The 41,090-nt window shown below is 66.2% G+C and carries 37 protein-coding genes; 12 read left to right on the top strand and 25 right to left on the bottom strand.

Annotation, left to right across the window (positions count from 1 at the left end; all coding sequences use genetic code 11):
- Positions 1 to 48: 48 nt before the first annotated feature.
- Positions 49 to 873, bottom strand: coding sequence for an HlyD family secretion protein (locus TBU01S_RS18490; RefSeq protein WP_068638845.1), 825 nt, complete (start codon positions 871 to 873; stop codon positions 49 to 51).
- A gap of 185 nt (positions 874 to 1,058) precedes the next feature.
- Here TBU01S_RS18490 and TBU01S_RS18485 point away from each other — a divergent pair, with 185 nt between their 5' ends.
- A complete protein-coding gene (locus TBU01S_RS18485; protein ID WP_169802981.1) occupies positions 1,059 to 2,423 on the top strand; it encodes an integron integrase in 1,365 nt (454 codons plus the stop codon).
- 27 nt (positions 2,424 to 2,450) lie between these two features.
- Here TBU01S_RS18485 and recG read toward each other — a convergent pair whose 3' ends face one another.
- The 5 genes from recG to TBU01S_RS18460 form a co-directional block, all read right to left on the bottom strand.
- Complete coding sequence (recG, locus tag TBU01S_RS18480) at positions 2,451 to 4,469, bottom strand: ATP-dependent DNA helicase RecG (RefSeq protein ID WP_068638843.1); 2,019 nt, start codon at positions 4,467 to 4,469, stop codon at positions 2,451 to 2,453.
- A gap of 121 nt (positions 4,470 to 4,590) precedes the next feature.
- Positions 4,591 to 4,971, bottom strand: a complete 381-nt coding sequence (locus TBU01S_RS18475) for a RidA family protein (RefSeq protein ID WP_068638841.1) — start codon at positions 4,969 to 4,971, stop codon at positions 4,591 to 4,593.
- A 74-nt stretch (positions 4,972 to 5,045) separates the two neighbouring features.
- Positions 5,046 to 5,489 carry a flagellar assembly protein FliW gene (gene fliW / locus TBU01S_RS18470; RefSeq protein ID WP_068638838.1) on the bottom strand — a complete coding sequence of 148 codons (444 nt, stop codon included), beginning with the start codon at positions 5,487 to 5,489 and terminating at the stop codon, positions 5,046 to 5,048.
- A 41-nt stretch (positions 5,490 to 5,530) separates the two neighbouring features.
- Positions 5,531 to 6,103 carry an SPOR domain-containing protein gene (locus TBU01S_RS18465; protein ID WP_068638836.1) on the bottom strand — a complete coding sequence of 191 codons (573 nt, stop codon included), beginning with the start codon at positions 6,101 to 6,103 and terminating at the stop codon, positions 5,531 to 5,533.
- On the bottom strand, positions 6,100 to 6,657 hold the full coding sequence (locus TBU01S_RS18460) for a DUF2802 domain-containing protein (protein WP_068638834.1): 558 nt from the start codon (positions 6,655 to 6,657) through the stop codon (positions 6,100 to 6,102). Before TBU01S_RS18460 ends, TBU01S_RS18465 begins: the two co-directional genes overlap by 4 nt.
- 196 nt (positions 6,658 to 6,853) lie before the next feature.
- Here TBU01S_RS18460 and TBU01S_RS18455 point away from each other — a divergent pair, with 196 nt between their 5' ends.
- Positions 6,854 to 7,630 carry a YdcF family protein gene (locus TBU01S_RS18455; RefSeq protein ID WP_068638832.1) on the top strand — a complete coding sequence of 259 codons (777 nt, stop codon included), beginning with the start codon at positions 6,854 to 6,856 and terminating at the stop codon, positions 7,628 to 7,630.
- 51 nt (positions 7,631 to 7,681) lie between these two features.
- Here the strand turns inward: TBU01S_RS18455 and TBU01S_RS18450 are convergent, their stop codons facing one another.
- From TBU01S_RS18450 to TBU01S_RS18415, 8 genes are all read right to left on the bottom strand, one after another.
- A complete protein-coding gene (locus TBU01S_RS18450) occupies positions 7,682 to 8,881 on the bottom strand; it encodes an acetyl-CoA C-acyltransferase (RefSeq protein ID WP_068638830.1) in 1,200 nt (399 codons plus the stop codon).
- Between the two features lie 15 nt (positions 8,882 to 8,896).
- Positions 8,897 to 11,278 (bottom strand): 3-hydroxyacyl-CoA dehydrogenase/enoyl-CoA hydratase family protein, encoded by a 2,382-nt coding sequence (locus TBU01S_RS18445; RefSeq protein WP_068638828.1) that lies wholly within the window; start codon positions 11,276 to 11,278, stop codon positions 8,897 to 8,899.
- 58 nt (positions 11,279 to 11,336) lie between these two features.
- On the bottom strand, positions 11,337 to 12,623 hold the full coding sequence (locus tag TBU01S_RS18440; RefSeq protein ID WP_068638826.1) for an OmpP1/FadL family transporter: 1,287 nt from the start codon (positions 12,621 to 12,623) through the stop codon (positions 11,337 to 11,339).
- A gap of 75 nt (positions 12,624 to 12,698) precedes the next feature.
- Positions 12,699 to 13,106, bottom strand: coding sequence for an acyl-CoA thioesterase (locus TBU01S_RS18435; RefSeq protein WP_068638824.1), 408 nt, complete (start codon positions 13,104 to 13,106; stop codon positions 12,699 to 12,701).
- A gap of 20 nt (positions 13,107 to 13,126) precedes the next feature.
- A complete protein-coding gene (locus tag TBU01S_RS18430; protein WP_068638822.1) occupies positions 13,127 to 15,139 on the bottom strand; it encodes a 3-hydroxyacyl-CoA dehydrogenase NAD-binding domain-containing protein in 2,013 nt (670 codons plus the stop codon).
- Complete coding sequence (locus TBU01S_RS18425; protein ID WP_068638820.1) at positions 15,136 to 16,422, bottom strand: acetyl-CoA C-acetyltransferase; 1,287 nt, start codon at positions 16,420 to 16,422, stop codon at positions 15,136 to 15,138. The genes TBU01S_RS18430 and TBU01S_RS18425 overlap by 4 nt, the downstream gene beginning before the upstream one ends.
- Positions 16,419 to 18,905 carry an acyl-CoA dehydrogenase gene (locus tag TBU01S_RS18420; protein WP_068638818.1) on the bottom strand — a complete coding sequence of 829 codons (2,487 nt, stop codon included), beginning with the start codon at positions 18,903 to 18,905 and terminating at the stop codon, positions 16,419 to 16,421. The genes TBU01S_RS18425 and TBU01S_RS18420 overlap by 4 nt, the downstream gene beginning before the upstream one ends.
- Positions 18,906 to 18,947: 42 nt before the next feature.
- Positions 18,948 to 19,625 carry a TetR/AcrR family transcriptional regulator gene (locus tag TBU01S_RS18415; protein WP_068638816.1) on the bottom strand — a complete coding sequence of 226 codons (678 nt, stop codon included), beginning with the start codon at positions 19,623 to 19,625 and terminating at the stop codon, positions 18,948 to 18,950.
- A 156-nt stretch (positions 19,626 to 19,781) separates the two neighbouring features.
- Between TBU01S_RS18415 and TBU01S_RS18410 the strand changes: the two genes are divergently transcribed.
- Complete coding sequence (locus tag TBU01S_RS18410; RefSeq protein ID WP_068638814.1) at positions 19,782 to 21,596, top strand: ABCB family ABC transporter ATP-binding protein/permease; 1,815 nt, start codon at positions 19,782 to 19,784, stop codon at positions 21,594 to 21,596.
- Between the two features lie 60 nt (positions 21,597 to 21,656).
- Here TBU01S_RS18410 and TBU01S_RS18405 read toward each other — a convergent pair whose 3' ends face one another.
- Both TBU01S_RS18405 and prsT read right to left on the bottom strand, forming a co-directional pair.
- Positions 21,657 to 22,430, bottom strand: coding sequence for a PEP-CTERM sorting domain-containing protein (locus TBU01S_RS18405; protein ID WP_068638812.1), 774 nt, complete (start codon positions 22,428 to 22,430; stop codon positions 21,657 to 21,659).
- Between the two features lie 133 nt (positions 22,431 to 22,563).
- Positions 22,564 to 25,371, bottom strand: coding sequence for an XrtA/PEP-CTERM system TPR-repeat protein PrsT (prsT, locus tag TBU01S_RS18400; protein WP_068638810.1), 2,808 nt, complete (start codon positions 25,369 to 25,371; stop codon positions 22,564 to 22,566).
- A 229-nt stretch (positions 25,372 to 25,600) separates the two neighbouring features.
- Between prsT and TBU01S_RS18395 the strand changes: the two genes are divergently transcribed.
- The gene (locus TBU01S_RS18395) at positions 25,601 to 26,596 is read left to right on the top strand and encodes an asparaginase (protein ID WP_068638808.1); all 996 of its coding nucleotides are present in this window, start codon (positions 25,601 to 25,603) and stop codon (positions 26,594 to 26,596) included.
- Between the two features lie 12 nt (positions 26,597 to 26,608).
- On the opposite strand, the gene TBU01S_RS18390 is transcribed toward TBU01S_RS18395, so the two are convergent.
- Positions 26,609 to 27,550, bottom strand: a complete 942-nt coding sequence (locus tag TBU01S_RS18390) for a CysB family HTH-type transcriptional regulator (RefSeq protein WP_068638806.1) — start codon at positions 27,548 to 27,550, stop codon at positions 26,609 to 26,611.
- 107 nt (positions 27,551 to 27,657) lie between these two features.
- Between TBU01S_RS18390 and TBU01S_RS18385 the strand changes: the two genes are divergently transcribed.
- The 7 genes from TBU01S_RS18385 to TBU01S_RS18355 all read left to right on the top strand — a co-directional run bounded on the left by TBU01S_RS18385 (position 27,658) and on the right by TBU01S_RS18355 (position 34,436).
- Complete coding sequence (locus TBU01S_RS18385) at positions 27,658 to 28,437, top strand: sulfite exporter TauE/SafE family protein (protein ID WP_068638804.1); 780 nt, start codon at positions 27,658 to 27,660, stop codon at positions 28,435 to 28,437.
- Between the two features lie 79 nt (positions 28,438 to 28,516).
- Positions 28,517 to 30,205 carry a nitrite/sulfite reductase gene (locus TBU01S_RS18380; protein ID WP_068638802.1) on the top strand — a complete coding sequence of 563 codons (1,689 nt, stop codon included), beginning with the start codon at positions 28,517 to 28,519 and terminating at the stop codon, positions 30,203 to 30,205.
- On the top strand, positions 30,198 to 30,749 hold the full coding sequence (locus TBU01S_RS18375) for a DUF934 domain-containing protein (protein ID WP_068638800.1): 552 nt from the start codon (positions 30,198 to 30,200) through the stop codon (positions 30,747 to 30,749). The genes TBU01S_RS18380 and TBU01S_RS18375 overlap by 8 nt, the downstream gene beginning before the upstream one ends.
- Positions 30,749 to 31,519: a phosphoadenylyl-sulfate reductase gene (locus tag TBU01S_RS18370; protein WP_068638798.1), complete on the top strand. Its 771-nt coding sequence runs from the start codon at positions 30,749 to 30,751 to the stop codon at positions 31,517 to 31,519. Before TBU01S_RS18375 ends, TBU01S_RS18370 begins: the two co-directional genes overlap by 1 nt.
- 59 nt (positions 31,520 to 31,578) lie before the next feature.
- The gene (cysD, locus tag TBU01S_RS18365) at positions 31,579 to 32,493 is read left to right on the top strand and encodes a sulfate adenylyltransferase subunit CysD (RefSeq protein ID WP_068638796.1); all 915 of its coding nucleotides are present in this window, start codon (positions 31,579 to 31,581) and stop codon (positions 32,491 to 32,493) included.
- A gap of 153 nt (positions 32,494 to 32,646) precedes the next feature.
- A complete protein-coding gene (cysN, locus tag TBU01S_RS18360; RefSeq protein WP_068638847.1) occupies positions 32,647 to 33,927 on the top strand; it encodes a sulfate adenylyltransferase subunit CysN in 1,281 nt (426 codons plus the stop codon).
- A 107-nt stretch (positions 33,928 to 34,034) separates the two neighbouring features.
- The gene (locus TBU01S_RS18355; RefSeq protein ID WP_068638794.1) at positions 34,035 to 34,436 is read left to right on the top strand and encodes an RNA-binding S4 domain-containing protein; all 402 of its coding nucleotides are present in this window, start codon (positions 34,035 to 34,037) and stop codon (positions 34,434 to 34,436) included.
- 53 nt (positions 34,437 to 34,489) lie between these two features.
- Here the strand turns inward: TBU01S_RS18355 and TBU01S_RS18350 are convergent, their stop codons facing one another.
- From TBU01S_RS18350 to TBU01S_RS18320, 8 genes are all read right to left on the bottom strand, one after another.
- Complete coding sequence (locus TBU01S_RS18350) at positions 34,490 to 35,023, bottom strand: GNAT family N-acetyltransferase (protein ID WP_068638792.1); 534 nt, start codon at positions 35,021 to 35,023, stop codon at positions 34,490 to 34,492.
- Positions 35,024 to 35,320: a type II toxin-antitoxin system TacA family antitoxin gene (locus tag TBU01S_RS18345; RefSeq protein WP_068638790.1), complete on the bottom strand. Its 297-nt coding sequence runs from the start codon at positions 35,318 to 35,320 to the stop codon at positions 35,024 to 35,026.
- An 84-nt stretch (positions 35,321 to 35,404) separates the two neighbouring features.
- Positions 35,405 to 36,568 (bottom strand): cytochrome P450, encoded by a 1,164-nt coding sequence (locus tag TBU01S_RS18340; protein ID WP_068638788.1) that lies wholly within the window; start codon positions 36,566 to 36,568, stop codon positions 35,405 to 35,407.
- 144 nt (positions 36,569 to 36,712) lie between these two features.
- On the bottom strand, positions 36,713 to 37,633 hold the full coding sequence (locus tag TBU01S_RS18335; protein WP_068638786.1) for a DUF4351 domain-containing protein: 921 nt from the start codon (positions 37,631 to 37,633) through the stop codon (positions 36,713 to 36,715).
- A 151-nt stretch (positions 37,634 to 37,784) separates the two neighbouring features.
- On the bottom strand, positions 37,785 to 38,693 hold the full coding sequence (locus TBU01S_RS18330) for a DUF4351 domain-containing protein (protein ID WP_068638784.1): 909 nt from the start codon (positions 38,691 to 38,693) through the stop codon (positions 37,785 to 37,787).
- 151 nt (positions 38,694 to 38,844) lie between these two features.
- Positions 38,845 to 39,795: a DUF4351 domain-containing protein gene (locus TBU01S_RS18325; RefSeq protein WP_245650977.1), complete on the bottom strand. Its 951-nt coding sequence runs from the start codon at positions 39,793 to 39,795 to the stop codon at positions 38,845 to 38,847.
- Between the two features lie 57 nt (positions 39,796 to 39,852).
- Positions 39,853 to 40,029, bottom strand: coding sequence for a hypothetical protein (locus tag TBU01S_RS24405; protein WP_174524551.1), 177 nt, complete (start codon positions 40,027 to 40,029; stop codon positions 39,853 to 39,855).
- A 19-nt stretch (positions 40,030 to 40,048) separates the two neighbouring features.
- Positions 40,049 to 40,792 carry a sulfatase-like hydrolase/transferase gene (locus TBU01S_RS18320; RefSeq protein ID WP_157659201.1) on the bottom strand — a complete coding sequence of 248 codons (744 nt, stop codon included), beginning with the start codon at positions 40,790 to 40,792 and terminating at the stop codon, positions 40,049 to 40,051.
- A 103-nt stretch (positions 40,793 to 40,895) separates the two neighbouring features.
- On the opposite strand from TBU01S_RS18320, the gene TBU01S_RS24575 reads away from it, so the two are divergent.
- On the top strand, positions 40,896 to 41,090 hold a 195-nt coding region (locus TBU01S_RS24575), incomplete at its 3' end, for a hypothetical protein (protein ID WP_217999659.1).

Raw genomic sequence — 41,090 nt, 5'->3', positions numbered from 1 at the left:
AATTGTTAGACCGTGACACACCGTGCAGCAGTGTGTGTGCACAGATTCTCATGGTTTCCCGCCCATGATCTTCCACGCCTGATAGACCTCTCGTAGCTGAGCCTGTTGCCCGTGGGGGAGAGTGAAGTCGTCGTAGTACTTGTCGCCGTTAAATCGGATTACTACGCGCTTGGCTGTCATCCAGTGATTGAGCATTGCATGGTCTTTGACCGGCATATCGATCCATTCCCACACGGAGCCGGATGAGTGGTCGCGCTCGAAGTCCAGTCTGCCGAGTTCGTAGACCTTGTCGTCAGCCTTTACAGTGACCGAACGAACAAAGAGCCAGTCATCACCGTAATACTGGAGCTTTAGTCTGAGTGGATAGTTTGCAGCGCTGTCTTTATTAGAGCCGAAGTAAAAAGAAGCGTACTTGGCTAAGACCGGGGTGCTACGATGGCTTACCCATGTAATGCCCTTTATCTCATCGGTACTTTTCTTCATATTGCCGATGGCTCGCTCAAGGGCCAAGCGCTCCTCCTGAGCTTTTTGTTCTTCTTCCCGCTTGCGCTGTATTTCGGCAGCAGCGATGCGAGAATCGACTTGGGCAAGCAGCGACGTGGCTTCGCCGCTCTCGGGCGAGGATGGATGCCGCTTCAAGAGGTCGGAAAGGAGCCTTTTTGCTTCTGTATCGTTCTTTATGTCATACGCTGACTTGGCCTGCGCGAGTAGTCGACTTGAGCCAAACTTGACGTCTTCCAACTCCGCGCGGAGAGCCGCAACTTGCGCTTCGAGTTCTGCTGCTTGCTTGCGAGCTTGGTCGTACTCTTGCTGCGACGGGCCGCAGCCAGCAAGAAGTGCAAGGGTAGTGACTGATAAGAAAAGTTTTTTCATAGAGAAATTCCTGGAGTTATCTGGTAGAAGCGCCGCGAGGTATTGCTTCACGGTCTAACAGTGTAGTAGACGGAACGGGCCGGTGGATGAGTAGACGGAATCCACATATTGCCCGCCCCAAATTATTCGTTTAGCATTTAAAATGCAGATCCAAACTGCATCGACGATGACGTTAGGCCAGACTCATGACCTTGTCAAACAATTCCGACACGGTAGCCCGCTTCTGGCGTAAGTACCGGTTTTCACTCGCCGAATCCGGTGTGAAACCGGCGGCGCTGCAGTGGTACGCCCGCCACGCCGCGGCCTATGTCAAGGCCGCTGACGGCCAGCGCCTCGCCACTCACTCGGCAGCCACAGTGGAGTCCTGGCTGGGTAAGCTGGGCAGGGTAGACGGAATGCCGGCGTGGCAGATTACGCAGGCGGTGGATGCGGTGCGCCACTTGTTGACAATGGCGGGGGCGCCTGCAGCGACCGAGGTGGATTGGGCGTTCTGGCGCGAAGGGGGCCGTACCCTGGGGGCAAGCCATCCAACGATTGCGCGCGCGATGGCCAATCCGCCCTCTCTGCCTGCGGGAAATGGCGATGGCGGTTCACGGCTTACGCCGGGTGACCGCCTGGTAGCGGTGATCCGACAGCGCAATTATTCGATTCGCACTGAGCAAGCCTATCTTGGATGGCTTGAGCGCTATCTGCGCTTTATCGGCGGTCGCGACCCAGCGCAGGCGGGGGCGGCGCAGGTGAAGGCTTTTCTGCAAGCACTCGCAGTGCAGGGGCAAGTGGCGGCCAATACGCAGAATCAGGCGCTCAATGCGCTGGTGTTCTTTTACGCTCAGGTGCTGGAACAGCCCTTGGGCGAGCTGGGCGCTTTTGCGCGCGCGAAGCGTCCGCAGCGCTTGCCGGTGGTGTTGACGGCGGACGAGGTGAGGCGACTGCTGGCGGCTTTGCAGGGCATGCCGGCGACGATGGCTGCGCTGCTGTACGGAACCGGAATGCGCCTGATGGAATGCTTGCGCGTGAGGATCAAGGATGTCGACTTTGCCTATGGCCAGATCGTGGTGCGCGACGGAAAGGGCCAGAAGGATCGCGTGGTTCCGCTGCCGCAGCGCCTGGTTGAGCCGCTGCGGCAGCACCTGGAAAAGGTCCGGACCCTGCATCGTGACGACCTCGCATTGGGGGCTGGAGCGGTGTATCTACCCGATGCGCTGGCGCGCAAGTATCCGGGTGCAGCACGCGAATGGGGTTGGCAGTATGTTTTCCCGGCCAGTCGGCTGGCGGCCGATCCACGCGGCGGCACGGTGAGGCGTCATCACCTGCATGAGAGCAGCTTGCAGAAGGCGGTTCATGCTGCGGCGAAGGCGGCGGGCATCGACAAGCCGGTGAGTTGCCATGCGCTGCGCCACAGTTTTGCCACCCACATGCTGGAGGGCGGCTACGACATCCGTACCGTGCAGGAACTGCTCGGCCATGCCGATGTGAAGACGACGATGATTTACACCCATGTGCTCAACCGCGGCGGGCTGGGGGTGGTGAGTCCGCTGGACAGGGTTTGAGGGGCAAATCCTGGCGCGCTTTTCCGACTACGCCCGCAGCAGCGCCTCGCGCCCGCCTAGCCAGCGCTGCATCAGGCGCTCGGCCGCCTCAGGCATGTCGCGCAGCATGCGTTCGGCGAGTTCGCGCGCAGGTTCGATCAGGTCGGTGTCGTTCTCCAGGCTTGCGTAGCGCAGCAGCGGCAGGCCGCTCTGGCGGGCGCCGACGAATTCGCCGGGACCGCGGATGCGCAGGTCGGCGCGCGCGATCTCGAAGCCGTCGGTATTCTCGTAGATCACTTTCAGGCGTTCGCGCCCGGTCTGCGACAGCGGCTGGGCGTAGATCAGGATGCAGGCCGATTCGGCGCGGCCGCGCCCGACGCGGCCACGCAGCTGGTGCAGTTGGGCGAGGCCAAAGCGCTCGGCGTGCTCGATCACCATCAGGCTGGCATTGGGCACGTCGACGCCGACCTCGATGACGGTGGTGGCGACCAGCACGTCGATTTCCCCGGCGGAGAAGGCGTTCATCGTCGCCGACTTTTCGTGGGCCTTGAGCCGGCCGTGCACCAGGCCGACACGCAGTTCGGGCAGCGCTTCGGCCAACGCGTCGAAAGTCTCGACCGCTGTCTGCAACTGAAGGGCCTCGGATTCCTCGATCAGCGGGCACACCCAGTAGGCCTGGCGGCCACCGAGGCAGGCCTGGCGCACGCGCTCGACCACTTCGTCGCGGCGGGCGTCGGATGCGAGCCGGGTGCGGATCGGCGTGCGTCCGGGCGGCAGTTCGTCCAGCACCGAAACGTCGAGGTCGGCATAGTGCGTCATCGCCAGCGTGCGCGGAATCGGCGTCGCCGACATCATCAGCATGTGCGGGCGGCGGCCTTCCTCGCCCTTCTCGCGCAGGGCCAGGCGCTGGCGCACGCCGAAGCGGTGCTGTTCGTCGACCACCGCCAGCGCCAGCCGCGGCAGCGTCACCGGGTCCTCGATCAGCGCATGGGTGCCGACGGCGAGCAGCAGTTCGCCGTTGTGCAGGCGTTCGAGCACGGCTTCGCGCTCGCGTTTCCTGCGGCTGCCCGACAGCCATGCGACTTCGATGCCGAGCGGCGCCAGCCAGTCGGACAGCTTGCGCCAGTGCTGCTCGGCGAGAATCTCGGTCGGTGCCATCATCGCCGCCTGCCAGCCGTTGTCCACCGCCTGCAGCATCGCCAGTGCAGCCACCAGGGTCTTGCCGCTGCCGACGTCGCCCTGCAGCAGGCGCTGCATCGGATGCGGCGCGGCGAGATCGGCGGCGATCTCGGCCGCGGCACGGCGCTGCGCGCCGGTGGGCCGGAAAGGCAGCGTTTCGAGCAGGGCTCGCGGCAGGCGGTCCTGCACCGGCAGCGGCACGGCGCGGCGCGCGCGGCGGGCATTGTAGGCGCGCCGCAGCGACATCTGCTGCACCAGCAGTTCCTCGAATTTGATGCGGCGCCAGGCGGGGTGTTCGCGCAGCTCGAGCGCCGCCGGGTCGGCATCGGGCGCCGGATGATGCAGCGCGCGCAAGGCTTCGGCGAAGCCCGGCAGACGCAGTTCGTGCAGCACGTCCGGCGGCAGCGGGTCGTCGAGCGGCTCGCTCGCCAGCGCGCGGTCGATCAGCTTGCGCAGCGTCGCCTGCCCCACCCCGGCGGTGGCCGGATAGACCGGCGTCAGGGCTTCGGGCAGCGGCTCGCCCTGTTCCACCGGGCGCACGCGGGGGTGCACCATCTCGACGCCGAAGAAGCCGACGCGCGGCTCGCCGAACAGGCGCACCCGGCGCCCCACGGCAAGCTGCTTCTGCTGCGAGGGGTAGAAATTGAGCCAGCGTGCCACCAGCACGCCCGAAGCATCGCGAATGCGGGCGACGAGCTGCCGCCGAGGGCGCAGTACCACTTCGCACGACGCCACCTCGCCTTCGACCTGGGCGAGGAAACCCGGCCGGGCGTCGGCAATCGGCGCCAGCCGGGTTTCGTCCTCGTAGCGCAGCGGCAGGTGCAGCAGCAGATCCCGCGGGCCGCGGATGTCGAGCTTGGCCAACAGTCCGGCGAGCTGTGCCCCCACGCCCGGCCACGGCTGCGGCGCGGGGGGCCGGGCGGGAGATGACGCCCCCCGGCCAGGCTTTGCATCGGCGGCATCGGTCCGGGCGGCGGCTTGCTTCGCGCGGGCCACTGCGGAGCCGGTATCAGTCGAGCACGATGGTCAGATCGGCCTCGACCAGGGCACCACGCGGCAGTTCGCGCACGCCGACGGTGGCGCGGGCCGGATAGGGCTCGGCGAAATAGCGCGTCATCACTTCATTGACGACACCGAAATTGGCCAGGTCGGTCAGATAGATGGTGATCTTGGCCACTTCGGCGAACGACGTACCGGCCGCCTCGGCCACCGCCTTCAGGTTCTCGAACACGCGCACGGCCTGGGCCTCGATGCCTTCGACCAGTTCCATGCTGGCGGGATCGAGACCGATCTGGCCGGACAGGAAGACCTGGTTGCCGACCTTGACGGCCTGGGAATACGGGCCGATGGCGGCGGGAGCGCTGGGCGTGGAGATGATGCTGCGAGCCATGGTTCAACCTCGTTGGATAAAGGCCCACATTCTAAACCGCGCGCCAGCCTCCCGCAGGCCGGCCGGCGTTTCGTTCAGTCCTGCTGGCGCAGCGTGATCTCGCAGCCGAGGCGGTTGATCACTTTCTGCATCCCCTTGCGGGCCCGGGTATTGAAGACGAGCGGCGCCATGAAGTTGGCGCTCAGCCCGGCGCTGGCCGGCCCGGCTTCTTCAGCGCTTTGAGAGCGCACGATGATCGCCACCGCGACGTCGTCGACGCCTTCGAGCGCCAGCAAGGCCACCTCCTCGTCGCTCAGGGCGAATTCGAGGTTCACGCCGAGCCGCATCGGCGCGGTGATCGAAAATGCCACCTCGGGCTCATCCACCGACTGCAGCAGGAAGACCTCTGCCTCGCGCCCTTCTTCATGCACCAGCGCGAAGCGGCGGCATTGCTCGAAACCGGGCAGGCCGGCGGGAAACTCGATGATGCGATCGTCGGCGACCTCGACGGTACCGAACTCCGGACTCCTGATTTGCATGGATGCTCCCCTGAATGGAATGGATCGAGCCAGATCGGGCTTCAGCGCCTTTTCTTCTCTGGTGCCAGTAGCATACCCGCCTCGGCCCCTGCCGCGCGCAGTGCAGCCTGGGCTTTTTGCGCAGCCTCGCGGTCGGCGAAGGGGCCGAGCACGACGCGGCTCTGGATGCCGGCCTGCAAACCCTGGGCTGCAAGCGCCCGTTGCAGCGCAAGCGCATTGGCGGGATCGCCGAACACACCGAGCTGGATGCGGTATCCATCCGCCGGCGCCGGCGGTGCGTCGGCAAAAATCGGCTCCGCGGCTTCGGCTGCCGGGCTGCTTGCGGGCGAGGGCACGGACATAGCCGTCTCCTCAGGCGTCTGCGCCGGCTCCGGAGCGGCCCCGCGGACGGCGGCTGAATCGCCTGCCGCGGCGATACCCGCCTCCATCGGTGCGAACAAGCCGCTGCCGAGCGAGGGCGCCGGCGCGACAGCATCCGGCATCGGGCGGGCGCCATCGCCAGGCAGACGCTGTTCGAGCGACAGCGCCGCAATCAGGGCGGCAACCGCCGCCAGCAGGGCAGCGCCAGCCATGCGCAGCGCGGCATTGCGCTGGCTTCGCCGCGCTGCCGTCACTGGCGGCCTCCGCTGCGTGCAAGGGACACCAGCAAGCCCGCTTCGGCAATGCTGATGCCGCAGCGCGCCGCAATCTCTTCGGCGTCCAGGCCCTGCTCGGCCAGGCGCGTGGCTTCGGCGTATTCGGGCGAAGCCATCGACTGTGGCGGCTGCGCATGCAGAGACTCTTCGAGCTGCTGCCTCAGCCCGGCGACTTCGGCCTGCAGCGTCTCGATCTCGGCCCGCTGCCGATCGACCAGCGCCTGCTGACCGTCGAGCAGGCGCCGCAAGCGCTGTGTTTCCAATGTCGAACGGAATGCTTCCGGCTCGTTCCCGGCAGCGGTATCGGCTGTGGCCGCATTCAGCCTTGGCGCATGGTCGAAGCCTTCGCCGTCGTCCTCCTCGCCTGCAGCAACAGCAGCCACCACCTGCTGCCCGGGAGCAGTGGCCGAAGCAGCCGTGGCCTCGGGCGGGGACATCGGATCACGGCTGAGCCACACCGCACGCAGGAACTGCCAGCCGGCCAGCAACAACAGCAGGAGGACGAGAATCCACAAGGCCTGCCGCAGACTCATCCGGCCCTCCTCCTGCCCAACAGCGGCATCGAATCGCCAACATCGGCGGAACCGAAGTCGGGCAGGCATGCGGTACATCCTGGCATCGGCAGGAAAGACATCATCGGCAGACACGGCCTGGAACGGGATTCATCCGATAATACTGCCCGCGTCTGCCGACCACAAACCCAGGCACGAACCAGGAACCCGAACCCCGATGGATCTTTCCCTGCTGCTCTTCTCGCTCAAGAAGCTGGCTGCCGCCTTCGCTCTGCCGCCGCTGCTGCCGCTGCTGCCGATTGCCCTCGGCCTGGCGCTACTCGGCCGCTTTCCTCGGCTGGGGCGGACCCTGGGCTGGAGCGGCCTGGCCCTCGGCCTCCTGCTGAGTGCTCCTGCAAGCGTGGGCTGGCTGGTGGCGCAAGTCGAAGATCCCGCGCCCCTGTCGGCCGACGCCATCAGGAACGCCGATGCCATCGTGATCCTCGGTGCCGGCCGGCGCGCCTATGCACCCGAATTCGGCGGCGAAACGGTGAGCCGCCTGGCGTTGGAACGCCTGCGCTATGGCGCACACCTTGCGCGCGCGACCGGGCTGCCCATCCTGGTCAGCGGCGGCGCCGGCCCCGGCAAGACAGCGGAAGCGGTACTGATGAAAGCCGCGCTGGAAGAAGACTTCGGCCTCACGGTGCGATGGGTGGAAGAGCGCGCGCGCGACACCCGGGAGAATGCCCGCTACGCCAGCGCGATTCTCGGCACGACCGGCATGCGGCGCATCCTGCTGGTGACCCACGCCGCCCACATGCCTCGTGCCCAGGCCGAATTCGAAGCGGCGGGGCTGATCGTGCAGCCGGCTCCGACCGGTTGGCTCGGCAACTACAACGAACCGGCAGCCGAAAACAGCTGGCTGGCGGAACTGCCCAACCCGCACAGCACCTACGCCGGCTGGTTCGCCCTGCATGAAGCGCTGGGGCGGCTCGCCTACCGCCTGTCGCGCTGAACAGGCGGCGTTTTCCCCGGGACGGCTCCCGCCGCCACCGGAGGAAAACCGTCAGACCCGCTCGAAGATGCCCGCCGCTCCCATGCCGGTGCCGATGCACATGCTGATCATGCCGTGGCGCAGCCCCGGGTCGCGCTGCATCGCGGCCATCAGCGTCGCGGTGCGGATCGCGCCGGTCGCCCCCAGCGGATGGCCGAGCGCGATCGCGCCGCCGAGCGGATTCACCTTCGCCGGATCCAGATCGAGCTGGCGCATCACCGCCAGCGCCTGGGCGGCAAAAGCCTCGTTGAGCTCGGTCCAGCCGATATCGTCGATGCCCAGCCCGGCCCGCCGCAGCGCACGCGGAATGGCCTCCACCGGGCCGATGCCCATCACCTCGGGCGGTACGCCGGCCACCGCGTAGGATGCGAAACGGGCGATCGGCGCCAGGTTGTAGCGCTTGATCGCGACCTCGCTCATCAGCAGCACGGCAGCAGCGCCATCGGACATCTGCGAACTGTTGCCCGCCGTCACCGAGCCGCGCGCGGCGAACACCGGCTTCAGCTTCGCCAGCGTTGCCGGCGTCGAGTCCGGCCGCGGCCCTTCGTCCTGCGACAGCACGCGCTCGGCGATGCGCACCGTGCCGCCTTCGCCCGGCAGCCAGGATTTCACCGCATAAGGCATGATTTCGGCATCGAACTGCCCGGCGGCGATCGCGGCGCAGGCGCGGCGATGGGATTCGGCCGCGAAGGCATCCTGGTCTTCGCGGCTCACCGACCACTGGCTGGCGACGCGCTCGGCGGTCAGGCCCATGCCGTAGGCGATGTCGACGTTCTCGGCGTGGGCGAAGATCTCCGGGTTGAGGCTGACCTTGTTGCCCATGATCTGCGGCATCGCGCTCATGCTCTCGGTGCCGGCGGCGATCATCACGTCGGCCTCGCCGAGCCGGATGCGGTTGGCGGCATCCGCCACCGCCTGCAGGCCCGAGGCGCAGAAGCGGTTGATCGTGATGCCGGGCACCGCATCCGGCAGCCCGGCCAGCAGCAGGCCGATGCGCGACACGTTCATGCCCTGCTCGGCCTCCGGCATCGCGCAGCCGGTGATGACGTCGCCGATCTCGTTGCCGTCGAGGTTGGGCACGCGGGCCACCAGCTCGCGCAGCACCGCAGCCAGCATGTCGTCGGGCCGCACATGGCGGAAGGCGCCGTTGCGCCTGGCCACCGGCGTACGCACCGCGGCGACGATGTAGGCGTCCTGAATCTGTTTGCTCATTCCGTCCGTTCTCCGTCAATTGCGCAGCGGCTTGCCCGTTTCGAGCATGTGCGCGATGCGCTGCTGGGTCTTCTCGGTCTTCAGCAGTTCGACGAACTGCGCACGCTCGACGTCGAGAATCCATTGCTCGCCCACCCGGCTGTTGCTGTTCACTTCGCCGCCGCACAGCGCCATCGCGGCAGCCTTGGCGACGCGGTAGTCGTGCGCCGAGATGAAGCCGCCTTCGGCCATGTTCACCAGCATCAGTTCGCAGGTGGCGATGCCGTCGCGCCCCGCCACCTTGACCGCGGAATCGATCAGCGCCGGCCGCCAGGCCGATTCGGCCAGCGCCCGGGCGCGGCGGATGGCCGCATGGAGCAGTTCGGCGGCGTTGAAGACGACGTCGTCCGAGGCGCGGGCGAAGCCGAGCTCGACGGCCTCGATCGCGCTCTTCGCCACCGTTGCCATGGCAATGGTCTGGAACGCGGTCTGGATGAACGGGAAGACGTCACCGCCCGCGGTACGCCTGGCCATCGTGTGCGCCTGCAGCGCGAACTCCTTGCTGCCGCCACCCGCCGGAATCAGGCCCACGCCGGCTTCGACCAGGCCGACGTAGCTTTCCAGCGCCAGCACCCGGTGCGCCGCATGCATCGCGAACTCGCAGCCGCCGCCCAGCGCCATGCCCTGTACCGCGGCCACGACCGGCACCTGCGCATGCTTGATCGCCATCGAGGTCTGCTGGAATTTCGCCACCATCTTCTCCAGCAGCTCGAACTGGCCGGCGCGGCAGGCTTCGCCCACCTGCTGCAGGTTGGCACCGACCGCGAACGGCGCCGGATGCCAGATCACCAGGCCGTCGAGATCGGCCTCGGCGCGGGCGATGGCCTCCAGCATGCCGTCCATGACTTCCTCGCCGATGGCGTGCATCCTGGACGTGATCGAGACGATGCCGATGCGCGCATCCTGGTCGGCGCGCCGCCACAGCCGCACGCCGGTGTTTTCCCACAGGGTTTCGCCGCGATCGTCCGGCGCTTCACCGAACACGCGGTCCGGGTAGAGCTGGCGCTGGTACACCGGCAGGCTCGCACGCGGCTTCAGCACGTTCTGCGCCGCGCTCCAGGAGCCTTCCGGCGCATGCACGCCGTCGCGCTCGAACACCCAGGGCGGCAGCGGCACGTTCGACATCGCGCGGCCGTGGCGGATGTCGTCGTCGATCATCTTCGCCACCTCGCTCCAGCCGGCGGCCTGCCAGGTCTCGAACGGCCCCTGCGCCCAGCCGAAGCCCCAGCGCATCGCCAGGTCGACGTCGCGCGCATTGTCGGCGATGTCGCCCAGATGCACCGCGCAGTAGTGGAACACGTCGCGGAAGATGGACCACAGGAACTGCGCCTGCGGGTGCGGATGGGCGGCAAGCTGGGCGAATTTCTCGGCCGGGTTCTTCAGTTTCAGGATCGCGTCGACGTCGGGGAAGACTTCGCCGCCGCTGTCGCGGTAGTCCTGCATGCCGAGATCCAGCACCTGGATCTGCTTGCCCTGCTTGCGGTAGATGCCGCCGCGGGTTTTCTGCCCCAAGGCACCCTTGGCGATCAGCGCCCGCAGCCATTCGGGCGATTCGAACCAAGCGTGCCAGGGGTCGTTGGGCAGCGTCGCCTGCATGGTGCCGACGACGTGCGCCAGGGTGTCCAGGCCGACCACGTCCGCGGTGCGGAAGGTCGCGCTCTTGGGCCGGCCGATGCGCGGCCCGGTCAGCAGGTCGACCTCGTCGAAGGCCAGCCCGAGCCGGGCGGTGTGGTGCAGCACGGCCAGAATCGAGAACACGCCGACGCGGTTGGCGACGAAGTTGGGCGTGTCCCTGGCGCGCACGATGCTCTTGCCCAGGCGGGTGGTCAGCCAGGCCTCCAGCGCATCGAGCATCGCCGGATCGGTCTCGGCGGCAGGAATCAGCTCCACCAGCGGCATGTAGCGCGGCGGATTGAAGAAATGGATGCCGCAGAAGCGGCTGCGCAGGCTTTCCGGCATGCCGGCGGCAAGCGCGTGGATCGACAGGCCCGAGGTATTGGACGCGAACACCACGCCCGGCTTCAGGTGCGGCGCGACCTTGGCATACAGGTCGAGCTTCCACTCCATTTTCTCGGCGATGGCCTCGATGACGAGGTCGCACTCGCCCAGGCGGGCGAGATCGCTGGCGTAGTTCGCCGCTTCGACGAAGCGGCCGCGATCCTTGGCCGCGAACGGCGCGGGATCGAGCTTCTTCATCGCGGCGAGCGCCTTGGTGACGACGCCGTTGGCATCGCCTTCGCCGGCGGGGAGATCGAACAGGATCACCGGCAGGTCGGCGTTGGCGCAGTGGGCGGCGATCTGCGCGCCCATGACGCCGGCACCGAGCACGGCAACCTTGCGGATGATGAGACGACTCATGAGGTTCTCCGGATGCTGGGCGACCGGCCAAGGGGCCGGTCGCCACCCTCTGCGGCGGTCAGAAAGCGTGATTGAGCTGGACCGAGAAGATGTTCACCGAGGTGTCGAACGAGCCACGGACGAACTGGCCGGTCGCATTGGTGCCGAGCACGGTACGACGGTCGATCTTCTCCTTGTCGAAGAACAGGCGGGCATAACCGGCATCGATCGAGGTCTGCTTGTTCAGCTTGTAGTTGAAGCCGATCGCGAGCCAGGTACGGTCGGAGTCGGGCAGGCGCACGGTGCGGTCCTCGGCCTTGCGGATGGGCGACTGGTCGTAGGCCACGCCCGCACGCAGGCGCAGCGCATCGGTGTACTGGTACTGCATGCCGATGCCGACACGATAGCTGTCCTTGAAGCCGAGGTATTCGTCGGTCAGCACCACGCCGAAGTTGCGATGCTGGACCTTCAGCCGCGGGATGGAGCTCCAGCCGGTCCAGGTGTAGTCGGCGAGGATCTGCAGCTTGTCGCTGGCCTGGTAGGCCAGTGCCAGCGAAGCCATGTCCGGCAGCTCGATGGACACTTTGGCCGGCGTCGACGTCGGCCCTGCCTCGACCTTGCCCTCGACATCCAGGTCGATCTTCGAGCGGTAGGTGAGCCCCACGCGCAGCGCCGGATTCAGCTGGAAGATCACGCCGGCGTTCCAGCCCCAGCCGGTATCGTCGCCCGACAGCTTGCTTTCGATGTCCACGGTATTGGGCAGCAGCGCGGTGATGGGCTGCATGCCCCGCAGGTCGGCCTCGAACTTCACGTAATTCAGGCCGAAGCCCAGGGAAACCATGTCATTGACCCTGTACGCGACGCTCGGATTGATGTTGATCGCCTTGATCTCCGAATAGGCGCCCTGGTAGCGGCCGATGAAGGCATCGTCCCATTCCGTCGCATTGCCGAAGGTCGGCGAGATGCCCAGGCCGAGGCGAAGATCCTTGCTCAAGGACATGGCCCAATACACGGCCGGCACCAGGGAGGCGCCGCCGGCGTCGCCGCCATCGTTCCCCAAGGGATAGCCCGGCACCGGCGGCGCGGCAACGCGCAGCGCATTCGAACCCCGGTCGGAAAACTCGAGCTTGCGGTCGAGCACCGTCAGCGCGCCCGAGACGTGATGCCCTTCGCTCAGGTACAGCATGCCCGCCGGGTTGAAGAAGATGGTGCTCGCATCCTCTGCCACCGCAGCCGAGCCGGCGTAGGCGTAGCCCGTGCCGGCCCCGTTCTGGTTCTGCAGCATGAAACCCGCAGCCATCGCGTTGCCTGCCGCCAGCATGGCGGTCGCTGCCGCGACCTTGATCGTCAAACGCTTGAGTTGCATATCGTGTCCCCTCACCTTTTATGATTTGCGGGCCCGCCCCGCGCTACTGAAAAAGGATTGCTCCCCAACCAACACCTAAGCGGCCGGCAGCGGCCGCTTGCGCCCCTTGTCATCCAGCGCAACATAGGTCAGTTGCGCCTCCGTCACCTTGACCACGACCGGGTTTTCCGGATCGCGTTCCGCGAAGACCCCGACATCCACGGTGATCGAGGTCCGCCCGACCGCGATCACCTCGGCGTAGAAGCTGACGAGGTCGCCCACCGAAACCGGCTGCTTGAAGACGAAGGAGTTGACCGCCACCGTCGCCACCCGCGAGCGCGCCCTGCGTCTGGCCGGGATCGATCCGGCGATGTCCACCATCGACATCACCCAGCCGCCGAACACGTCGCCGGCGGGGTTGAGGTCGGCCGGCATCGGCATGACGCGCAATGCCGGCTGCCTGTCGTGAGGCAGCGCAGTCGCGCTGGCACCAGATTCGCTCATCCGTATCTCCTCGTCATCGTTCAGGCTTCGGCCACACGTTCAGCCACGTTTCCGGCCTCGCCAATCAGGGTTTTCCCCAGGCTGGCGGCATAGTGAAGGGGACCGCCGGTGTGCGGCGCGAAGCCGGTGCCGAAGATCACCCCGGCATCGGCAAGCTCGGCATCGGCGACCACGCCACCACGCACGCAGCGTTCGGCGGCGGCCAGCAGCGGCGCCAGGATGCGCTCCACCAGCGCGGCATCGAAGGCACCTGCCTCGCCCTTTTGCGCCTTGCCATCGACCCAGCGGTAATAGCCTTCGCCGCTCTTGCGGCCGAGCTTGCCGGCCTCGACCAGTTGCAGCAGGCGTTGCGGCGGCGCCACAGGCTGGCCGGACGCGGCATCGCCGGTCAGCGCCTCGCCGGCGGCCACCGCGATGTCCAGGCCCACGGTATCGACCAGTTCCACCGGCCCGATCGGCATGCCGAAGCGCAGCAGCGCCGCATCCACGGTCTCGGGCGAGCGGCCCTCCTCGACGCAGCGCAGCGCTTCGAGCATGTAGGGGCCGAGCACCGCGTTGACCAGGAAGCCCGGCGCGCTCTGGACCGGCAGCGGCAGCTTGTCGATGGCACGCACGAAACCGATCGCACGGCGCAGCATCTCTTCGTCGCTCGCCTCGCCCTGCACCACTTCGACCAGCGGCAGTTGCGGCACCGGGTTGAAGAAATGGATGCCGACCAGCCGCGACGGCTGCTGCAGCGCCGTGGCGATGTCTTCCAGGCGCAGGCTGGAAGTGTTGGTCGCCAGCACCGCATCCGGCCTGGCGCGGCGTTCGAGCTCGGCGAACAGGCTGCGCTTGGCCTCCAGGTTCTCGAAGATGGCCTCGATGATCAGGTCGGCATGGGCAGCGCCATGGCCCTGCGGATCGGGGATCAGGCGGTCGAGGGCGAAGCGCGCCGCGCGCGCATCGCCCTTGCTGCGGCGCTCGAACAGCTTGGCCGCACGCTTGATCGCCGGCGCGATGCGCTCGACCGACTGGTCCTGCAGCGTCACCCGCATGCCGCGCAGCGCACACACCGCGGCGATGTCGCCGCCCATGACGCCGGCGCCGACCACATGGACGTGCCGCGGCGCGAAATCGATGCCCTTGCCGAAGGCCTTCAGGCGCTCCTGCAGGAAGAACACCCGCACCAGGTTCTTGGTCGTCGGCGAGGCGAAGATCGCTTCCAGCGAGGCGGGATCGCCCGCCGGCACCGCCAAGGCGTTGCCCTGGTATTTCTCCCAGATCTCGATGATGGCGAAAGGCGCAGGATAGTTGTCGCGCGAGACCTTGGCCTCGGTCTGCTTGCGCGCCTTCTCCGCCACCTTGCTGCGCAGCGGGCCGTTCATCGCACGGCGCAGCAGGCGCTCCTTCAGCGCGGGTTTGCGCGCCGGCGCGCCGGACAGCGCGACGATGCGTGCGGCGGACGCCATCACGCGCGGCGGCACGCAGTCGTCGACCAGGCCCAGGCGCTTCGCCTTGCGCGCATCGACGCTCTTGCCGGTCAGCATCATGTCCAGCGCCGCGGCCGGGCCGATGGCCTCGGGCAACCTCAGCATGCCGCCCCAGCCCGGCACGATGCCGAGCATGACTTCCGGCAGCGCGAGCTTGGTGGAAGGCTCATCGACCGCCAGCCGATGGCGGCAGGCGAGCGCAAGCTCCAGGCCGCCGCCCAGGCAATGGCCGCGGATCAGCGCCAGCGTGGGGTAGCGCACCGCCGCCAGGCGGTTGAACAGGCTCCAGCCGCGCTCGACCAGCGCACGCGCCGCTGCCGGCGAGTCCAGACGCGAGAATTCCTCGATGTCGGCGCCGGCAATGAAGCCGGCCGGCTTGGCGGAGGCGATGACCAGCGCCGCCGGCGGCTGGCGATCGAGCTCGTCGAGCACCTGCGAGAACTCGGCCATCACTTCGGCCGACAAGGTGTTGGCCGCGGCGCCGGCGCAGTCGATCTCCAGCCAGGCCAGGCCGTCCGCCTCGCGGCGCAAAGTCCAGTGCATCCAGTTCCGTTGGCTCATTGCACGGCCTCCACCAGCATCGCTCCTCCTTGACCGCCACCGATGCAGATCGACGCCAGCCCGCGCCTGCCGCCGCTGCGGCGCAGCACGTGCAGCAAATGCAGCACAATGCGCGCGCCGCTGGCGCCGACCGGATGGCCCAGCGCCACCGCGCCGCCGTCGATGTTGAGTTTCGCCCCGTCCGGCGCGCCTGGCGCGGCGTCGAGGCCGAAGTGGGTGCGGCAATAGGCATCGTCGGCGAATGCGCGCAGGCAGGCGATCACCTGCGCGGCAAAAGCTTCGTTCAGTTCCCAGGCGTCGATGTCGGCCGGGCTCAGGCCATGGCGCTGCAGGATCGGCAGCGTCGCATGCACCGGGCCGAGCCCCATCTGATCCGGTGCCAGCCCTGCCCACTGGCTGTCGACGATGCGCCCGAGCGGTGTCAGACCGTGGCGCTCGACCGCTTCGGCCGAAGCCAGCAGCAGCCACGCTGCGCCGTCGCTGATCTGCGAACTGTTGCCGGGCGTGACCCGGCCGTATTTCTTGTCGAAGAAGGGCTTCAGCTTGGCCAGCCCTGCCATCGACGCATCGCGCCGCACGCCGTCGTCGGCGCCATGGACGCTGCCGTCACGGCCGATCAGCGGCGCAAGTTCGGCGGCGAAATGCCCGGCGTCCTGCGCCGCCGCGACGCGGCGATGGCTCTCGAGCGCGAAGGCATCCATCTCCTCGCGGCTGATGCCGAAAGCGAAGGCGAGGTTCTCGGCGGTCTGCCCCATCAACTGGCCGACGATCGGATCGGTGAGCCCTTTCATGATGCCGATCACCGGCGCCAGGTTGCCGGGGCGGAAATCCTTCAGCGCGGCCAGCTTCTGGCCCGGCTTCTTCGCCGCGTACCAGTTCGCCAGCCAGCGCACCATCTTGTCGGAGAACAGCAGCGGCGCATGCGACAGTGCATCGACGCCGCCTGCCAGCACCAGGCCGGATCGGCCGCACTGGATGTTCGCGATCGCGGAATCCAGCGCCTGCATGCCGGAGGCGCAGTTGCGCATCACCGTCCAGCCGGGCACGGCATTGCCGCAGCCCATGCGCAGCGCCACCACGCGGCCGATGTTGACCTCGTCGGCCGAAGGGCTGGCGCAGCCCAGGATCACTTCGTCGAGCTGCCCGGGGCCGAAGGGCTGGCGCATCAGCAGCGCCGTGCCGGCCGCCGTCGCCAGGTCGGCGGCGGTGAAGGGACCGGGCCCTGTGCGCGCCTTCAGGAAGGGCGTGCGCGCACCATCGACGACGAACACATCCCTGCTCATGCGGCCTCCCCGCGTGCCGGCGACACCGCCGGCATGCTTTCCACCGCCTTGCCCAGATCGAAGTCGTAGGGGAAGTCATCGACGCGGATGACCTTGTCGCGCAGCATGTTGCGGCGCTCGACGAGCAGGTATTCGGCGTCGGTGATCACGCCGGCGTCACGCGCGCGGCGCCAGACTTCATCCACGTCGCCGCCCGTCATCAGGCCCGGCTCGAAGGCGCCGGAACGCTGCGCCTGCTTGAGCTTGTCCTCGATCGGCTCGACCGCGATCGTCGCCAGCAGCGCCGCCTCCAGCGCGCCAACCGGCTCCTCGACGTCTTCCGGCAGGTGGACGCCGGCGGTGAGGCGGTCGCGCGCGGCCGACGGCCCGATCAGCAGGGCTGCGACCTCGTGGCCCAGGCGATCGGACGGCACCACGTAGGGGCGGCCGAGCGGAAACACGACGAGACGGCGCAGCAGGAAGGCGAACAGCTTGTTCGGGAAGTTGGCGATCACGCCTTCGAAGGCAAGCTGGATGCGGAACATGCAGTCCCAGATCGCCCAGTGCATCAGCGGCGCATCGGCGGCCTGGCGGCCTTCGGCCTCGTAGCGCTTGAGCGTGGCGGTGGCGAGATACATCAGCGACAGGATGTCGCCCAGCCGCGCCGACAGCTTTTCCTTGCGCTTCAGCGCGCCGCCCAGCGTGCCCATCGAAATGTCGGCGATGAAGGCAAAGGCGGCGGAGAAGCGGGTGAGCTGCTGGTAGTAGCGGCGCGTCTCGGGCGCGACGTCGATCGGCAGCTTGACGAAGTGCGAGCCGGTCAGCCCCATGATGAAGGCGCGGCCGGCATTGTTGACGGTGAAGGCGACGTGCTCGCGCAGGACATGGTCGAAACCGCTTTCGTCGTTGCGCTGCGCCGCATCCATTTCGGCGAGCACGAAGGGATGGCAGCGGATCGCCCCCTGGCCGAACAGGATCAGGCTGCGCGTCAGGATGTTGGCGCCTTCGACCGTGATGCCGACCGGAATCTGCTGGTAGGCGCGGCCGAGGAAGTTCTGCGGCCCGAGGCAGATGCCCTTGCCGCCGATCACGTCCATGCCATCATTGACCACCTGGCGCGCACGCTCGGTGACGTGGTACTTGACGATGGCCGACACCACCGCTGGCTTCTCGCCGAGATCGACCGCGCCGGCAGTCATCGTGCGCGCCGCGTCGCACAGGTAGGTGTTGGCGCCGATCCGGGTCAGCGCCTCCTCGACCCCTTCGAAGCGGCCGATCTGCGTCCTGAACTGGTAGCGGACGCGGGCATAGGCACCCACGGTGCGCGCGGTGAGCTTCTGCATGCCGACGTTGGAGCCCGGCAGCGAGATCGAGCGCCCGGCCGCGAGGCACTCCATCAGCATGCGCCAGCCCTGGCCGGCCATCGCCGGCCCGCCGATGATGAAGTCCAGCGGCATGAATACGTCCTTGCCGCGCACCGGACCGTTCATCCACACCGCGTTGAGCGGGAAATGGCGGCGGCCGATGTCCACGCCCGGGTGCTCGTGCGGCACCAGCGCGCAGGTGATGCCGACATCCTGCTCGCCGCCGAGCAGCCCGTCCGGGTCGTACAGGCGGAAGGCGAGGCCGAACACGGTGCACACCGGCGCCAGCGTGATGTAGCGCTTGTCGAAGCTGACGCGCATGCCCAGCACTTCCTCGCCCTGCCACATGCCCTTGCACACCACGCCGGCATCGGGAATCGAAGCCGCATCGGAACCCGCCCACGGGCTGGTCAGCGCGAAGGCCGGGATCTCCCGCCCGCTGGCGAGGCCGGGCAGGTAGTGCTGCTTCTGCTCGGGCGTGCCGTAGTGCAGCAGCAGTTCGGCCGGGCCGAGCGAGTTCGGCACCATCACCGTCACCGCGGGCGCGGACGAGCGGGTCGACAGCTTGGTGATGACCTGCGAATGGGCGTAGGCCGAGAAGCCCTTGCCGCCATATTCCCTGGGAATGATCATGCCCAGGAAGCCCTTGTCCTTGATGTGCTGCCACACGTCGAGCGGCATGTCCTGCCGCTGGGTGCAATCCCAGTCATCGGTCAGGCGGCACAGTTCCTCGACTTCGTTGTCGAGAAAGGCTTGCTCCTCCTCGCTCAGCCTGGGCCAGGGATAGCCGTCCAGCTTGCGCCAGTCCGGGTTGCCCTTGAAAAGCTCGCCCTCCCACCACACGGTGCCGGCTTCGAGCGCATCCTTCTCGGTCTGCGACATCGTCGGCAGGGCATTGCGGAAAGCCTTGAAGATCGGCGCCGTCACCCATTGGCGGCGCAGTGAATCGACCAGGAAGACACTCATCGCCCCCGCATAGAGCGCCAGCACCAGGAAGGTCAGCAGCACCGGCCAGTCGCCGGCCCAGCCCAATGCCGCGATCCACACCAGCCCCGCCAGCAGCCAGGCAAAAAGTGGCGCTCGCCCGTAGGCGAGCGCACCTGCCAAGGGAGGGAGGCAAACCAGTAGCAACCAGACCATCACGTTCTCCTCATGCCGGGCGCCGCCCCGGCCGTTCTCCAATCAATCCGTCGCCGCCGCGCCGAAGTCCGGCAGCGGGGCGCGCAAGCCGCCGAGCAGGAAGCTCATCAGTCGCGGCCGCATCCGCGACGGCTCCTCTTCCTTGCAAGGCAGGCCTGCCGTCGCATAGACGCTTTCGATACCCGCGATCGCGAACGACATCGCCCCCATCATGTAGTGGAAGCGCCACATGATCTCGTCGCGCGGCACCCCCGGCAGCGCGCGGAAGAGCGCCCCCAGGAAGCGGTCCATCACCTCGGCGTATTCCTCGGCGAGGAACTGGCGCACGAAGGCGTTGGGTTCGTTGTAGGTGCGGCTGAGCAGGCGCATGAAAGTGTTGCCGCCATGCTCGGCGTCCGCGGCCAGTTCCAGTGCAGTGCCGAAGAAGGCCTCGACGATGCGGCTGGGCTTGACCGCCTCGCCGCCGGCTTCCGCCTCCAGGCGATCGAGCGCTGCCAGCCGGGCCTCGTTCAATGCCGTCATGCGGCGGCGGAACACGGCCTGGATCAGCGCGTCCTTGCTGCCGAAGTGGTAATTCACCGCAGCCAGGTTGGCATTCGCAGCACCGGTGATCAGGCGCATCGACGTGCCTTCGAAGCCGTGCTCCATGAACAGCCGTTCGGCGGCATCGAGGATGCGATCGCGCGTTTCGGACTGCGGCAGGTGTGGCTCGGTGGACATCGGTGCTCTCAATTCAAACGTTTGTTTGAATCATACGTTCAATTTATTTCGTGTCAAGCACGATCCATCGATCGGCCTTCGGTTTGACTCGCCGCGGCCCGGGCAACAGAATCGCGCGCTTGCCGCCCGCCGCTTGCCGCCCATCCCGACGAGACCATGAGACGCTCCTCCGCCACCGCCCTGCCCGGCCCCGAACCCACCGAGCGCCACGACTGGCAGACGCTGAAAAGCCTGTTTCCCTTCATCTGGGCCTACAAGGGCAGGGTGATCTTCGCGCTCGGCTGTCTGCTGGCGGCCAAGGGCGCCAACGTGACGGTGCCGATCATTTTCAAACACCTGATCGACGACCTGGGCATCACGCGCGAACAGGCTTTCATCGTCGTGCCCGCCTCGCTGCTGCTCGCCTATGGCGTGTTCCGCTTCTCCACCTCGCTGTTTACCGAACTGCGCGAGATCGTCTTCGCCCGCGTCACCCAGCAGGCGGTGCGCGAGATTTCGCTGCGCGTGTTCCGCCATCTGCATGCACTGTCGCTGCGCTTCCACCTGGAGCGCCAGACCGGCGGCCTGACGCGCGACATCGAGCGCGGCACCCGCTCGATCGGCTCGCTGATCAGCTACACGCTGTACTCGATCCTGCCGACGCTGATCGAGATCGGCCTCGTCATCGGCATCCTGCTGGTGCAGTACGACCCGGTGTTCGCACTGATCACGCTGGCGGCGCTGGCGGCCTACATCACCTTCACCGTCAAGGTCACCAACTGGCGCACGCTGCTGCGCCGGCGCACCAACGAACTCGACTCGGCCGCCAACGCGCGCGCGATCGACAGCCTGATCAACTTCGAGACGGTCAAGTACTTCAACAACGAGGAGTTCGAGGCGCGCCGCTACGACGAACAGCTCGGCAAGTGGATGCAGGCCCAGATCACCAACCAGTATTCGCTGTCCGGCCTCAACATCGGCCAGGCAGCGATCATCGCGGTCGCCGTCACGGCGATGATGTGGCAGGCCTCGATCCGGGTGGCGAGCGGCGAGATGACGATCGGCGACATCGTGCTGGTGAACGCCTTCCTGATCCAGCTCTACATTCCGCTCAACTTCCTGGGTGTGATCTACCGCGAAATCCGCCAGGCGTTGACCGACATCGAACGCATGTTCGGGCTGATGAACCAGCACCGCGAAATCGCCGACGCACCGGGTGCGCTCACCCTGCCCCCCGGGCCGGCGAGCGTGCGCTTCGACGGCGTCGGCTTCGCCTACGACGCCAAGCGCCCGATCCTGTTCGACCTCAGCTTCGACATTCCCGCCGGCAGCACGGTGGCGGTCGTCGGCCATTCCGGCTCGGGCAAATCGACCCTGGCGCGCCTGCTGTACCGCTTCTACGACGTGCAGCAGGGCGCGATCCGGGTCAATGGCCACGACATCCGCCAGTTGTCGCAGGACAGCCTGCGCGCGGCGATCGGCATCGTGCCGCAGGACACGGTGCTGTTCAACGACACCCTGTTCTACAACATCCAGTACGGCCGTCCGGGCGCCAGCCGGGAAGAAGTCGAAGCCGCCGCGCGCGCCGCGCAACTGGAAGACTTCATCCGCCAGCTACCGGACGGCTGTGAAACCCGCGTCGGCGAGCGCGGCCTGAAGCTGTCGGGCGGCGAAAAACAGCGCGTCGCGATCGCTCGCGCATTGCTGAAGAACCCTGCGATCCTGATCTTCGACGAAGCCACCTCGGCGCTGGACTCCAGGACCGAGAAAGCCATCCAGGCCCAGATCGAACGCGCCGCCGAAGGCCGCACCGCGCTCGTCATCGCCCACCGGCTATCGACGATCATGGATGCGGACGAAATCATCGTGCTCGACGGCGGCCGCATCGTCGAGCGCGGACGGCACGGCGCGCTGCTGGCAAGCGGCGGCGCCTACGCGCAGATGTGGCTGCTGCAGCATGAAGAGGCCGCCACGGACGCCACGCCCGACTGAGCACAGGCGAAAAAAACGGCGCCTTTCGGCGCCGCACCTGGCAAAAGATCCGCCCGGGCTTCAGGCTGCGTTCTTGCGGCGGCGCATGCCGACCATGCCGAGCAGGGCAATGCCGGCCAGTGCCAGCGAACCGGGCTCGGGCACGTTGCCACCGCCATTGTTGGGCTTGATCGTGCCGCCGACGCTGGCCAGCTTCAGGTAGTCGTATTTCCCGCACACCTGGTTTTTACCCGTTCCAGAGCATTTATCGAAATCGACTGCGGAACCATTTCTGATGTCTCCCGAATTCACGCCCGAGCCGGCCGCATACCCGCCCGCTCCGATCAGCCAGAAGCTCGAATAGATGTCCCCCGCAGCCGTGCCCAGATCCTTGGTGGTGGTGCCGATGTTCGCGTAGTTGCCGATCAGCGTCCAGCCGCGGCTGGTGAGGTTGGCAAACGTACCGCCATCGAGAGACTGGGTTGCCGTCAGCGAACCGAAGCCGGTAAACGCCATGACGAAAATGTCGGAATCGGTGGTGGCGAAGCCCGCCCTGACACTCTCCAGCCGAACCGCGTCGTCGAAACTCAGCAGCGCGACCTCGTACCCCGCCTTGTTGTCGAGCGCATGCTGATTGTCGGACGAGGACTCCCCGCCAACGCCGATGCCATTGCCCGCCCAGTATCCGACCGAGGTCTTGTAGATATCCGAGGTATTGCCCGTAGCCTTCCAGCCCGTCACCTGGGGCTCATTGGCGGCGGAGTTGGTCAGGTTCCAGTTGGTCGCAGCCATCGCGGAGAGCGAAGCGGCACACAGAGCGACGGCAAGAGCGGACTTCGAAATTATCGTTTTCATGGTTATTCCTTAAATTAACCTGCTTTTTTGACTTTTTAGCAAAAAACAGGCCAATCTTTTTCGCACCAGATTTATCAATTAGTTACAGAATTCGGCTGTGCAGCTCGCAGCATGTGCGTCAATTTTTCCGACACTATCCGAGCTGCTCCAGCAGCTTGCTGGCCTCCCCGGCCCAGGAAGCTGCTGGAGACGCCTTCAATGCGAACTGCAGCTCGATCCGGGCTTCCTGCGCCCGCCCCAGCTTCGCCAGCACATAGCCGAGGTGCCAGCGGATCTCGGGGTCTTCCGGCGCGCGCAGGCGGGCATCGCGCAAGTGGCGCATGGCCTCGTCGAAGCGGCCGGCCTGCGCCAGCGACCAGCCCAGGGTATCGACGATGCCGACATTCCCCGGCTCCAGGGCCAAGGCCTGCTCCGCAAGACGCACGGGGTCGCCCTCGCCCAGCACCAGCAGCACGTTTGCGAGGTTGTTGAGGACGTTCGCCCCTGCCCGGCCCTCGGCCACCAGGTTCTCGTATTCCTCCCGCGCGGCCTTCCAGTTGCCATCGCGCATCCAGAGCTCGGCCAGCATTTCCCGCACGCTCGCTTCCTCGCCCCGCTTCTCCTCCAGCCAGCGCTTCAGCACCGGCATGGCAGACTTCGGCTCGCCTTTCAGCACGGCAACGCTGGCGCGGCGTTGGAGCAGATCGAACGAAGGCTGAAGTTCGAAGGCATCGCGGTACAGTTGCGCCGCCTCGGCGAGGCGTTTGCGGCGCACCGCGAGGTCTCCCGCCAGGCGCAGGCCGCTCGCACTGGCCGGATGCTCCTTGCGCAGCGTCGCCACCAGGCCATCGATCGTCGCCGCCGCCACGCCCGGATCGGCGAGGGCCGCCTCAGTTTCCAGCACCATCGCGGCCTCGTCCCCAGGCCTGCCCTGCAGCGCCTTCTGCGCGGCATAGCTCGCACCCGACGGATTGGCCGCCCGGAGCTGGAGATAGCCGATGCTCACCAACCGCGATACGTCGTATTCGGCAAGCACGGTCATTTCACGCAAGGTCTGCTGGGCAGCCTTGTTGTCGCCGATGTCGATCTGCGCCTCGGCCAGCGTGGCCAGCACCAGCAGGTCGGAACTCCACTGTGGCGCCAGGGCCTTCGCCGCCTCGAGAGCACCCGCCTTGTCGCCGGCTGCCGCCCTCGCCTTGACCAGCGCGATGCCGAAGCGCGGGTCCCTGGGGCGTTCGGCGACCGCCTTCTCGAACCAGCGAATCGCCTCGCCGAGATTGCCGACACCCTGTTCGAGCATGCCCGACTCATACATGGCCACGGTGTCGTTGCGGTTCTGCTTCAGCATCGCGGCATAGGTGCGGCGTGCCTCGTCGAGACGCCCTTCCGCAACGTCGAGACGCGCCGTGTTCAGGCGCGCAGGCATGAAGTTCGCGTCGCTCGCCAGCGCCGCCGCATAGGCCTTGCGCCCTTCGGCCGGATTGCCGCTGGCAACCTGGATGGCCCCCAGCAGATTCAGCACCGCGGGATTGCCGGGCGCGGCTTCGGCGGCACGCAGGGCGACGGCCAGCGCGGCCTTGCCTTCGCCTTGTCGCATCAAGGTGTTCGCCAGGGCGTTGGCGACGACGAAATCGCCAGGCGTCTTGTCGAACACGGCTTGCAGGCTTTCGATCGCAGCCGCCGTGTCGCCACCGCCCAGGCGGCTGAATCCGAGTGCGGCCTGCGCCCCGACATCCCCGCCCTGCGCGGCCTTTTCGAGCAATTCACTCGCCTTGCCATAGCGCCGCTGGGCGAGGTTGACGCGCCCCAGCAACTGCAGCGCCTGCGGGTCTTCCGGCTGCAGCCGGAGCACATGCTCGAGCATGCCGGTCGCGCGTGCGTAGTCGCTCATGTCCAGATAGACCGAGGCCAGCAATTTGCGCGCGCCGAGATTGTTCGGGTAGCGGGAAACCGTCGTTTCGAGATACTTCTTGGCCTTCTCGAGCTGCCGTCCGGCGTGGTGCGCCAGCGCACCGACCATCAGCAGTTGCTCGTGGCCGGCAACCCATTCCGCGGGCAGGGCATCGACCAGGCCGCCCGCCTCTGCCAGGTGGCGTGCCGCCTCCGCACGCTTGCCCTGCCTGTCGGCGAGCAGGGCAAGCAGGTAGGACACCCGCGGCTCGATCGGCCCTGCCCCGATGGCGGCCAGCGCGGCCCGCGCTTCGTCATCACGCCCCAGGTCGACCAGGATGCCGGCCCGTGCGACGGCGGCATCGATCAGAGCGGGATCGAGCGCGATCGCGCGCTCGTAGTCCATCAGCGCCGTCGCCAGCTCGCCGGTGGCATGCGCCACCGAAGCACGCGCATTGAAGGCCATCGCGTATTCCGGGCCGCGCTCCACCGCCTGCTCCGCAAGCTGCCGTGCACGAGCCAGGTCTCCCCTTCCGATCAGCATCGGCACTTCCGCCGCAAGGGGGACGGGCGAAGCCGGATCGAGCGCACGTGCTTCGGCAAAGCTGCGCTCGGCCTCGGCACGCTGTCCCAGCGCGGCATGGGCCACGCCGCGCAGCGTCAGCACATCGAGGCGGACGCCGGCCGGCAGGCCTTCCGCCGGAATCGATTGCAGCAGCACCGCCGGCTTCCCCTGCAGCAGATAGATGCGCGCCATCGGCACCGCCACTTCGGCGCGGCTCACGCCGAGCCGGAGCGCTTCGCGGAATTCGACTTCCGCCGGGCCGACGTCCCCGTCGCTGAGGTAGGCGCGCGCCAGCAGCAGGTGGGCGGCCAGCATGTTGCGGTCCTGCTGCAGGGCGTTCTTGAGCTGGATGATGGCACCGGCGACATCCTGCGCCTCGAAACGCTTCAGCCCGTCCTCGTAATAGCGGCTGGCCGCCGCCGGGTCGGCCAGCGCGGGCACGGACAGGAGCAGCGAGACGGCACCGGTGGCGAGCATACGGGCCAGCAGTCGGGCAGGGCGTTTCATGGGCAAGGGGTCGTCCGGTTTCGGGAGAGTGGAGCGAGTATATGGGGGTATACCGAAAGGGTTCCGTGGAATTCGTCATTGTCGACGCAAACGACATCGATGGCATATTCACCACGCGCTCGAAGCCACACCGGCAAACACACCATCCCGTAGAATCGCGGGCAGGCTGGCAAGCTCCGTGCCTCCGGCCCTCATCCATTCAGGAACCGCCCAGGCCCGCAGCCCGAACATGCGCAGACCCCGCATCGCCCTCGTCGCCACCGGCGGCACCATCGCCGGCACCGCCGCCTCGCCGACCGACACCACCGGCTACACCGCCGGGCAGTTGGGTGCAGCAGAGCTGCTCGGCGCCGTGCCGCAGCTGTCCGCGCTGGCCGAATTGCACGCCGAGCAATTGTTCAACATCGACAGCAAGGACATGGGCCCGGCCCACTGGCTGCCGCTGCTGCGGCGCGTGCAGGCGCTGGCCGATGACGGTGACATCGACGGTGTCGTCGTCACCCACGGCACCGACACGCTGGAGGAAACCGCTTATTTCCTCCATGTCGCGCTCGCCACCGCCAAGCCGGTGGTGATGACCGCGGCGATGCGCCCGGCCACCGCGCTGTCCGCCGACGGTCCGCTCAACCTCTATCAAGCGGTACAGCTCGCCTGCCGCCCGGCGGCGGGCCGCGCCGGCGTGCTTGCCGTGCTGGGCGACCGCATCCTGCCCGCGGTCCATCTCGCCAAGCGCCACCCGTCTGCGGTCGATGCCTTCAGTTCGCCCGGCGCACTGAGCATCGACGCCAGCGACACCCAGTTGCAGGCCCTTCCATCCCCCCGCCATCACCGCATCGACCTGCCCGACGGCGTGCAGGCGCTGCCGCCGGTCGAACTGCTGACGGCGAGCGCAGGCAGTTCGCCGGCACTGGCCGCAGCCGTGGTGCGCGCGCTGGCCCGCGCCAGCCAGGTCGCCGGGCGTGCCGGCCTGGTGCTGGCGCTGCCGGGCAACGCCAGCCTGCCCGCAAGCTGGGAAACGGTACTCGCCGAAGACTTGCCGCCTGCGGTGCCGGTCGTGCTGGCCAGCCGCTGCGGCGCCGGTGCGACCGCACATCGCGCCGATCGGCCGGGCAACTGGCTGCAGTGCCGCACGCTCGATCCGCTGAAGGCGCGCGTGCGCCTGATCGCCGGCCTCGGCGCCGGACTGCGCGGCGCCCGCCTGAAGCGCTGGTTCGAGCGCGTCTGACGCCCTCTCCGCTCAGAGCCCCGGGTCGCTGCCGCCGCCGATCAGCGCGCTTTCGACGATGCGCCGCGACAGGTGCGGCGCGAAGCCCTCGATGAAGGCGAAGACGTAGGCCCGCAGCCAGGCCCGCTTGCGCAGGCCGATGCGGGTCGTGCTGGACTCGAACAGGTGCGACGCATCCACCATGCCCAGCCGCCTGTCCTCTTCGGCGTCGTAGGCCATCCGCGCCAGGATGCCGATGCCCAGGTCCATTTCCACGTATTTCTTGATCACGTCGGAATCGATCGCCGACAGCACGACGTTGGGCCTCAGTCCGCGCCCGAGAAAGGCCTTGTTGATCAGGCTGCGGCCGGTGAAGGCGTCGTCGTAGGTGATGATCGGATGGCGGGCGATCGCCTCCAGCGTCAGCGGCGATTCATGCAGGATGGGGTGGCGCGGCGTGGCGACCACGCAGCGGTTCCACTGGTAGCAGGGCAGCATCGCGAGGTCGTCGTAATCGGCGATGGCCTCGGTGGCGATGCCGATGTCGGCGGCACCATCCAGCACCATTTCGCACACCTGGCGCGGGTTGCCCTGGTGCAGCGACAGCTTCACCTGCGGGTAGCGGCGCATGAAGTCGCGTACCACGGCCGGCAGCACGTAGCGCGCCTGGGTGTGGGTAGTGGCGATGCTCAGGCTGCCCACCGTCTCGTTGGCGAACTCGCTGCCCACCTGCTGCAGATCGTCGAGGTCGCGCAGCACCCGCTCGGCGATCGCCAGCACTGCCCGCCCCGGCTCGGTGACGGCGACCAGGCGCTTGCCATGGCGTTCGAAAATCTCGATGCCCAGCTCGGCCTCGAACTGCCGGATCTGCTTCGAGACGCCCGGCTGGGAAGTAAACAGCGCATCGGCGGCTTCCGTGACGTTGAGCCCACGGCGCGCCACTTCATGGATGTAGCGAAGCTGCTGGAGATTCATTGTCCCCTCCGCCTCATATAACTTTCAATTCTAAAAGTCTAACCGCAAACCGCTTTCTATGGCTAAGCCAAACCTCTACGATCCGCGCACTTCAAAGGATGCCCTTCATGGATTTTGCGTACACCATTGCCGGATTCGCCGTGGGCGCCATCGTCGGTCTGACCGGCGTCGGCGGCGGCTCGCTGATGACGCCGCTGCTGGTGCTGATGTTCGGCATCCATCCGTCGGTCGCGGTCGGCACCGACCTGCTGTACGCCGCCATCACCAAGGCGGGCGGCACGCTCGCCCACGGCCTCAAGGGCACGGTGGACTGGAAGATCACCCGCCTGCTGGCCACCGGCAGCATTCCGGCCGCGGCGCTCACGCTGTTCCTGGTCGGCCGCTACGCGCCGGGCGGCATCGAAGGCGCGGCCAGCCTGATCCAGGTGGCGCTCGGCGTCGCGCTGCTGCTGACCGCCGTCGCGCTGATCTTCCGCAAGCGCATCCAGGCCTTCGCCCTCGCCCGCTTCGGCGGCAAGCCCGATCCGGTGCGCACCGCGCGCCTCACCGTCCTGACCGGCGCGATCCTGGGCGTGCTGGTGTCGATTTCGTCGGTGGGCGCCGGCGCGCTCGGCGTCACCGCCCTCTTGTTCCTGTACCCGACGATGCCCGCACTGCGCATCGTCGGCTCGGACATCGCCCACGCGGTGCCGCTGACCGCAGTCGCCGGCATCGGCCACTGGATGCTGGGCAGCGTCGACTGGCTGCTGCTGGGCAGCCTGCTGGTCGGTTCGCTGCCCGGCATCTGGCTCGGCAGCCACATTTCGACCAAGGTGCCCGACCACTTCCTGCGCCCGATCCTGGCCACCATGCTGGTGCTGGTCGGCGCCAAGCTGATCAGCCACTGACCGCCAGCCACTGGCACGCAGCCCGGCCTGTCCCGGGCTCAACGCAACGAATACACGAACCCCCAGAGAGACGAATCCTATGTACAAGTACGACGAATACGACCAGCGCATCGTCGATGAGCGCGTCGCCCAATTCGCCGATCAAACCCGGCGCTTCCTCGCCGGCGAACTGAGCGAAGACGAATTCCGCCCGCTGCGCCTGCAGAACGGCGTCTATATCCAGCGCCATGCGCCGATGCTGCGCATCGCCGTGCCCTACGGCAACCTGAACTCGAAGCAATTGCGCATGCTGGGCCACATCGCCCGCCGCTACGACCATGGCTATGCCCACGTCACCACGCGCCACAACATCCAGTTCAACTGGCCCAAGCTGGAAGACGTGCCCGAAATCCTCGGCCTGCTCTCCAGCGTGCAGATGCATGCCATCCAGACTTCGGGCAACTGCATCCGCAACGTCACCTCCGACCCCTTCGCCGGCGTTGCCGCCGACGAGATCGCCGATCCGCGCCCGTGGTGCGAAATCCTGCGCCAGTGGAGCACCTTCCATCCGGAATTCGCCTTCCTGCCGCGCAAGTTCAAGATCGCGGTGAATGGCGCGAAGCAGGACCGCGCGCTGGTCCAGGCCCACGACATCGGCCTGGACCTGGTGTACAACGAGGCTGGCGAGCTGGGCTTCCGCGTGCTGGTGGGCGGCGGCCTGGGCCGCACGCCGATCATCGGCGCGGAAATCTCCGCCTTCGTGCCCTGGCAGCAGATCCTCAACTATTGCAGCGCCATCCTGCGCGTCTATAACCTGCACGGCCGCCGCGACAACGCCTACAAGGCGCGCATCAAGATCCTGGTGAAGGCGCTCGGCGTGGAAGAATTCGCCCGCCAGGTCGAAGCCGAGTTCGTCCATCTCAAGGACGGCCCGTCCACCTTGACGCAGGCCGAGATCGACCGCGTCGCCGGCCGCTTCGACGATCCGGTGCTGGCGCCGCTGCCGCAGGACGCCGGCTACCGCGCCCATCTGGCGGAGAACAAGGCTTTCGCCGCCTGGGCACGGCGCAACGTGCGCGCCCACCGGGTGCAGGGCTATGCCAGCGTGGTGCTGTCGCTCAAGCCCTATGGCGTGGCGCCGGGCGACCTCACCGCCGAGCAGTTCGACGCCATCGCCGACCTCGCCGACCGCCATGCCTTCGGCGAAGTGCGCAACACCCACGAACAGAACGTGCTGCTCGCCAGCGTGCGCGAAGCCGACCTGTTCGAGGTCTGGCAGCAGGCGCGCGAACTGGGCCTGGCGACGCCGAACATCGGCCTGCTGACGGACATCATCTCCTGCCCCGGCGGCGACTTCTGTGCGCTGGCCAACGCCAAGTCGATCCCGATCGCCAACGCGATCCAGGACCGCTTCACCGACCTCGACTACCTGTACGACCTCGGCGAACTGGAACTCAACATCTCCGGCTGCATGAACGCCTGCGGCCACCACCACGTCGGCCACATCGGCATCCTCGGCGTCGACAAGAACGGCCAGGAGTTCTACCAGGTGACGATCGGCGGCTCGCAGGGCAACCAGGCGGCGCTGGGCAAGGTGATCGGCCCGTCCTTCGCCGCCGCCGAAATGCCGGACGTGATCACTTCGCTGATCAACAACTTCATCGACAACCGCCACGAAGACGAACGCTTCATCGACACCGTGCGCCGCATCGGCATCGACTCGTTCAAGACCCGCGTCTATGCCGAGCGCGCCGCGCGCCTCGAAGCCCGGGAGACCGCCAATGTCTGACATCATCAAGAACGGCCTCATCCAGTCCGACGACTGGCAGGTGCTGCGCCTGGCCGAAGGCGAGGCCGCCGCCGACGCCGCGCTGCCGGCCGGCCGCGCCATCGTGCCGCTGGCCGTGTGGCAGGCGCGCCGCGACGAGCTGCTGCCGAAGGCCGAAGCCGGCGTGCTCGGCGTCTGGCTGGCGGGCAGCGAAGACCCCTTCGCGCTCGAAGCCGACCTGCCGCTGCTGCAGTTGGTCGCGGTGGACTTTCCCAAGTTCGCCGACGGCCGCGGCTATTCGATCGCCACGCTGCTGCGCACCCGCCTGGGCTATGGCGGCGAGCTGCGCGCGATCGGCGACGTGCTGCGCGACCAGTTCTTCTTCATGCTGCGCTGCGGCTTCAGCGTGCTGCAGCCGCGCGAAGGCAAATACACCACTGCCCAGCTCGAAGCCGCACTCGCCAGCCTGAAGGATTTCACCACCCCCTACCAGGGCGCGGTCGACCGCCCGGAGCCGCTGTTCCGCCGCCAGCCGCGCACCCCGCTGCAGAAGGACGCCGCCTGATGAACGCCAGTGTCTCCCCGCTGCGCCCGCCCGCCGGCAACCCGGCCACGCGCCCCGAACTGACCGACGCCCTGCGCGCCACGGCCGGCGCCAAGGCCGCCGCCGCCCTCGCCCTGCTGCGCGAGGCGGCGGCGGAATTCGGCACGGCCGGCGAACTCACTTTCGCCAACAGCTTCGGCGCCGAGGACATGGTGCTGACCGACCTGATCCTGTCGAACGCGCTGCCGATCGAAATCTTCTCGCTCGACACCGGCCGCCTGCCGGCCGAGACCTATGCGCTGATGGGCGAGGTCGAGCAACGCTACGGCACCAGGCTGAAAGTCTTCTTCCCCGACTCCGCGTCGGTGGAGAATTTCGTCCGCAGCCACGGCATCAATGCCTTCTACGATTCGATCGAGCTGCGCAAGGCCTGTTGCGGCGTGCGCAAGATGGAACCCCTGCGCCGCGCCCTGGCCGGCAAGAAAGCCTGGATCACCGGCCTGCGCGCCGCCCAGTCGGTGACCCGCAGCGGCCTGCCCTTGCGCGAGCTCGACCAGGGCAACGGCCTCGAAAAGCTCAACCCGCTGTCGGACTGGAGCGAGACCGAGGTGTGGGCCTACATCCGTATCAACGAGGTACCCTACAACGCGCTGCACGACCAGTTCTACCCCAGCATCGGCTGTGCCCCCTGTACGCGCGCCATCGCGCTGGGCGAAGACGTCCGCGCCGGACGCTGGTGGTGGGAAGACCCCGCAACCAAGGAGTGCGGGCTTCACGCCAAGAAGGGCTGAAGCTTGCTTCCCCACGCTCTCACGGGCCCCGAACACGCATTCGCAACGGTAATCACATCATGTCGACGCTGACCAAACAGACGCTTTCCCATCTCGACTGGCTCGAAGCCGAAGCCATCCATATCCTGCGCGAAGTCGCCGGCCAGTGCTCGAACCCGGTGCTGCTGTTCTCCGGCGGCAAGGATTCGATCTGCCTGCTGCGCCTGGCCGAGAAGGCCTTCCGCCCGGGCCGTTTCCCCTTCCCGCTGATGCACATCGACACCGGCCACAACTACAAGGAAGTGACCGATTTCCGCGACAAGCGCGCCGCCGAGCTGGGCGAGCGCCTGATCGTGCGCTCGGTGGAGGATTCGATGGCGCGCGGCACCGTGGTGCTGAAGCATGCCGACGAGTCGCGCAACAAGCACCAGTCGGTGACGCTGCTGGAAGCGATCGAGGAATTCGGTTTCGACGCCTGCATCGGCGGCGCCCGCCGCGACGAGGAGAAGGCGCGCGCCAAGGAGCGGATCATGAGCTTCCGCGACGAGTTCGGCCAGTGGGACCCGAAGAACCAACGCCCGGAGCTGTGGAACCTGTACAACGCCCGCAGCCACAAGGGCGAGAACATCCGTGCCTTCCCGATCAGCAACTGGACGGAACTGGACGTGTGGCAGTACATCCAGCGCGAGCAGCTGGAGCTGCCGTCGATCTATTTCGCCCACGTCCGCCCGGTGGTGCGCAAGAACGGCCTGCTGCAGCCGGTGACGGAGCTGACGCCGGCCAAGCCGGGCGACAAGGTCGAAGACGTCCAGGTGCGCTTCCGCACCGTCGGCGACATCACCTGCACGGCACCGGTCGAATCCGATGCCGACACGGTGGAGAAGATCCTGGCCGAGACGGCGACGACGACGATCACCGAGCGCGGCGCAACGCGGATGGACGACCAGACTTCCGAAGCCTCGATGGAGCAGCGCAAGAAGGAAGGGTATTTCTGAGTTTTTGAGGTGTTCTTGAGAACGAACGATGGGTTTCGCTGCGCTCTACCCATCCTACGCAGCCATCGGCGATTCGCAGGCACTCGACTCACGACCACGACCACGACCACGACTGCGACCAAATCTTGAAGAAAGCTTGAAGGAATCATGACCATGTCCGCACCCGAACAACTGCCCGAGATCGACAACGGCCTGCTGCGCTTCCTGACCTGCGGCAGCGTCGACGACGGCAAGAGCACCCTGATCGGCCGCTTGCTGTTCGACAGCAAGACCATCCTCGCCGACACCCTCAACGCCATCGAGAAGACCTCGGCCAAGCGCGGCATGAGCGCGGTCGACCTGTCGCTGCTCACCGACGGCCTGCAGGCCGAGCGCGAGCAAGGCATCACCATCGACGTCGCCTACCGCTACTTCTCCACCGGCCGGCGCAAGTACATCATCGCCGACGCCCCCGGCCACGAGCAGTACACCCGCAACATGGTCACCGCGGCCTCCACCGCCAACCTGGCCATCATCCTGGTCGATGCGCGCAAGGGCGTGCTGACCCAGACCCGCCGCCACTCCTACCTCGCCAGCCTGGTCGGCATCCCGCACCTGCTGGTCGCGGTCAACAAGATGGATCTGGTCGACTACGACCAGGCGGTGTTCGAGCGCATCAAGGCCGACTACCTCGCCTTCGCCGACAAGCTCGGCATCGAGGACGTGCGCTTCATCCCGATCTCGGCACTGGCCGGCGACATGATCGTCGACCGCGGCGAGCGCCTGGGCTGGTACGACGGCCCCACCCTGCTCGACATCCTCGAGAACGCCCCCGCCGCCCACACCGAGCAGGCCGAGGACTTCCGCTTCCCGGTGCAGTTCGTCTGCCGCCCGCAGGATTCGGCCAACCCCGAGTTGCACGACTACCGCGGCTTCATGGGCCGGGTGGAATCGGGCGAAATCGCCGTCGGCGACGCCGTCACGGTGCTGCCCTCGGGCGCCACCAGCAAGGTCAGGCGGATCGAGATCGGCGGCGTGCCGCTGGAACGCGCGATCCACGAACAGTCGGTGGCGCTGCTACTGGAAGACGAGATCGACATCTCGCGCGGCGACCTCATCGTCAAGTCCGCCGAAGCGCCCGAGCCGGTCAAGCAGATCGACGCCACCATCTGCTGGCTGGCCGAAGCCCCGCTGTCGCCGGCACGCACCTACCTCGTGCGCCACACCACGCGCGAAGTGAAGGCCAAGCTCGCCAGGATCGACTACCGCCTGGACGTGAACACGCTGGAGCGGGAAGCCGCCACCGGCCTGGCGATGAACGACATCGCCCGCGTCACGCTCAAGCTCGCCCAGCCCATCGTCGCCGACCGCTATGCGGACAACCGCGCCACCGGCGCCTTCATCATCATCGACGAAAGCACCAACAACACCGTCGGCGCGGGGATGATCGGATAAGCAAGCCGGGCCGCGTAGTCAGCAGAGCCTCGAGCCTTTGCCCCGATACGCGGGGCCATCGATAATGCCGGTGGCCCCGTGTCTTTTTTCAAATCTCCGCAACCGCCATGCCTGACCGTCCCACCGTCGACACCGCCCGCACCCGCCTCGACAAATGGCTGTGGGCCGCCCGTTTCTTCAAGCATCGCACCGCGGCGACGGAAGCGGTGGATGGCGGCAAGGTCAAGCTCAACGGCATCGCGGCCAAGCCCGCGCGCGAGGTCAAGCCCGGCGATCGCATCGACATCACGATCGGCGAGGAGACGCGCACCGTCGTCGTGCAGGCCATCGCCGACAAACGCGGCTCCGCAAGCGTGGCGCAGACGCTGTACGAAGAAACGGCGGACAGCATCGAACAACGCGAACGGGCCCGCGACCTGCGCAAGCTCGCCGCCACGCCGGGCGCCGACCTGCACGGCCGCCCGACCAAGCGCGACCGCCGCCGGATCGACCGTTTCAGCGGGTTCTAGAGCGCCGGCGGCTCACGCCCGCGCGCGTGCAACGTTCAAAAAAAGAAGCAGGATCAGGCGCTTGCCCTTGGTACGGAAAACAATTGCGCGACCTGCGCCATGGGCAGGAACAAGCGCAACGGTGTTTGCTGGAAGGGCAGAAAGTCGAAATGCCTGTAGAAGCTCTCCGCCTGCTGATCCTTGGCATCGACGATCACGGCCATTGCGCCCACATGTTGCGCACCTTCCAGACTGCGCCGCAACGCATCGACCAGCAGGAATTGCCCGGCGCCCTGACCGCGGACGGACCTATCCACGGCCAGGCGCCCCAGCAGAGTCACGGGCAGATGGTCATAACGGGGCAACTTCCTGACCAATGCGGGCGGCAGTTCCGCGATGGGAATCAGGGAGGCCGACAGCGAATAAAAGCCGCACACCACGCGCTTGTCATCGAACAGGACAAAAGTAGCCGCGACATGCCGCTGCGCATCCTGCCGGGCTTGCAGCTTGAGATAGCGGTTCAATGCCTCGTTGCCGCAATCGAAAGCCGAGCGCTCGTGCGCTCTCTCAAGGGGCGCAATGGCCTGAAGCGTGAGAGAGAGGGGCAATCACACTCCCGTTTGCTGACGGTAGCGTTCCACGGCGCTGCGCAAACGCGCGCCGGGCGGTGCCGGGTTCAGAATCGCCGCGACAAAGGCCGCTTGTTCGGCGCGCGTCAGGCGGATCAACTCATGCTCCTGCACAATGCGCGTGGCGGCTTCCTGCGTACTCTCGATCACCAGTTCGCTCAAGGTTCGCCCGGTCAGTGCCGCCGCACGCTGGAACAATTCCTTCTGTGCGCCGGACACGCGCGCTTCCAGCCGCGCATTACGGGCCTTGTCAGTGTTTTCTGGCGTGTGCTGCATGATCTTCCTTGCATGCCGTCCGAGGATGAATGATCTTCTTATGTACGCCACCTGTCCGTACAGGTCAAGCACAAAAGAATCAACCTATGCCAACACCACCGGCACCGTGCTCCAGCCGCCGACCGGAGACACCGCTCGTTCGGCCGCTTGCCGTGGATCGAGCACGATCGACGAAGTTGCGGTCAGCAGTTCCTGCAAGGCGATGCGCAGCTCCAGCGTTGCCAGCAAGCGCCCAGGGCACACGTGCCTGCCGATGCCGTACACCAGGTTCCGGCCGGTGTTGCGCGCCGGGTCCAAGGCATCCGGGTCGCCGAAAACCGCCTCGTCCCGGTTCGCGGAGGTCCAGTTCAGCTTCACGCGCGCGCCTTGCGGCAACTCCACGCCGCCGATCGTCACAGGACAGGTCGTCACGCGGCGATTGGACACGAAAGGATCGTCGATCCGCAAAATCTCGTCGATGACGGCATCGAGCTCGGCCTCGGGAACACCCGCGCGCAGGCGATCCTGCAGCACCGGGTGCGTCGCCAGATAATGGACCAGCACGCCGACACACTGCGCGATGGAACCCAGGTCGCCGCCCGTCCAGTTCCGCAGCACCGACACGATCTCCGCATCGGTCAGCGGCCGGCCGTTCACTTCGGTACGCATCAGCCGGGAGGTGACATCATCAACTTCAACATCAGCGCCGTCCTCGCGCCCGGCACCGCGGCGCGGCTCCAGCACGCAGCGGATCAGGTCGTCGAAGGCCTCCGCCACCTTCCGCGTCCACGACTTGTCGCCCGAACGCGTCGCGGCATGGTTCTCGGCAACCCAGGCCACCAGGCGATCCTCGAGATCGGCCGGCCAGCCCAGCCACGCGCTTTGCGCCCGCACGGCAAAACGCACGCCCACCTGGGACACCGCGTCGACGGCAACGCCCCGCGGCAGCGACGCCACCAGCTCGGCCGCCACCTGGCGGAATTCCTCATGGAAAGGAGCCAGCGCCTCTGGGGTGAGGAAGCGGTCGAGGGCCTGCCGATATGCCGTGTGCTCGGCCGCATCCAGACCGTTCGGGATCTGCAGATGGCTCGACACCGCGCTGGAAAACCGCTCATCGTCCAGCGCCGCCTCCACCACCAGCCCGTGCCTCAGCAGCACCCACTCGCCATGGATGTTGCGCACCACCCCGTGCCGGGGACGCAACGTGTCGGTGTAGGCCCTCAAGTCCCTGCCGGCGGCAGACAGGTCGTCAGGCATGTGATCGCTCATTCTCATTCCCTCCGTGCGCCTCGGGCAGACGGCGGCCGATACCCGGATCATTGGAACAAGCGGCCTCGCCGATGGCTCAAGGGGGTATTCTAGCGTCAGCCTGGCCGGCGGGAGCGCGCCTGCCCGAGCACCCGCGCACCAAGTTCAATGGGCGGCAAACACTTCGTCCAGCGTGCGTGCATCCAGGATGTTGTCGGCCCAGCGTTCGAGTTCGGCGCTGGACGCATTCTGCAGACGCTCCACGGTTCGGGCGTCAAGCGGGCCGAAGCGGCGGGAGAGCAGGCGAGTGAGCACGGCGAGTTCGCCTCGCTGCATGCCTTGCTGAATTCCCTGTGCCATTCCCTGCTGCCGGCCTTGGGTCAGCAATCGCTCTGTCAATCCAGCCATGTTCCGGTTCTCCTGCGGGTAGCATTCGGCATAAAGCCGGCGTTCATTATCGTCAAGGGCACTGTAGATGTCGACGAAGTCCATGTATTTGAGGCGTTTTTCGATACTCGGTTCAAGCGTCAACAGACCCCGGATGGCCTGGGCGTAAACTTCGATCTTCTTGTCCCGCGGCCAGTTCATGTTGGGCAGGTTGAGCCGGGCGACCAGGTTGGGGCTGTCCAGCCAATCGTCGGCCGGGGTGTCGGCAAGTACGCAGGCGATGTAGTGGAAGCGCAGATAGGAGGTGTGCTCGCCGCCCAGCTCCAGGCGTTTGCGGATGCGCGTGCCGCTACGCAGAAATATCACCACCGGCACCACACGATCGGTTTTGCACGTTTCGGCCAGGCTGGCGCAGTAGATCGCCAACCGATGGATGGAAAAGCGCGCCGGATCGCTTTCTTCCTCCAGTACGAACAGCAGCGCCTCGCGCCGGCCGTCAGGCCATTCCACCAGCAGCGGCACGTCCAGTTCGTGGAAGCGGTCGCCCAGGCGCTCCTTGAGCTGTTCCTGCCGAATCGGGGTGATGCGCACGCTGTCATCGATGCCCTGTGCTTCGGCCGGGGCGAAGAACTCCAGCGCCTGGCGCGGGTAGTCGAGGATCAGGTTCTTGAAGTTCTGGTCGTGGCTCGATGGCGGCATCGCATCACCCCGTTTTCATGACAAACGGGATTATATGCAAAAAGACTGGAACCTGGCGATGCACCTCTGCGGACTGCCATGCGGCACTATTTCTGTTACCAGCGCCGAAAGCGCGGATCGACCGGAATTTCTGAGCAAGCGCACACCCAGTTCAATGGGCGGCAAACACTTCGTCCAGCGTACGTGCATCCAGGATGTTGTCGGCCCAGCGTTCGAGTTCGGCGCTGGACGCATTCTGCAGACGCTCCACGGTCCGGGCGTCGAGCGGGCCGAAGCGGCGGGAGAGCTGGCGGGTGAGCATGGCAAGTTCGCCTTGCTGCATGCCTTGTGCCATTCCCTGCTGCCGGCCCTGGGTCAGCAATCGCTCTGTCAATCCAGCCATGTTCCGGTTCTCCTGCGGGTAGCGCTCGGTATAAAGCCGACGTTCATTATCGTCAAGGGCACTGTAGATGTCGACGAAGTCCATGTATTTGAGGCGTTTTTCGATTTCCGGTTCAAGCGTCAACAGACCCCGGATGGCCTGGGCGTAAACTTCGATCTTCTTGTCCCGCGGCCAGTGCATATTGGGCAGATTGAGCCGCGCAACCAGGTTGCCGCTGTCCATGTGAGGCTCGGCCGGGATGTCGGCGAGCGTGCAGGCAAGGTAAGCGAAGCGCAGATAGGCATGCTGCTCGCTGCCCAGCTCCAGGCGTTTGCGGATGCGCTCGCTACCACGCAGGAAAATCACCACCGGCACCACGCGGTCGGTCTTGCACAACTCGGCCAGATCGAGGCAGTAATGGCCAAGCCGATGGATGGAAAAGCGCGCCGGATCGCTTTCTTCCTCCAGTACGAACAGCAGCGCCTCGCGCCGGCCGTCAGGCCATTCCACCAGCAGCGGCACGTCCAGTTCGTGGAAGCGGTCGCCCAGGCGCTCCTTGAGCTGTTCCTGCCGAATCGGGGTGATGCGCACGCTGTCATCGATGCCCTGTGCTTCGGCCGGGGCGAAGAACTCCAGCGCCTGGCGCGGGTAGTCGAGGATCAGGTTCTTGAAGTTCTGGTCGTGGCTCGATGGCGGCATCGCATCACCCCGTTTTCATGACAAACGGGATTATATGCAAAAAGACTGGAACCTGGCGATGCACCTCTGCGGACTGCCATGCGGCACTATTTCTGTTACCAGCGCCGAAAGCGCGGATCGACCGGAATTTCTGAGCAAGCGCACACCCAGTTCAATGGGCGGCAAACACTTCGTCCAGCGTACGTGCATCCAGGATGTTGTCGGCCCAGCGTTCGAGTTCGGCCGTGGTGGCACGCTGCAGGCGTTCGGTAGTCCGCGTGTCGAGCGGGCCGAAGCGGCGGGAGAGCAGGCGGGTGAGCACGGCGAGTTCGCCTCGCTGCATACCTTGCTCCATGCCCTGCTGAATTCCCTGTGCCATTCCCTGCTGCCGGCCCTGGGTCAGCAATCGCTCTGTCAATCCAGCCATGTTCCGGTTCTCCTGCGGGTAGCGCTCGGCGTAAAGCCGGCGTTCATTATCGTCAAGGGCACTGTAGATGTCGACGAAGTCCATGTATTTGAGGCGTTTTTCGATTTCCGGTTCGAGCGTCAGCAAACCCCGGATGGCCTGGGCGTAGACTTCGATCTTCTTGTCCCGCGGCCAGTGCATGTTGGGCAGGTTGAGCCGGGCGACCAGGTTGGCGCTGTCCAGCCAATCGTCGGCCGGAGTGTCGGCAAGTACGCAGGCGATGTAGTGGAAGCGCAGATAGGAGGTGTGTTCGCTGCCCAGCTCCAGCCGCTTGCGGATGCGTGTGCCGCTACGCAGAAATATCACTACCGGCACCACACGGTCGGTCTTGCACGTTTCGGCCAGGCTGGCGCAGTAGATCGCCAACCGATGGATGGAAAAGCGCGCCGGATCGCTTTCTTCCTCCAGCACGAAGAGTAGCGCCTCACGCCGGCCGTCGGGCCATTCCACCAGCAGCGGCACGTCCAGTTCATGGAAGCGGTCGCCCAGGCGCTCCTTGAGCTGTTCCTGCCGAATCGGGGTGATGCGCACGCTGTCGTCGATGCCCTGCGCTTCGGCCGGGGCGAAGAGTTCCAGCGCCTGACGCGGGTAGTCGAGGATCAGGTTCTTGAAGTTCTGGTCGTGGCTCGATGGCGGCATCGCATCACCCCGTTTCATGACAAACGGGATTATATGCAAAAAGAATGAGTCCTGACACTGCCCCTCTGCGGACTGCTACGCAGTACTTTCCACCACATCATCGGCCGCTCGCCAGGCGGTGGCCGCAGTGCGGCGCGCGGGTGCGGGCGGGTTCAGCAGGCCGATGAAACTGCCCAGCAGCAGGCCGCTGCGATGGGTGTCGGTGCGGATGTAGAACGCCCAGACATCGCCAAGGCACCAGGTTGGCCGCATGTCAGGCGGTGATTAACCATCAATTATCCTTGATCCGAAAATGCACCCAGGAAACCAGCCCACTTTCAATATGGGCTTCCTTCTCCATCATGTTCAAGATGCGTGGCGGATGATCGCCGACGATTAGAACCTCGACGCCGTGCATGCTCTTCTGTTTCAGGATATCAGCCAGTTGATGAAAAAACTGGGCGTGCAATTTCGTCAGGCGGCAGATTTCACCATCTTCGGGCAGTTGGTATTGCGTACAGTCGAACAGATCATCGTGAATGTCGCGCTTATCGTAAATCGCATGCGTATTGAGCGTCAGCCAGTAGACAAAGCGCTTGCCATCATTCCTGAAAACATGGGAGATATATTTATCCATTATTTCCCGGTCGCATGTCCCCGGAAATGAATAACAGCGCGTTTCCCAAGGATCGGTTTCATGGAAGCGAATTTCATCGAACCCAGCGCGCGGATACCAGTGCACCCGGTCATACATGATGCCAGTCGAGCCATGAATGGCTGCCGTCGCGTAGCCAAGGTTCTTGAGTTTCTTAGGCAAGCAGTTTTCAAATCCTTCAGCTACGGATTTGAGGTTGTAGTGCTGGGTCTCAAGACCGCACAGCTCCCGCAACTCTGCACCGACGGTGGCTGTTTCGGTGCGCATTGTTCCATGCATCACCCAGTCGAAACTCTTCTGCTGATCAAGCAGAGGGGAAATCAAGCTTTTTTGAATTCGCGCATCTTTCATTACTCCCCAGGATTCGGCAACAATGAGCAATATTTTCTTGTTTATTTCCGTCGAACCAGCCTCTGCCCAAGACCGGGTCTTGCCCGTGAAACCGGCATGACGGAGAGGGTTTCCGGATAGTTTGAAAGATTCTATGAACTCTGTTTTTCTATTGTTGATGAATGATATTGACTGGCTATCAATGAGTTTTTCTCTTGATCGAGAGAAGCTGTCTGTATGGGCCTCGGCTGGTCAGGGCTGCCGCAGCTACCCATTCGTCGTTGACCACCTCAAAAACTCGTTCACGATCAATCACTTGACATGCCCCTGTTCACAGTCGGTGTTTTTG

It is taken from the genome of Thauera butanivorans NBRC 103042 (assembly GCF_001591165.1).
GTDB lineage: Bacteria > Pseudomonadota > Gammaproteobacteria > Burkholderiales > Rhodocyclaceae > Thauera > Thauera butanivorans.
Note: the sequence above shows the minus strand (reverse complement) of the source record. Positions and strands in the feature narration are given on the sequence as shown.

Coding starts and splice junctions, on each gene's coding strand:
- TBU01S_RS18490 (WP_068638845.1), bottom strand. CDS start 873: ATGAAAAAACTTTTCTTATCAGTCACTACCCTTGCACTTCTTGCTGGC.
- TBU01S_RS18485 (WP_169802981.1), top strand. CDS start 1,059: ATGACCTTGTCAAACAATTCCGACACGGTAGCCCGCTTCTGGCGTAAG.
- TBU01S_RS18475 (WP_068638841.1), bottom strand. CDS start 4,971: ATGGCTCGCAGCATCATCTCCACGCCCAGCGCTCCCGCCGCCATCGGC.
- fliW (WP_068638838.1), bottom strand. CDS start 5,489: ATGCAAATCAGGAGTCCGGAGTTCGGTACCGTCGAGGTCGCCGACGAT.
- TBU01S_RS18460 (WP_068638834.1), bottom strand. CDS start 6,657: ATGAGTCTGCGGCAGGCCTTGTGGATTCTCGTCCTCCTGCTGTTGTTG.
- TBU01S_RS18455 (WP_068638832.1), top strand. CDS start 6,854: ATGGATCTTTCCCTGCTGCTCTTCTCGCTCAAGAAGCTGGCTGCCGCC.
- TBU01S_RS18450 (WP_068638830.1), bottom strand. CDS start 8,881: ATGAGCAAACAGATTCAGGACGCCTACATCGTCGCCGCGGTGCGTACG.
- TBU01S_RS18445 (WP_068638828.1), bottom strand. CDS start 11,278: ATGAGTCGTCTCATCATCCGCAAGGTTGCCGTGCTCGGTGCCGGCGTC.
- TBU01S_RS18440 (WP_068638826.1), bottom strand. CDS start 12,623: ATGCAACTCAAGCGTTTGACGATCAAGGTCGCGGCAGCGACCGCCATG.
- TBU01S_RS18435 (WP_068638824.1), bottom strand. CDS start 13,106: ATGAGCGAATCTGGTGCCAGCGCGACTGCGCTGCCTCACGACAGGCAG.
- TBU01S_RS18430 (WP_068638822.1), bottom strand. CDS start 15,139: ATGAGCCAACGGAACTGGATGCACTGGACTTTGCGCCGCGAGGCGGAC.
- TBU01S_RS18425 (WP_068638820.1), bottom strand. CDS start 16,422: ATGAGCAGGGATGTGTTCGTCGTCGATGGTGCGCGCACGCCCTTCCTG.
- TBU01S_RS18420 (WP_068638818.1), bottom strand. CDS start 18,905: ATGGTCTGGTTGCTACTGGTTTGCCTCCCTCCCTTGGCAGGTGCGCTC.
- TBU01S_RS18415 (WP_068638816.1), bottom strand. CDS start 19,625: ATGTCCACCGAGCCACACCTGCCGCAGTCCGAAACGCGCGATCGCATC.
- TBU01S_RS18410 (WP_068638814.1), top strand. CDS start 19,782: ATGAGACGCTCCTCCGCCACCGCCCTGCCCGGCCCCGAACCCACCGAG.
- TBU01S_RS18405 (WP_068638812.1), bottom strand. CDS start 22,430: ATGAAAACGATAATTTCGAAGTCCGCTCTTGCCGTCGCTCTGTGTGCC.
- prsT (WP_068638810.1), bottom strand. CDS start 25,371: ATGAAACGCCCTGCCCGACTGCTGGCCCGTATGCTCGCCACCGGTGCC.
- TBU01S_RS18395 (WP_068638808.1), top strand. CDS start 25,601: ATGCGCAGACCCCGCATCGCCCTCGTCGCCACCGGCGGCACCATCGCC.
- TBU01S_RS18390 (WP_068638806.1), bottom strand. CDS start 27,550: ATGAATCTCCAGCAGCTTCGCTACATCCATGAAGTGGCGCGCCGTGGG.
- TBU01S_RS18385 (WP_068638804.1), top strand. CDS start 27,658: ATGGATTTTGCGTACACCATTGCCGGATTCGCCGTGGGCGCCATCGTC.
- TBU01S_RS18380 (WP_068638802.1), top strand. CDS start 28,517: ATGTACAAGTACGACGAATACGACCAGCGCATCGTCGATGAGCGCGTC.
- TBU01S_RS18375 (WP_068638800.1), top strand. CDS start 30,198: ATGTCTGACATCATCAAGAACGGCCTCATCCAGTCCGACGACTGGCAG.
- TBU01S_RS18370 (WP_068638798.1), top strand. CDS start 30,749: ATGAACGCCAGTGTCTCCCCGCTGCGCCCGCCCGCCGGCAACCCGGCC.
- cysD (WP_068638796.1), top strand. CDS start 31,579: ATGTCGACGCTGACCAAACAGACGCTTTCCCATCTCGACTGGCTCGAA.
- cysN (WP_068638847.1), top strand. CDS start 32,647: ATGTCCGCACCCGAACAACTGCCCGAGATCGACAACGGCCTGCTGCGC.
- TBU01S_RS18355 (WP_068638794.1), top strand. CDS start 34,035: ATGCCTGACCGTCCCACCGTCGACACCGCCCGCACCCGCCTCGACAAA.
- TBU01S_RS18345 (WP_068638790.1), bottom strand. CDS start 35,320: ATGCAGCACACGCCAGAAAACACTGACAAGGCCCGTAATGCGCGGCTG.
- TBU01S_RS18340 (WP_068638788.1), bottom strand. CDS start 36,568: ATGAGCGATCACATGCCTGACGACCTGTCTGCCGCCGGCAGGGACTTG.
- TBU01S_RS18335 (WP_068638786.1), bottom strand. CDS start 37,633: ATGCCGCCATCGAGCCACGACCAGAACTTCAAGAACCTGATCCTCGAC.
- TBU01S_RS18330 (WP_068638784.1), bottom strand. CDS start 38,693: ATGCCGCCATCGAGCCACGACCAGAACTTCAAGAACCTGATCCTCGAC.
- TBU01S_RS18325 (WP_245650977.1), bottom strand. CDS start 39,795: ATGAAACGGGGTGATGCGATGCCGCCATCGAGCCACGACCAGAACTTC.
- TBU01S_RS24405 (WP_174524551.1), bottom strand. CDS start 40,029: ATGCGGCCAACCTGGTGCCTTGGCGATGTCTGGGCGTTCTACATCCGC.